The sequence below is a fragment of the Acinetobacter gerneri DSM 14967 = CIP 107464 = MTCC 9824 genome, from assembly GCF_000368565.1.
GTDB lineage: Bacteria > Pseudomonadota > Gammaproteobacteria > Pseudomonadales > Moraxellaceae > Acinetobacter > Acinetobacter gerneri.
Window position 1 is genome coordinate 543893 of record NZ_KB849542.1, and the last position, 57671, is coordinate 601563.

Genomic DNA, 57671 nt, shown 5'->3' on the forward strand with positions numbered 1-57671 from the left:
TTTGCTGCAACTGCTGTATTGACCGCAGCTTTTTTAGCTGCCTCAACATCAGCAGGATTTTTGCTATCGTCTGTATTGGCAGCAGCTGTCGGTGCATCTGCTGTCAATTTTGTATTTGCACTAATCCCTTTAATAATCCCCGCCAATGACGAATTTTTCTCAGACAACTGTTTTGCCATCACAATCGCTTGTTGCAAGTTGCCCGGTTGAACCATTCTGACGTCTTGGATATATGACTTCCAAGTTGCAGTGTATTGAAGTGCATAAATACGATAAATATCTGCAATCACTTCATCCATTGGTTTCATTTGCGCATTATCACCAATGACCCATTTTTCTTCTTTATAAACGTTCTTTAAACGCTGATTTACAAAAGGTAAAAAAATGTTTTGATAACCATATTTTGTAAACAATGGATTGACTGGATCATTTAAAGTCCGTGCAGAAACACGGCGGAAAATGTTATTGGTTGAAACCCCACCCATTGTCACAAACGAGGTAACGGGAATCGAACGCTGATCAAGAGATTTTGTATATTGCGACACATCTTGCATGATGATTGCTGCAACATCTGTATATACCAGCAAATCTCGTGCTTGAGTAACTAAACCCAAATCATAGGTCGCTCTAGGGGTGATTTTTTTACTGTTAATTAACTTTTCCAATGCCGCAAGTGCACTGGGATCTGGGCTTGTTTTCGCTAAAACATTATTGACAGCCCATTGATAAATAAACTTTTTATCATAATGTTCAGGCTGATATAACATCAAATATGCTTTCAGATTGTTATACACATCCTTATAGTTTTTACCATCAATACTATTTTTTAACTGACGATTGATCTCATTTGATAAAAGAGGCAATACATTTTCATCAATTAAACTTTGATGCTTTGCCAAAGCTGCTTTGGCGATGTCATCATGTTGCTTTAAACCAAAATTTTGAAAGAAAGACTTGTTCAGCAATTCTTTATTAATATTGTATTCAGGCAAGGTATAGACACGATTGGTAAAGTTCAAAACTGAAGAGATGTTATTTGGATCGACATTTTTGGACATCAATTCAACAGGTTTCAGCTGCTGTTCAACCGCTTCTTGATATTTCGAATTGTACGAATATGCTCTGATCAACAAGAACAAGAAAATCAAAAATGCTAAGCCAAATAATGCCGCACAAATCCAGTAAATCTTTCTTTGTTTTTTCAGCCAATTATTGTCAATACCTGCTGTATTTGCAGTATCAAGCAATAAAATTTTGAAAATTTCATTTAAGAAAAAAGACTTCGATTTAGAGATCAGATGTGCATTTTGATTTGTCGCATATTTAGGTTGCAACACTGACTTATCTTGTTCATCCAAGATAAAGTTTTCATCTTCTTCTTGCACAGCACTGGTAAAATAAACACCCGCCAAATTTAAATCTGCGTCATATCGAGACAAATTCAGCATTTTCTTTAAATAGACTTTTAAAGAATGTGAGAATTTTTCAAATTCTGTCGCAAAACCGATGCCCAAATCTGCTGGATCATTATTTTGGTTATTATAAGAAACTGTTTTGAACAGATTGATTTTTAACTTTTCAACAATGACATCAATTTCATCTGTCATCGTATTGATTTTTTCAGCAGTCGTTTCTGTCAATGGATCAAGGCTGACACCAAAGGCTTTTTTACGATCTTGATCATCTATATAGTTAAAATATTGATTGAAACCAACCACCAAGTCGATCTTATTGACCACGATATATAATGGGAATGTGGTATTAAATGAAGACTGCATTTCTTGCAAGCGCATACGGATTTGTTGCAACTGAAGTTTTAACTTTTCTTCATTTGTATCAATGATATCTTCTGCACTCAGCATCAAAACCAAACCATTAATCGGCTGTTTTGGTCTGCAACGCTTTAATAGCCCCAATAACTCATTCCAGTCATTGGTATTTTGTATATCATTATTTTGTTCAACAAATCGCCCTGCTGTATCTAGTAATAAAGCTTCATCTGTCAAAAACCAATCGCAATCACGTGTTCCAGCCAATTTTGAAACATGGTCTGTCGTCCCTACAGGGAAGGTTAAACCTGAGTTTAAAATCGCAGAAGTCTTACCTACCCCCGGTGCACCAACCACAACAAACCATGGTTTTTGATAAATATATTCACCATTGTTGGCAAATAAACGCTGAAAGAAGTTTTTATTTTCTTTACTTTGCTCACGCAACAAGATGTTATCAATATTGGAAAATTGCTCTTTTAGCTCACTATCCGTTTCAGGTTGAAGTGTTTTTTCCTCACCAATATCGCTTGCTTTGATTTCTTCAATCACATGCTGGTTCATTTTTCTGGTTTTATATAATTTAAATAAATATATTCCAAGAAAAATTAAACATACTACGACCGTTGCAATCACTCTCGCCATAACAGTATCAAGCGGTTTATATTTATCAATTGCAATCGCAGGTCCAGCAAACCAAATCGCGCTAATCAATGAAATGAGCCCAAATATGCTCCACATTGAAGACCAACTAAACATCGTTAAAAAGCCCATATCTCTCTACCCATTCCTTATAGTTTTAGTTATTTGCAACTTGTGTTGAGTTTGTTGCTAACGGCTGTGTATTGCCCTGCTCAATAAAAACAGTAATTTCTACACGGCGATTTTTAGCTCTATTTTCAACACTATTATTTGGGTATCTTGGATTTTCTGAACCTTTACCCTCTGACCTTACGCGATTTCCATCCTGCACATAATTTAATAAAATTGATTTCACAGCATCTGCACGTGCTTGCGACAAATGCCAATTTGATGGGAATGCAACGCTACTGATGGGTTGATCATCACTGTATCCAGATACAACCACACGCCCTTTCACTTCATTTAATGCCTGCCCAACAGCAGCCATCACAGGATAGTAACGATCCTGAATTTTGTCTGAACCTGAAGTAAATAATTCATCACCCAAAATCGTGATAGTACTTTTACCCGGCACTTCTTCGACTTGTAATAAACGATTGTCTATTTCATTTTTGAGTAATGGTGTCAACAATTGCACACGTTCAGTTGAACTTTGTACTTGCTGAATATTTAACTTGTTGATTCGAGTGTTGATTTCATTGGTGTTTTGCGCCAACTTCCAGTTGAAAATGGCATAAATAATCAGCAGTAATGCTGCGGTTAATACAGCAAGAATCCAAAGTGGAATATGGCGACCTTTTTGGGTCAATAATTTATTTTTATTTTCATTATTTAACAGTAATTCTGCACTTTGACTTGAACCATATTGGCGAATGATTTTTTCGAGTTCTTTTTTAATATTTTCAATGCTGACCTTGCCGTTATTGAGCACTTGATATTTGCCCATATAACCCAGAACCAAACAGTAATACATCAGTTCAATCAAATTGATATTTTTATGTGGCTCTTGTTTGACCCGATCAATCAACTGGAAAAACTGTTCACCGCCCCAAGTTTCGTTATGGAAGGTCACCAATAAACTATGCGCTGCCCACTCTTGATCAGCCCAACCATTTTTTGCTGCAAACTCATCCAATAATGTACATAGACAATAGCGCGCAGCTTTCACAGTTTCGTATCGAACACCACTTTCTTCGGCTTTTTCTTCAAATTTTTCAATATCTTTTTTAAGACCTTGTAAAACCTCAGTAGTCGGCAATTTACTTTGGAAATATTTCATTTGTGAAGCTTTATTCAGTAAAGGAATAGCAGCCTCAACAATCACATTTCGAGTATTATCTTTTTTTGTATCATCAGCTTGGGAAATAATATTACTTTCTATTTCCTCAAATTTTATGGTTTGCATTTTTTATTACTCATATAAATTTGTTAATAATTTTTGATTGCCCAGCATTCAATATCCAGATCAGGGAACTCGCCTGCTAAATGGATTGCCATACCTGCTGATTGTTCGAGGTCTTGCCAAAGCTCCGAGCCTTTATCAATTTCAAAATAGCTATAGCCAGAGTGATAAGGCAATTCACGTGGTGCTGTAGATAGCGCATGCACGTGTATACCCGGCAAGTGATATGCAATCAGATCTCGAACTTTTTCTACCGAGCTGATCTTGATCGTGGTTGGAATTCTTTGTCTTAATACTTCAGAAGGCATGCTGGCATTGATTGCAAGAACAAATGAGCAACTGTTGAGCATGCTCGTTTCAGGGGTAAGCGCAACGCGAGTTGCCTCATCACGCAGTTCAAGTGGAATCATAATTGCACGTTGTTGCAACACGATTGATAACACTTCGCGCAGCATCGTCACGATCTGCTTAAAACATTTATTGAGCTGATCGTGATCATAAATCGGTAAATTGAAATTCAATTTATCAATATGGAATGTACTCAGATCACCATAAAGTTTTAAGAAGTTTTCAAACAGGGAAAATGGATGTGTAGACTGCGAACTGCTCGTGACATTATGCATATAAGCAAAATAACGATTGATGGTTTGCAACATCAAAAAGTCGCGCACATCGCCTGTACCTTTGAGCGTTGGGTTGTTTAAAACACCACCCAATGCAAGGGCTTTTTGTTTGAGTAAGCCCAATATTTCAGTTTGATAATTGTTGAGCTGTAAATTATTTTTGGTATCTAAACTTGCTGGAATAAAATTATCATCAAGGCGAATATCCCCTGTTGTTGAAACAGAAGCAATCCGCGCAATCGGCATTTTTATATCTTGATCGTTGAGATTTCTAGCCAAAGACAATCTCAAATTTGGTGCTGCAATCAAAAGCTCACGTTTTGGCAGGTTTGCATCAGTGCTATCTTCGATTTCTACATTTTTTAAAAGATATCTGACATTTTCATTGTTGGTTTCATCAACAAAAGCGTAATTACGCTTATAGCTTGATGGCATCGACCATGCAAGGAAAATAAACTCATCTTCTACATTGGGTGGAATATTGAGGACCAGACTCGGCGCACTATCAATCGTTTCATTGAAGTAACTACCATCTGGTAAATATCCAACAATTCTATCGACTGAAACAGTGCCCAGTTTCAAGCTAGACGTATTGAGTTGTAAGTCAATCAAGCCCCAACCAAAGCTATGGCTTGCTGCATAATGCTGGTTAATTTGAGCATCATAATAACGTTCTAATTGCTGAAAGTGCTGTGGAGCAATTAATGTCCCTTCGTTCCAAACTACTTTGCGTTCACTCGACATTTTTTACTCCTCACTCTGTTCCTGTGGATTGCATATAAAGACCTTTTTTCAGGTCAGCTGGCTTTTTGCCATCCATGATTTTTTCCACACTTTCTTTCAGTTTTTTCTTCTGTTTTTTACTTAATTCATCAACATTTTTGCCTTGCTCTGCCATTTTTTTATCTAATATTTTTTGCATCGCTTCTTTTTTGGTGAGCTGGGTAACACCATTATTTTTAACGTCTAAATATAAGAAGTTGCCACCTTTTTGGTACCATTTTTTATCTTGTTTATATAAAGACATTTTCCAGTTTTTATCGAGTTCACGATAAGCCGCAACCACACCGATATAATTGGCTTTATCATTTAAAGGCAATTTAAAATTGACCTGATCTTCTGGACGAACCATGACACTCGTCTCTTCAACAACGCTTTCGCCAAGATGATTTTTATAGGTATCCGTGAGTGTCAGTTCATTCATTTGATTGAATTCAACTTCGGTGCTGAGCTGTAAAATACTCAGTCTTAAAGGCGACGGTTCAGCCAAAAGATTTGGGTTGATATCATCTTCTGCAAATATATAGACTTCTAACTCTTTATCATTCGTATTGTTTTTTGTAGGCAAGGTACTACAAGCGGTCAAAATGATCGTTATATAAGTCAATAATATTAATTTTGTCATATTCATAATTTCAACCTTACTCAACACTTATCGCATGTCGTGGAATTCAACTTAAAGCTTTCTAAATACATTTTATTGTTTACTCATGTTTTCACTTTGAGAATTTTCAGTTGTATGACCACCCTGCTGACTTGCTTCTGAGTTATTTGGTACAGCTTCAATAACGGATGTATTTATTGGTGCTTGCTTCTCTGTCTCTAGCACCCTTGATGTAATCTTGACTGATGTTGAATCAGAGTTTAGGACTTGAGTAACAGGACTCGGAACTTCTTTTACTGGTTCAACAGCGACTGGTGTTTCTACAGTTGGCGCAACTGTTCTGGTTGTGACTTTGACTGATGTTGCGCTTGGCTCAGCTTCAACTGCTGGCGTTGTTGCTTCTTTGGTAGGTTCAACAATTGCTGGTGTTTCCACAGCTGGTGTTGGTTTTACTTCTTCCTTTTCAGCTTCAACTACGGCTGGCGCAACTGCTCTTGTTGTGACTTTGACTGATGTTGCACTCGGTTCAGCTTCAACTGCTGGCGTTGTTGCTTCTTTGGTAGGTTCAACAATTGCTGGTGTTTCCACAACTGGTGTTGCTGGTGTTGGTTTTACTTCTTCCTTTTCAGCTTCAACTACAGTTGGCGTAACTGTTCTGGTTGTGACTTTGACTGATGTTGCGCTTGGCTCAGCTTCAACTGCTGGCGTTGTTGCTTCTTTGGTAGGTTCAACAATTGCTGGTGTTTCCACAGCTGGTGTTGGTTTTACTTCTTCCTTTTCAGCTTCAACTACGGCTGGCGCAACTGCTCTTGTTGTGACTTTGACTGATGTTGCACTCGGTTCAGCTTCAACTGCTGGCGTTGTTGCTTCTTTGGTAGGTTCAACAATTGCTGGTGTTTCCACAACTGGTGTTGCTGGTGTTGGTTTTACTTCTTCCTTTTCAGCTTCAACTACAGTTGGCGTAACTGTTCTGGTTGTGACTTTGACTGATGTTGCGCTTGGCTCAGCTTCAACTGCTGGCGTTGTTGCTTCTTTGGTAGGTTCAACAATTGCTGGTGTTTCCACAACTGGTGTCGCTGGTGTTGGTTTTACTTCTTCCTTTTCAGCTTCAACTACAGTCGGCGTAACTGTTCTGGTTGTTACTTTGACTGATGTTGCACTTGGCTCAGCTTCAACTGCTGGCGTTGTTGCTTCTTTGGTAGGTTCAACAATTACAGGTTTTTCTACAACTGGAGCCACTGGTGTAGGTTTTACTTCTTCCTTTTCAGCTTCAACTACAGCTGGTGAAACTGTTCTGGTTGTGACTTTGACTGATGTTGCACTCGGTTCAGCTTCAACGACTGGTTTTACAGTCTCTTTCGCAGGTTCAACAATTACAGGTTTTTCTACAACTGGAGCCACTGGTGTAGGTTTTACTTCTTCCTTTTCAGCTTCAACTACAGTTGGCGTAACTGTTCTGGTTGTGACTTTGACTGATGTTGCACTCGGTTCAGCTTCAACGACTGGTTTTACAGTCTCTTTCGCAGGTTCAACAATTACAGGTTTTTCTACAACTGGTGTCGCTGGTGTAGGTTTTACTTCTTCCTTATCAGCATCAACAACTGCGGGTGCAACTGTTCTGGTTGTGACTTTGACTGATGTTGCACTCGGTTCAGCTTCAACTGCTGGTTTTACAGTCTCTTTCGCAGGTTCAACAATTGCAGGTTTCTCTACAACTGGTGTCGCTGGTGTTGGTTTTACTTCTTCCTTATCAGCATCAACAACTGCGGGTGCAACTGTTCTGGTTGTGACTTTGACTGATGTTGCACTCGGTTCAGCTTCAACGACTGGTTTTACAGTCTCTTTTGCAGGTTCAACAATTGCAGGTTTCTCTACAACTGGTGTCGCTGCTTCAGGTTTTATGACTTTTTTTGCTTCAGCATCTACCGCAGGGTTGGTAGCTTCTTTAGTCGTAATCTTTACAGATAAAGCATTTGGATCTGATTCATTTTCATTATGGATAGGGACAGGTTCAATATTTAACTTTTTAAATACATTTTCCACATCCGCATCAAGTTTATCCAAGCTCTGTTTATCAAACTTCTCTTTAAAGGCATTGTTGACATAAGTTTGGGTTACAGTGTCAATTTTCAGACCATTATCAATAAACTCTTTCCCATACTTAGACGTATTGAGTTGGTAAATTGCCTGCAATTCTTCAATGCTATAGGTACTTGAAAATAAACGAGTACTAGCATCATCAAAAATTTGATTCGCTGCATCAGAGTTAAGATAGTTAATCACCACATTTTGCAATTTAGTTTGCATATCTGGTCGATTGAAATACACACTAACAAGTTTCTCTTGCCCAATTTTTCTTAAAGTCGTGACAACAATTTTGTCCAAATTGGTTGGAGACAACATGTCTTTTTTCAGTACATCTGAGGTTCGACTTGATTGTGCTGCACTGTAGGCAACGAAAAATTTATCATCATCCGCCGCATATGCATGGCTAATGGCTAAACTTGCAAGAATGGAAAATATAATTTTAGTTTTCATTGATAAGCTCCATTTGCCAGTGCATTTTTCAATTGATTTTGAAAATCGTCTTGCTGGCTAATCAGAACTGGAATTTCTTTGCTTAGATTTTGCATAAATTCTTGTTTTTTTAATTGCTTAGAAAGTACAGATTTCCCCGCTGGCGTTTGATAAAAATCAAGCTGACTTTTTACTGTTTCTTCAGTCTGCTGCTTTAAAAATTCTTGTTTATAAATATCAATCGTATTCGTTTGTATCGCAGTCAGCTTTGAAAGAACGAAATCTCGATAAAGATCCCTGATTTCTGCAGTCGCTTTTGTTCGACTATCTTCAGAAACAACGAGGCCTTGTGATTTTTTCTCTACTTTGCCTACTGCATAATCTTGAAAGTTTTTGGGATCAACTTTTTTTAGTTGAATCTTATTGTTTAAATCCTGATATATAAAATATTTCTCTGCTGTCGATGAATTTACAGGAGTTGCCCAAACATTAACTCCGATCAAAGTAGATCCTAACAAAGCCATCATTTTTTTATAAAAATGCATAACACACCCAAAATTATTTTTTATAACTCGACACTCTTTTTGAAATGTCAATTTGAAATTTGATTAATTGTATAACACATTTTTCAGTATACTTGATACATCTCACATTTCACAAAAAGATTTTGTTAAATAATTTTAAATATCTTATAAGATAAAATTATCAATTAGTTATGTTTAATCAATGCGTTAAGATCTCACCTCCTATAAGCAATTGGTTTATAATAAAATTCTCCAATTTCTTTATTTTTAACATTTTTCCATAAAATATATATATTTGTTTTATAACAGTTTTTTAAAATAAGGAAAACCTCTAAAATTATAGAATTAGTTTAAAAAGCTCAGCATTTAAGAGTTTTTTACCGCAAAAATTACTGTAATTTTCATGTAAATACCAAATATTCATTAACAATAACACTGCATTTAATTACATATTTAATGCATTTTTATTGAGCACTTTCATCATAAAGTTTGCTCAATTTGAGTGCTATATATCCCTTTTTATACTCGATTTTGCCCATTTTTTAGCTGCGTTCTATTAAGCTCATATGTCTTCAAACCATTATTTGTAGAATAAACGGATTTATTTTTTTATTATTTATCTCATGCCTTAGAAGTGCTGTTTAATTTTTCGGTGGTACTTTTTCTGGTAAATATGCTTTTCCATCAACACAGGTAAATTCGGTAGTGCCTTTGGGTAGATTATTATATTTCCAGAAGTGATCAGTATTTGGTGTATTTTTATACAATGCCCTCCCAGTACAAGTAAATACTTTATTTCCTTGCTTATCCGCTAAATAATCTGAAGACTTTGGTGTCCCTAATATATCAAAATTGTTAGCACTGCATGCTGTAAGTAAAATAGAACTTAGCAAGACCAACAAATATTTAATATCAGAAATAAAACTCATCATTTAGGTTCTTTTCCTTTGAGATAAGCTTTTCCATCCACACAGGTAAATTCAGTAGTCCCTTTGGGTAAATTATTATCAGACCAAAAAATTCTAGCATGAGTAGAATTTTTAAAAAAAGCCCTACCTCTACAATCAAAAACCTTATTGCCATTTTTATCTGTTAAATAATCTGAAGACTTTGGCGTTCCCAAAATATCAAAATTACTTGCACTACAAGCTGTAAGTAAAATAGAACTGCTCAAGACCAACGAATATTTAATATCAAAAATAAATCTCATCATTTGGGTTCTTTTCCTTTGAGATAAGCTTTACCATCGACACAAGTAAAATCTGTTGTGCCTTTTGGTAAGTTATTTTTTCCCAAAAAGCATCTGTGTTCCATGATTTTCTAAATAATGCTCCTCCATTACAATCTGAAACAAGATTACCATCTCTATTTCTTAAATAATCTGGGCCTAATAGCCCAACTACAACCCTGTAATAAAGCAAATAAAAAAGATAAAGTAGATGTAGTAATAACAATATTAAATATTTTCATAAAATCAATTTCTCAATATAACTGAGTAATCTTTCTAAAAATCTATATTACTCAGTCATCACTCAGGCAATTTAATACTGATCTTTTTTCAATTTTGATACAGCTTGATTAAAAATTTTTATATCAACTTTACGTTGCCCATTATGTAAAGATGCTGACAAATTTCCATTTATTAATTGAAATTCAAGTATGGCTGGCTGACTTGATTGCTTAAAAAACTCATTGAAACTGTTAAAGATAACAACATCATCCTCAGGCTCTTCACCTTTACCCCAAAAGCCATCACTTAGATAAATATTATGTTTATACCGAATCCCATCAATCTCATAATAAAAGGTAATCTCAGCAGGTACATGCTTCTTTTTTGCTTGTTCTTCTTCCAACATTTCATGTGTAACTAAATACTGTTCTGCATTTACGTATTGAATGTAATAAGCTTCCATTTTCAATTTAGAAAGTAAAATTTTCCATGGGAACGTATGGGTACTATAATTAAGCCATCGTCCAACAGGTATTTTCTTTTCTTGATATTGCTTCTGTATACGTTCAGGTAATTCTTTATTGCTTAATTCATAATATTTTTCTTCAGTAACCCAGCGTGCATCAAAACCTTCTGCTTTAGAAAAATACCACCATTCCATAGGTATTTCTTTTGCTTGATATCGCCCTAACTCAATACCTTTCGCACTACTTAACCGTAAAAACACCATACCACCGGGTTCAAAAGCAAAATCAATTCCATCTTCATGACCAAATACTTTTTCCTGATACTCCAAAGTTAGCATTGGCTTATGAAATAGATCTAATATTTGATCTCGAGGCAATTCAATCTGTACTTGGTAAAATTTTCTTTCTGTTTCCGAAAGCCATGTGAGTTGGACTGCATCAGGTAGTCGCACTTTTTTGTCAGGCATCCCACCACGAATATATGATCCTGTAGAACGCCAACCACCTGCAGCTCCGCCAGAAAATCCAATTCTCGATTTGCTATTGCTGTAAAACCAGAAACAATCCCCAGTAACCAACCGAATCGGATAATGTCGCGGTGTATATAGTTCTGTACTCCACTCAATTTTGTCTGATCTAAATATTTTTTGCATAACAGCTTTAACCTTATACTTTATTAATTTTTACATATTTCTTTAATATATCTATACATTATTTAATGGCAGATTTCATAAAATCACATTATTTATCACAAAATATTACAACTTTGCATAACTGTTAGCACTCAATAAAAGACTTTATCTGTTGATTTACTATGATTTTATGGCTTCAAAATATAAATCACTTGATACATGTGATCAATTTTAGTTAGTGTTTTGGAGGTGCCTTTTCTGGTAAATAAGCTTTACCATCTCGACAGACAAAATTAAGTGTGCCTCTTGGCAAATTATTTTCCTTCCAAAAATCTCTCGTCCATGAACTATCTTTACCCAAAGGATAACCTCTACAATCCATAACAAGCCCCCCACCAGGAAATTCATAATATTTAGAATTATTATGCACATCCATAGGTAATGGTCCAAAAGAGCCCAAAAAGCAAGCCGTTAATGAGATTGATAAACCGCACAATATCAAGCTCAGTAAATACCTATTCATAAGCTACTTCTTTGGAGGTGCTTTTTCGGGTAAATAAGCTTTACCATCTCGGCAGGCAAAATGAATTGTACCGTATGGTAAATTATTCTCTTGCCAAAAACGCTTAGTTAGTGAACCATCTTTAACTAAAGGGCGTCCCCTACAATCCATTACAAGACCTCCTTCTGGATATTCGATATAATTATTATCTCGATTGACATCCAGAGGTAGTGGTCCTAGCCCACCTAAAATACAAGCTGTTAATGGGATTGATAAACCGCACAATATCAAACTGAGTAAATACCTATTCATAACCTACTTCTTAGGAGGTGCTTTTTCTGGCAAATAAGCTTTACCATCGCGACAGACAAAATGAATTGTGCCTTCAGGCAAATTATTTTCCTTCCAAAAATCTCTCGTCCATGAACTATCTTTACCCAAAGGATAACCTCTACAATCCATAACAAGCCCCCCACCAGGAAATTCATAATATTTAGAATTATTATGCACATCCATAGGTAATGGTCCAAAAGAGCCCAAAAAGCAAGCCGTTAATGGTATACATATTACACAAAGGCTTGATACTAAATATTTCATATTCATAATTCTATCCTTTATAAAACGTCCGTTCAAATATATTGGCTTTTAGTTAATAACTTGAAAATTAAATATTTAATTCATCAATACTAATAATAAAGATTTATTTAAGTGGTGCCTTTTCGGGTAAATACACTTTATCATTTTTACTCAAAACATAATCTACTCTCGACCCTAAAGGGCTTACATGCCACCCACAACCTTAAATAAGTAAAATTAAAATGATTGGATAGATAACAACCCTATCCTAATAATGCTCATCATTTCGGCTCTTTACCTTTGACATAAGCTTTTCCATCAACACAAGTAAATTCAGTAGTACCTTTTGGCAGATTGTTTTCTTTCCAAAAATAATCTGTATCTGGCCAATCTTTAACTAATGCTTGACCTTGACAATCAAAAACTTTGTATCCTTGTTTATTTGTCAAATATACTGAAGATTTCGGAGTTCCAATTATATCAAATGAACCCACACTACAAGCTGTAAGTAAAATAGAACTTAGCAAGACCAACAAATATTTAATATCAGAAATAAAACCCATCATCTCGGTTCTTTTCCTTTGAGATAAGCTTTTCCATCAACACAGGTAAATTCAGTTGTACCTTTTGGCAGATTGCAATATTGGTCAAACTAATCTTTGACGATATTCATCTGCAGCCGCTATATGCACAATTTTTGTAATTTGATTGGGTTCAAAATTCAAGCCTTGATGATCTGCACTCACATCATTGGTATGATCAAATCAAATCAAATCAAATCAAATCAAATCAAATCAAATCAAATCAAAAATTAGAAATAGCATATAATTACTTTACAATCCTACTTTTCAATATATTTTATTTGAATATTTATTAATACCATAAATATTCATCATTCCCTACTTCCCTATTATTTAAATAATATAAATTCAAATTTACTTTTTTTGTACCATTTGTAAGGTAAGCAATAAATTCGCCTTCAACCTTATCAATGACTAATGCTGTAGGTAATTTATTATTAGAAAAATACTTTTGAAACATTTCAAAGATCTCTAATTCCCCGTTAGGATCTTCCCGCCCCCCAGGTTTATTTTTACTAAAACATAAAGTAGCCTGAAATCTTTTACCATCTTCTTTATAAAACCATTTATACCAAGCAGGGACTGCTTGTAATTGCTTTAAATCCAAATTTTTAAAGTCATTCTTGGTGATAAAGAAAGAATCTCCATTTACACATATTTGTCTATAACCATAAATATCCATTTTGCTAGCTACGTGCCATGGATATTTTTGCATTGAATAACTTTTCCATCGATCAGTGGGAAATTCACCATTTAATGCCTGCTGTTTATAGGGTTCTGGCATGTCATTAATAAAACCACTATTATATTTTTCTTCAGTTAATCCATTTGGGTTAAAGTTATTCGTTCTAGCAAAAAACTCCCATGGAATATCAACTTGTTCGGCTTGAAAATTGGCAATTTCTTTAGTTTTTACACCACCAACTCTTAAAGCAACAAATCCACCTGGAGCAAAGGCGAAGTTTATATTTTTATAAAATCGTGTATTCCTTTGCTTATCCATTTCAAAATCAAATCTTTCCTCAAATGCTTCTGCTATAGCCTGACGAGGTAAATGATATTTAATATGATAATACTTCCGTTCTGTATGAGATAGCCAAGTCAAATTCACTCCCAGTGGAATTTCAACCTTATTACTTGGGGATAAACCAACATCCACTCCGCCAGTTTTCCATCCAGCTCCAGCATGTCCATAAAATCCTAAACCATCCTGGCCTTTTTCATCATAAAACCAAAAACATTCACCATTGATCAACTCGATTTGATAAGGAAAAGGCGCGAATATTTCTGTAAACCACTGAATTTTAGTACTTGCTTTTGTCATTTAAAGGATCCTTTTGCTACACGCATTAAAACCAAATAAGCATTATTTAATACGGTAGAAATTAAATTTATAATTTATCTAAATTCAACTTAATAATTAAAAGTTAATCTTTATGATTTGAATTCACTATTTAGGTTCTTTTCCTGGTAAATAAGCTTTGCCATTTACACAAACAAATTCTGTAGTGCCTTTGGGTAGATTGAATACTCTCCAAAAAGATTCATTATCTTCATCATTTTTAAACATAATCCTACCTTGACAATCTTTAACAATCCCTCCATTTTTATTTCTTAAAAAATCTTTACTATCAACTGTTGGTAGAATATTATAATCGATACAACCAGTAGTTAGGGTTCCTATAAATATCAGTAAAATAATATTTTTCATGACTCATCCTTCTACAACATCACGATAAAATCGGTTAGTTCTTATATCAATATGAGCAATATTGACTTGAGTAAAAGCTAGAGATAATAATTTAGCATCCATCGAACTACACCAATGTAAATATTTATTATATAAATCCTCTTTTAATTGCTCATCGTCTTTAATATCTATAAATGGCATGTCAATTTTGGTACCTTCATATTGATGAGGTATATTTTGTGATCCATCTTGGATTCTTTTCTCTACAAATTTTTTTTCAGTTTGTGCCATATTTCTATCAAGTAATTCAAATGCTTGAGATTTTAAATTATCAAACATTTTTTTCAATTTATCATCTCCGGTAGTTTCAATTTTATATTTAGTTAAATAATCTTCTTTAAAATAATAAGCATTAAATTTTCTAATCATTTCAATCATAATAAAAGTTGGAATTTTAGGATAATCATTAGATAAATTTTCCCTTTTAATATTTATTTTCTCAAATAATTTATCTTTTTTAATTCTAATTTGTGTATTTTCAGGTTTATTGTTTACTATATCCTCAGTTGTGTTTATGACCCATTTATCCTCTAATAGATGTGCCATCACTTCATTAAAATTCGCATTATTTGATTCTTTTCTTGCCCGTGCTTCTGTTCTAGCCACTGGCATAAAGATTCCTAATGGATTTAGGCTTGGTAATAATAAGTCATCAGGCTGATCATCATAAATTCGAAGCTTTTGAAGAATGGTATCTTCTTGTATTTTTCCTTTATCTATCCAAGTATTAGACTCTTTATCAAACTCTTTCTCTGTATTCAAACCATCTCCGATGTCCGTATGACAACCAGGCATTACCAATTCAAAGCCATTAGTATCCAACACAGAATGTTTAATACTGGTCACATTAAACTTTTGTCTAAACTCATGCCCTGCTAAAATATGAACAATTTTACCAGATAAACATTGCCCAAAATTTAAGTCTTGATGATTGGCTTTAACATCATCAGTGTGATTTACCCCAATCGAAGAAACCGTATCAAATAACCCCACCATTTTTAAAGTGACATGGTAAGCACTTAAATCTAAATACTCACTTTGTTCCAATACATATTCTGTTTTCAGTTTAATTTTTTTTTGCTTCATCACACGATTACAGAACATTCTTGCCGTAGCTGCCCCACGACTAAAACCATAAACATTAAATATAATCGAACTAAATGTGACCTCATTCTCAGCTAAAATATTCTCTAACTTTTGTTTTATTTGTTTAAACATTTTATCTAATTTTCCATTAACTCCAGTAGAAAACCATCCAAATGCAGCACCAACCGTATTATCACTAACAGGATGTGTTTCATATACTTTCAATTGCTTATTATATGTAGGATGGTCTTCCCAGCTTTCAGTTCCAGAACCATCTACATATAGAGGTATAATATAAGGATCATCTTCTCTTGATGCTCTATGCATTTGATCCACTCCTGTTGGTGCTCGAGCAAAACTTATTCCTAAATTGTATTTTTTCTTTTGAGCCTTAGGATCTTTAAAATCATCTTGCATCAAATTTTTTGGATCATTATAAAAGTCTGAATTTTTTTTACTGTTCCAAGTTCCATCAAAAAAAACATTAAATTCTAAATGATCTAAGTTAAGATCAATTTTAGATTTAGGTTTAGGATTTGTTGGGCTACTCTCTTTGCAGATTGGTCTAGTTTCGACATTTAAATTCATATATTATTTTACCTTATTCTAATATCACTATTTTATTCATCATCATTTGTAGAATTACGATCATCAGGATATATTTTTAAACCTATATTTTTAGCACCACTAAAGATTCGGTCAGTTTGACCGTTGGCGTCAGTTACACCATAAAAAACATTACCGAGATCATCTATGATTTTATATCTAAATCCTGAGATTGGTTCACCACTACGATTTTTAAGTACAAACATCTCATCATTAAACAAAGGATTTTCACTCTTGATCGGCTGACTTGAAGGTCCTTCAAACTTATGGTCGGCTGCATGCGCTTTCCACTGACCATTGGTTCCATGTTCAATACCATTCGGTGTGATCTTAATATAACTACCACCTGCATTGATCATCACACCTTCTTTTGCGGTGATCTCAACCCAATCCCCATGTGAATGCACTTGTACTTTTTGTTGCGCCAATACATCGATACCCGCTGTTTGTGCATTGAGTTCAATTTTTTCTTTAGCAGCAAATAAACGAATACCTTTTAATTGAGAAAAAAATCGAATCGCGCCACGCACACTCGCCAACAAGTTTTTACCTGAACTTAAACTAATATGTTGTCCTGCAGTCAGGGCTATGTGCTCACCATTGGCAATTTGCGTAGACTTTTCACTGGCGATATCCACACCCGTCGGGCTATGCATCACCACTTGAGGATCAGTCAATTCGGCATTTTTTCCTTTTGCCTGACCACCTGTCACCGCACTATTCAATTGTTTTAAAACTTTAACTGTTTCTGTTTGGTCATCGCCATCTTGGTTTTTATGCTCAACTGCTGATTGTGCCAAATTTAGATGCTGTTGATAGGCAGTATCGAGAACGATACCCGCTTCGTTAAGCTCTTTAACAAATCCAGAAGCATCTCCACGCCCCTGACTGGTAATTAACAATCCTTTTTGTGAACGAATCACACCATGACCATCTGTTCGGAGCTCAAAACCTTCGCCACGGAAATCTTTACGTCCTTTAGGATCGGGGATGCGTGTGATATATCCGAGGTTGAGTTCACTGGCTTGATGGTCACTTTTTAAATGAACTTGGATTTGTCCATTGGTATCATCCATCACCAATTGATTGGCTTGTTTACCACCTAATTCTTTAGATTTTATTCCAGAGAGTGCTTTTTGACTTGGCAACTCCCAAACAGGCATTTGTTCTGGGTTGGTCAAGCGTCCTGCCACAAATGGCATATCAGGATCACCATTAAAGAAGTCAACAATCACTTCCTGACCTATACGAGGCAGATGAATCGTACCAAAGTTATTGCCTGCCCAAGCCGTGGATACCCGAAGCCAGCAGGTACTATTTTCATCTTTAACGCCATAACGATCCCAATGGAACTGTACTTTTACACGCCCATATTGATCTGTATAAATCTCCTCTCCAGCAGGTCCCACGACTGTCGCTGTTTGAGGTTTTCCCTGTGGTTTATTTAGATTTAAATCTGGTCTCAGGATTTGTTCATCTGGCTGTACCAAAAATTTGACATTTGAGTCATAAAATTGGTTGTCCGCTTTTTCTTCGCTGAGATCTTGGATCGTGGTTTGCGTTCCAAGCACCAACCAACCTCGGTTAGACTCACTATTTGGGTGATTTTCCAGATTAAAGCGATAACCCGTTTGTAAACCTTTTAAACGTCCTTGCCCTTCTGCACGATAGCCATGTTGATATAATTCTTCTATACGGTTTTTTGCCCGTACTTGCCCACCTTCTTCGGCACTTAAAAAATCACCTTGTTGCCATTCATAGACTTCTTGTTCAGCATAATCATGATCCCAAAGAAATTGGTCTTGGGCAGTTTGTACTAAGCTCGGTTGTTTAAATTGATAATCGCTGAGCTGGACTTTACCTGAAACCAGATTTTGTACAGGCTCAAAATTTTCAATATATTCAGCAAGTTCAGGAAAGCGTTGGTTTGGTGGATATATGCTCAGATTACGATAGCCTGATGCTTCCATTTCTTTATATGCTGCATTGTGATCTGACAACACTAAAGTCAAATGGTTTTGGCTATGCTCAAAATGAAAATTGATCGAATGCTCTTGCATTAAGCGTTTGATAAAACTGTAATCATCCTCGCCATACTGTGCTTGAAAGTCCAAAACTGGATAATCTTGACTACAGCGATAATCAACTGGATAAGGATAAGGTTCGAGTATTTCCTCAATAATTTGCAAAACCGTTTTATGCTGATAAATCTTATAATTACTGGTTTTTGTGAGCAACCAAAGCCACGGTACGAGCGTGATTTTATACATGGCATGACGGTTACGAACAGCTAAGGCCTCGACTCGATTGACCAATCCTCGATAATAACGTGTGCCATTGATATTGCTTTGATATGTATTTTCCCCACTAAAATTATTGATATTTTCCAAGTTTGAAAAATCAGGTTTTAGTCCATCCAATCTCACAGATATAGCAATTTCAGTCCCAATCAAACTTTGTAAATTTAGGTCAGATGCAGGACTGCCACCACTGGTCGCCCTTTGTTTAGGGACATAGCCTTCTAAACCTGCATAGCCATGCGCAGGATTGTGAAATTCATCGCGAACTTTAACCACGAGTTGATATTCAAAAAGCTCATTAATCTTGTCAGTACCTGACAATGAGTCAAACCAAAAGTATGAAGTTCCATACTCGCTTTCAGGCAAAGCTTTGCCAAATAGTTTTATTTGATGATTCATTTTTAATTAATACTGTGATTTTTCTCTTAATTCACAAGTATATACATATTTACTTAACAGTTTTTTTAATTTTTGTTGCAAATCATTTTAAATTAAGAATCTTATGTTTTTTTTATTATTTAGTTATTTTCATCATATCAACATGGCAGATAACTCTATAAAAATTAATAAATTTTCATTTTTTGTCTTTTAAAGTATCAATTCGTTAAAAAATGTATATTGAATCGCTTCTGCCTACTCAGCATGGAAAATAGCAGCTTGATTTATAGTTTAGGGAGGTGATTTTTTAATACCAGTCTCGGAAGTTTTGCCAGATTGATCATTATTTTGGCAATTGCACATCTATATAATTTTCATCAATGGAAATGCCCTGCTTTCTGAATTCTGTCTCTTGTTTTTCACGTGATATTTTCCATTTTGGGATATCTTGTTGCAGATACTCACGCCAATGTTCGACGCGTGTTTTTTCATCATAACGATATAGGTAGGAAGCTGCTGCCGTTTCTATTTCTATATCAGATAAAACACTGCTAACCGATACTTTAGCGATTAGATTTTCTCTTTTAAACATTACAAAAATATTGCCATCTGCTATATATTTTTGCCATTTTTCATAACGATCTATATAAAAACCATCTTTGAGTCCAATACTTTTATTTTCCCATGATGCTTTGCCAAAAACTCTAGGATCTTCTGGATCAATGTAGGCTTGCCAGCCATAATTTTTCAACATGTCTCGAATCTTGGCATAAAGCTCATATAATTGTTTGTCATTAAGATTTTCACCGCTAGTAGCAGTATCAACCAATAAATTATCGATGCCTAAATGCGGAATATTGTCATCATTGACTAGACGTAAATCTTTGATATGATCCATCGCAAATATAGGCTGTTGGTCAGTGTCCATTAATACAATTTTTATTTTCTCGATTTCTTTAAATGGTAAAACAGGACGCATAAACCCCGGACCTACCCCTGATGCATTGACTTTAAACATATTTGGATTACGTCGATAGACATCTTGTGCAGACTCGCCCAAATGAACTTTAATTTCATATTGACCTTGTTGGTTTGGGACTGGCATGGGTTGAGGTGTTGTTTTTTGATTTGCTTTTAAGAAACATGAAAATAACAACACAATAAGCAATAAAACGCTTATCGCCAATACGTTTCTTTTAGTTATATGGAAGCGACATAGGAATAGCCATCTCCTATCTATTGTTTTTCGAAATGTTCCTCTCTCAATTTACATATATAGCGATAAATATCTGGAAAGTCACCCCTTCCAGATATTGAACCGCTGACTTTTCACTTCGCTTTTAAAAACTTTGTGAAATGCTGAATTTAAAATCTCGACCAGTCCCAGTCATATATTCACCTAGATACATTTTATAGTCACGGTTAAATAAATTATCTATGGAAAAATTCAGTACAGGTCCTTTTGCACTCATTGGCTGCCAATCTACAAAAATACTATGCAATGAATAGCCTTTGGTTTTTGGCAGTGAAAATGAAGAAGCAGCTGGAGACTTGTCATGATCTGATAGACTTCGATTTTGTGCAGCAACAAATATTCCACGCCATCCCATAGTTAAATGATGTTCTGGAACATTTACCCCAAGTGTAGCCGTAGCCTTTTTCGGTGGAATATCCACAATCCATGTTTTTTGGTCTAACCATGGATTTACAGGTGAATGATCACGCTGTCCACGAATATAAGAATAGGTTATCCCTGTAAACCATGTCGGTTGATTATAAAAAAGTTCAGCCTCATAAGCTTTTATCGTGTAGTCACCTACATTTCGGTAAAATCCATGATAATAATCACCATTACAATCACTTACGCTACCTGAACCTCCACTGGCATTATTATCTGCTTGCGCTTTACAAAAAGTTGAACGATTGCGAAATATCTCATCTGAACCGCGATTATGATGATAAGTAAAACGTGCTTGTAAATGATCTTGATCAGAAAATACATCATCAAAATTGAATTCATTTCCTAGACGTATCGCTGTCATTTTTTCAGTCAGTAAATAACGACTGGTTGAGGGTACAGTGGTGATCGCAGATTGAACATAATATTGCTCATCTACACGCGGCGCTCTCCATGTCTTGCTGGCATTTGAAAACCAAGTCAAATAATCCGTTTGTTTCCAAGCCAAAGCTAAGCGTGGCGACCAACCACTATAAGTTTTACTACTATAATCATGACCTGCTGATGGATCATTGAAGCGTGGTGCTTGGTTAGGTTTGCCTTTATTGACAATATGATCATAGCGTAATGAAGGTGAAATAGTCACATCGCCGATTTGATATTGATCTTCTACAAAAGCACTCAGCATTTGTTGCTGACCTGTCGGCATATAGTTTGGTTCATAATAACCAAAATTATAATCAGGCTTTTTCGCATTGGCTTTATCGTACATCAAGGACTCTTGTTCCATCCGTTGATATTGCGCGCCTACTTTTATTTTATGATTTCCATAATCAGTTTCGATATCGCTGATATTACTGAGTTTAAAGGATGTATTGGTATAATCTACCCAGCTTTCATTGCCTAACAGTGCCGAAGAACCATTGACTGTTGGCAGTCTCAAATCATGTTGAGAGGTTTTTGAATAGGATGCCACAGCTTTAAGATTGAGGTAAGGATTTGCCTCTGGATTGAGTTCATAACTGGCTGAAAAACTTGTGTCTTTTTGATCACGATAGACCAAACGTCGCTTCCATGCTTCATCATAACCATATTTTTTAATATCAGCCTCAGTAGGCACGGCATCCTGATCTCGCATAGCCGCAAATGGTTCCCAACCTTCATGACCACTTCGCATGGCATTTAGGGAGATTTTCTGGCTGTCCGAAGGATGAAAATTAAGCTTTGCTAAATAAGTGTCTTGATCTTGTGCAGAATATAAAAACTTACTGCCATCTGGACGTTCTACATCTCCGCTATCACGTTTGGTGTAATAAAATAATCCATCAGCGAGACCATTTTCAGTTTTACCATATACAGCACCAGTATAAGTATTTTGCGCATTATTTGAAAAACGTGAATATTTTAAAAATGCGCCAAGATTTTTATCATCCAATAATAAATCTGTCGCATCCTTTGTTTCCAAGGTCACTTTACCGCCAAAACCACCATTTCCCACTTCGACATTATGTGGACCTTTATCCACTGTTATTCTTTTTAAAATTTCAGGTTCAATAAAAACCGAACCTTGTCGATATTTATCAAAGGTTTTAACTGAATCATCCAATGTAATCGGGACATCCGCCACACCGCCCATGCCTAAAATATTGATGGTTTGCCCACCGGGACGTGGAGAGCCTGCTGAGCCGACACTCGGCATATTATCCAACAATTGCGCTACATTATTTGCTTGATAGCGATTGATCGCTGTTTGGTTTAAAACACTTTGACCAAATTTTATCGTATCGTCATTTTCAGCATAAGCCACAATCGCAGGGATCTGATAAATTTGATCTGGAGAATCTGTCGTGGACGCACTCTGATTAGGCATTTCCTTTTTAGATAATGTCGCTGTCGATGATGGACTGGTTGCCTTAGCAGTTGATTTTTCTGTCAGCACATAACCTACACCCTTTTTTTCGATCTGAAATGGCGTGTTTTTTACCAAGATCACGAAAAACTGATCGACTGTGTACTGCCCCTTGATGGCATTGACCCGATACAGATTGGTTTTTTCTGAATTGAGCAACAGCGACACATTTGCTTGTTGTGCCAGACTATTTAAAGCTTGCGTAAGTGAACCACTTTGAACTTGATAAAACGCGCGTTCAACGTGTTCTCCTGCATAAGCAGGTGTATGCGTCATACTCATTGTTAAACCAACAAACATCGCCAATGCCAGTGGTTTTAAAGCATATTTCTTAGATAAAATTTGGGACATAATCAATTTACCAATAAATAAATGATAATCATTTATAGTTTTGAGTCAAAAAATATTCCTGTTTCTAAGTGATATGCCGAAGCTCAAGGCTAAAAACCGCAATCAAAATGGATATTTTTATTCATTTATTTATATTTATGATTTTATATTTTAATTTTCAAATATTTATAATTTAAATATTTTCATATCATTTCTGAGTGCATTTCCAACTCAAGACTAGGTATAGCTCAATTCCATCAATAGCAATCCATATTGATCATGATATTCAAACATCATTTTAAATATATTTTTTAAATGGCTTCGAGCTAAACCATAATTAATTAAGACAGTTTTAGTCATTTATAGAAATATATCGTACATTTTTACTGATCCGATGAACTTTCAATTGTGGATATTGATTTTGCAAAAGGCTCAGCGTTTGATCCAAATCTTGTCGTGCATTAATCACGCCATTTACTTTAAATTGACTCAAAGCCTGTTTGTTGAAGAACAGATAACCCTGATGATAGCGACTTAAAAGTGTCAATAAATCTGATAAAGCCAAATCTTCAGCCAAAATTTGCTGTCGATCCCATGCCATTTCAGTTGCAGAAATATTTAATGTAGCAATTTGCCCTAAGCCTGTTAGATCCGCATTTAGCTTTTGCCCTTGCTTTACGACACGGCTTTGGTGAGCTTGATTTAAAGATGTTGCAAGAACTTTTGAATCTAACATGCTTAAGCTGCTGCTTTCGTGATATTCATTGACGATAAAACGTGTCCCCAATGCTTTAAAATCAGCTTGCTCAGTATGTACAATAAGGGGGCGATTTTTGTCTTTGGCGACTTCAATATATAGATCGCCCTGTACGAGGTCGATCTCTCGTTTATCTTGAGTAAAATCTAATTTAATTGCTGATTTTGCACCGAGTGTTATTTTCGATCCATCGTCCAAAACAAAACTTTGCATTTCACCTGTTTTAGTTTTGAGATCAGCAGCATAGTAGGCAAATGGAATCGTGCTATAACTCAAATAACCGACAGCCCCTACACATAGCGCAAATACAAAGGTTTTAGCCAACATCTTTTGGATGTATTTTTCGCCTTGTCGACTGAGCTGGACTGAATTTTGAATATTCTGACTAGAAATACCATGCGTTGTGGAAAGATGATGCATCTGTTCAGAAAAGCGCTGCATTTCCTCCATCTGTTCATGGTATTGCGGATATTTTTGACGCCATTCTTTGAATTGTGCTTCTGCTTCACGGCGCGCATCAGGATCATCGCTATTTAAACGGATTGCCCATAACGCTAATTCTTTTCTTAATTGTTCAGTGTTCATTCACACCAGACTCACTGAGATTATTTTTTGCATCAAAACAGAGTTGTAGACACTCTGCCAAATACAATTGAGTTGTTCTCAAAGATTTACCAATCGCTGCTGCGATTTCACTTTGAGTATGCCCTTCAAAATAATACATAAGAAAAGCCTGACGTGCATGTACTGATGTGTCCTGTAATGCAACCGTCAAAAAATCCAATATCAAGACGGCTTCTTCAATTTGATTTGAAGACAGTGATAATTCTCTATCTTCTATTTCGAGTTTTAAAGATTCTAAATAATTTTTTTCGAGCACATAACGGCGTTGCTTATCAATCAGTAAATGTTTTGCAACATGAATGAGATAAGCACGCGGCTCTTGAATAGAAAATATTTGTTTGGTTTGCAACAACTTAACAAAGGTGTCTTGAACGATATCGGCAGCATTAAATGGATATCTGATTCGCAATCTCAGCCAGTGTTGTAACCAATCATGATGATCTAAATACATTTCTTGTATTAATTGTTGCTTTAAATCAGTTGAGGGAGATGAAGAAGCATTCATAATAAAAGTTAAAATATATAAACAATAATAATTATCATTTACATTCTTGTATTTGTAAATATCTGTACGAAGTTTTTTAGACGAATTATGAAGCTAAAACCAGCCGAAGTATTTTTAAAATTCATCTTTCCGATTGAAAAATATGAAAATATTCAATAATTACAGCTAAATATATCAAAGCATTTATTTTAAACACTGCACCATTTACGAAATAGGGAAATTGAGAAAAATAAAAAACCAATTGGAAAATATGTGAATAGTATTTAGCGGCCTAACGACCATCCGCCAGCACATTTTATAATACGCAATGAAGCGGCTAAATCAGCTGATGCGTTATTCAACGATAAAATAAAATTCTTCTCATGCAATAATCCTGTCAAAAACGTCATTTGCTTAGTATCATCAAATGCCACTAAGCAATGGAGAATGCCAATCCCAAATTGGCATTTCACACTCAATCTATTTACGATCCATTTCCCTGATCGATCAAAAGATCATTTATAAAAATCAAACTTAGAAAAATAGCTTGTGGGCTTCAACAAACCCACATCAACGATCTTAAAGCGAAGTCATTAGGTCAATTTATCGAGCAAAAACTCATCTTCCGAATCAAAAAAGCGCTCAGTTTTGGTATCAATCACTTCAATTGAACCCTCACTCAACGCAAATTTATGTTTGTCCGATACGCCCATCAGTTCGATTTTGCGTTTGTCTGGGTCTATAAATCTAAACCGCCCCATAAACACCACGGGCTTAGTATCCGCATTGTTATCTGTTCGCTCAAATACAAAGCTTTGATCTGCATTAATTTTCAGATCAATCCCAATACCTTCACATCCTTCACAACGTGTCACACAGTTGGCACATGGTGTAACCGCAGTATAGTGCCCCACCCATGCTTGCATTTTTGGATCACTTACTACTTTAATTTTTGCGCTCGATTTTTCATTTTTAGATACATCATTCGATTCTGAACAACCGAAACTCACGCTTGCCAAAATAAATGATGTCAATAATGTCTTTTTCATCTCTTCATACCTATTTTGATCAATATTTAAAGGTCATTGCCAATTCGACGCTACGTGGCGCACCGATAAAGATTTGCGTTGGGGAATAGCCTGAATATTCACCATAATATTCATTGCTTAAATTTCTACCCCACAAGGTAAAGGTCATATTTTTAAGTTCATAAGAAATAGAAGCATCTAAAGTCGTATGCCCTTTTACATAATATGTATTTGCCGTGTCGGTATAAAAACCATCCACATATTTTGCATATGCCGTCAACGATACGGGTACAGCATTAAATTTGTAATTGATGGATGCATTGGCAACTTTTTTCGGTACATTTACAGGACGATTACCTGTACGGTCGCCACCCGGTTCGAGTAGATCATGATATTTTGCATCGACCCAAGCCAAACCTAGATCCGCACGCAACTGAGAAGTCAATTGAGTCGATGCTGTCAGTTCAGCACCTCGCGAAGTCTGTGAGCCACCCTGAACGGTCAATGATGTATTTTGCGGATCACGCGTCAAAATATCGTTTAATTCAATCCAATAAATCGAACCAATCACATCTGTTTTGCCATCAAAAAGACTGGCTTTAAAACCTGTTTCAGCCGACTTCCCTTCAGACAATTTAAAATCTGCTCTAGAAGAAGAAATGAGGAGTAATGAAGATACTGGTGTTATCGCTGTGCTGTATTGCCCATAAACTTGAACATCTGGTGTGATGTTATAAATACTTCCAACACGCCATGAAACAGGGTTGAAAGTTGGATTGAATTTGCTCTGTGTTTGTGCATATAAATCAATCACATTACGTTCAGCATCGATATGATCAAACCTCACCCCACCAACCAATAACCAGTCAGGTGTAAGATTGAATGCATCTTCTGCAAATATAGATGTAGTCGCGAGTTTCGATTTATAGATAGAGTTACCACCTGCACTATCCCAAATAGAGGAACTGGTAGACGGCATCTGACCGACTTGTCCTTGCGGCGAAAATGGATCAATAGAACCAAAACTTGCAAATTGTCTTAGACTGGTTAAATCCGTATGGTTATATTCAGCGCCAAGGCTAAATCTATTGCGATATTTGCCAAATAAATTCGAATCATTACTCAAACTTATGATGCGCGACGAGATAATTTAGCCAAAATATTGAGATAAATAGCAAGTTATCCCGTTGCACACAATGAAATAGCTTTTCAAATTATGCACTAGCTACACGAGCAAAACCATCACTTCCTTTTGTACCTTCAACATCTGAATCGAAACCACCTTTTTTACCACCTGCACCGCCTTTACCAACTACAAGAGTGATTGTCTGATTAGAAGTACTTCGATTCTTATATTCAGCAACGAGAACAGCCCCAGAGCCACCACCTGCACCTAAGCCATCGCCATTATCAGTGTAAACACCTTTATTCCCTTTACCACCTGCACCGAATGAACCTATAGAACTTACTGAAGCACCGCCACTGACATTATCAATAGTAGCCCCGCCAACATTCCCTTCAGTGATAGTTTTAGACTGAAATACCCCGATGATTTCAACTGTACCGCCTGCACCAGCTTCACCATCGGTAAAAGTACCATCATCCTTCCAAATACCTTGTTTACCGCCAGTACCGCCATGAATGATTGCGATAGCATCACCATTCACTTTAAGTTGGATATCAGTACCGTTCTGACCACTTGATAAAGCATAAGTACTACCATCATCTTTACAAGAAGCGCCGCCGCCGCCGCCAGCAGCCATAAGCGTAAAAATTTTAGACTCGTTTGGCTGAAGAATGAATGTATATGAACCTACAGCGTAATCGCCATCAGAGCTGACGCTATTAGGATTTTTATGTTGAACAACTTGAAAGCTCACTTGTCCTTCGTAACCGATACGGTTTTGGCCAGAGCGATTGAAAACAAAAGGCGTAATAGTTGTTTCTGTGCGATTGAAATAACAAGCTTCATTTGCACCTTCTGGTGTCATATATATACCGATATTACGATCTGTTAGATTATAAATACTGGGTGCAATAATGTTTTTACCACCTGAAGCCCAACCATCTGAACTACTAAGCATTGTAACATTGCCACCATTTTCGCCACCAGAATATAAAAAGACCCCTGACGCTATGATACGAGGATAAGTTACATAGTTAAGTAAAGCCGTAATTTGAGCTTGTAGCTCATCACGTGCTTTTTTACTTAAAGTAGCCTCAGCTATAAAACGTTCTTCAATTGCTATTTCTAAAGCTTGCACATAGGAATAAGTTGCAAGCAATTCATATAATTGATCTTTCTTTGTGGGATCAATTTTTATGTTGTTTTTTTCAATAAGATTGCAGATTTCTTCCTGAATCATATTAAGCCAATCGGGTGTTAAATACGTTGCATCTTGACCAGCTAAATCAGCATTATCATGAAAACCACTTTTGCCAGTTCCAAACATGTTTGGACGTGCATTAATACTATCAATACGTTTCATTTCAATTCCTTAATTTATATCGTAGCGAATGTACGCTGGTAAATAGTTTTGAATAATGCAGCTGATATCTGCATTCACAGGTTTTTTAATTACCAATTTGACTTTGTAGCGCAGCTGCTCTGTATTCACAGCTGAAGTGCATGACGCTATGCATTGCAGTGGCTTATATTTAACTAGATCAACAAGTTCAACACCGAAAAGCTTTAAAAGCTGCTCTAAGTAGTTCCGATTTAGAACATTTGTCGTGGTTTTAACCCAATCAATGATCTGAAGACGTTCTTCAATTGTTTTTGTACTATTTATAGAGCAATGTAACGGTAAACCAATCGACTCTTCATATTCATCAAGTAATTCTTCTGGTACAGATTCAATAAACTGAAGCAAACGTCGACCATCTATGTCAGCCTCTGCTAGCACTTTCGCATGGGCATAAATATCAAGAGAAATCACAGTACCATTGGCAGTATCGTAGCCACCTACAGGCAAGAGTTGACGAAGTACTGAAGCGTATAGTTCTATCAGCTGCTCTAAAGTCATAACTTAGTGACCTCCAGTGTGCCGATCCGCAGCCAACCAGTAACCAAATTCGTATTTGTTGGGGCAACATTTGTATTGGGTGTAATCGTTACATCGGTTACAGCTAAAGATTTAATACGACTCACCATCGTTGAATCGATATAACTTTCAGCTGGAATAAGTGCACCAACATAGTCTTTTACTGTCTGCTCAACTTCAGTAGCACTCGCTGTACCAGAATAAGAAATTTTAAGGTTTAAATATTCCTTTATCGCTGCATAAGCACGTACATCCGCCCAAAAACCAGCATAAGCATCTAAAGCGTCTTGAACTGCGGAAAGTAGTGCTGAACTCGGTGAATTTGGCGGATTTCCAGCTACTGTGATTGCGACATCTAAAGAACCAAGTCCACGACGTTTGGGGTAAATAAAGACATCTGCAACACCTGCAACGTCCTTAACAATACGTTCTAAATCAGCCTCACGGTCACGCTCAGTACCGAGTTTTTCTTTTTCTTGCATGCGCTCACGCCATGCTTCGACTTCTTCTTCGTCCGATCCGCCATTTATTTCTACAACAGTAGTCTGACCTGATAATCCAGCTGCTGGACTAACCCAAAGCAAAGATGAACCGTCAAAGTTCCAGCTAGAGCCAACCTGACTAGCTGTGATATCAATGGTTTTAGGGCGATTAGCCTTTAAATATTCATCATAGACAGTAATCCAGTAGTGACTTTTACCATCTGTAAGTTTAGAACCAGCAACGATTTTTAAATCAATATTCGATGTTGCCGTAACACTTCCAGCAGCTTTAGAACCACCAAACCGAGGAGTTTTTAGGCGTTCAGCATGTAAATAGAGAAATGGCTCATCAGCAGTAGCGACAAAAAGCTGTTTCTGTATATAGTCTTGTTGATGATACAAGCCTTCGACCACTGAAGCTGCACCATCTGCACGAATACCAGCATCCGAGTCATTAGAAATCGTCAGCCCTGTTTTATTGCGGATTTCTTGCGTGATATCTTCGCGAATTTCAGCAAATTTTTTAGTTTGAAATGCCATGTTAGCCACCTACTGGAACAAAATACAAGACTGTTTGCTTTTCGCCTGTAAACCTTGTTACTTCTATGTTTAGGTCAATACGGCTTTTAATAGACTGAGTTGCAGTGACTAGAATTGATTGAAAGCGATCTGGTACAAGATCACTCAAAGCTTCTTCAGCAAACTGTTTTACTGTTTGAATCGTCCGAGGTACATCTTTTGAGCGTCGTAAGGTATAGAAACGGCTACCCAAGTTTGAATTTGCCCAGTACTTTCGACGATAGATATTTAAACGCTGGCAGATGATCTGTTCATCATCATTATTGGAAAATGCGGCATCAAGACTGATCAGCACATAATCTTTTGATTCTAAATTGATTACTCCCATTTCGTTTACTCCATTTGTAGCGAAGGTGGCGGGCTATTGCCGTGTGTATGAGGGTTATGTGCATCACGCATTTTTTGCATTGAGCCTTTCTGATCTGAAACATCTCTGGTCGCTTGGACTTTGCCATTTACAAATAAATCGCCCTCAATATGCGTTCCATCCTCTTTAAGCCAAACTGAGTGCCCAAACTGGTCATAGATACAAACTTCACCTTCAGCGACATTGATAATCACATCACCACCAGTGGTCGCAACAACGATTGACCGCGATGTTTTACCTTGTAATGGCACAATCACAACTTTAGAATTTTCAGGAACATAAGAGCTAAATCCGACTTGCTGAATAAGTTCAACCTCTTGCAGTACTTCATCTGCAACACCCGTGAGCTGTAGTTTTTCAGAACCACCACGAGCGACTAAGCCAAGAAATATTTGTCTAATTTGACCCAAGCCTTTTTGAACTTGTCGTGCGACTGCTCCCATCATTTGGATTTCTCCTTATGAATAAGCGGATTAGCCCAATCGCCTTGACGCTTTAAAAGTAATTTTGTGGTTTTGCCATTTTTGCGATCAAGATTTAATGTGCGCCCGATGACTGCCCATTTTGCTGATGCATTGGTCAAAGCATTCGATTCAAGATCAACGTACCAACCGCATGCCCAAATTTTGCCATCAACAGTCCAGTCTTGAACTGTTGCCATCAATGTATGAGATTCAAAGTTATTGTCTTTCTTGATTTTTTCTAGAGCAGCATCTGCTTCAGCTTGTGTTTCAACATCACCTAATGACAAGATTTTTAAACGATTAAATCCATACTGCGTCTGTGCAGTACCTTCTGAGAGAATATGATTTGCTTCGCCATCCTGACTTAATATTTTGAACTGACTGAAGACACGAGAAACGTCATTTTCATACTCAAGTGATAGCACATTGTTAGTAGGATCATTTGGCTTATTTAGACGCAGTTTAGTTTGTACGTAGTACGGATTTTTAAACGGATCTCCGATATTGAGCGTGCCATCAGGATCAAGCCAAACATGTTGTCCTGTGATCTGAGCAGCTTTTTCGATTGCATCCCAAAGCGACTCACTCGGCTCTACTGATACTTTATTTTTTAGCCAAGAGTTATCTTGAATCCTAACATTATGAAAAATAGAGCCTAAATCACCATTAAGCACATATTTTCCAATAAGTTCTTCTAAAGTGACTTGTCGCCCATTAAAAATCGGAACAGAACAATCAATCAATTGACCAGCCATATCACGCCCTGAGATTTGCAAACCATATCCTGAACGGCTGACAGCCTCAGATACTTTATCTGCAATAGAGGTCAGAATTAATTCATCACCGTAAAAAATTTTAACTTCTGCACCACCTTTAATTTCAGAAGATAATAGCTGCCCATCTTGTTGGAACAGTGTCAAATTCCAGCTTTCAGCAGGCGTGTCAATCTGATTATCTATCTCAGCATATTCCCAGCTTGAGCATTCTAAGTTGCCGATAGTTAAACGAATTACTGTATTTTGATTATCGTGCATAGACGGTTAGCTCCATGCCGATTTGTAGTAAAGATGGATTCATCAAGTCAGGATTGAGTCGTAATATTTCATCGGATCGACTCATATCTTCATATAAATAGTGTGCAAGCCAATGTACAGTGCAGTTCACAGGGACTTTTGCTGTGGTAATTGGTGGGCGTGTTTCAATGAGTTCTTGTATTTGTAGATGGATCTGGTCAGCCAGTTCTTTATAGATTTGAATCTGTGAAACGGACTCAAACGTATTTGAAATACGCTCTATATCAATGGCTTGTTGTAAAACTTTACGTGTGTTTTGGCGTACAACAGCCAAATCAACAGGGGTAAAACTGATGATTTCATCACTTGCCATTTCAGCACGAACCGTTGCTATGACTTGCTGAGCTACTGCAATATGCGCTGCGACTTGTGTAGAACGCCAAGCTTGAGTGATTTCAGTTGAATCAGTATCTTGAAAGACCTTTTCAAAACGTTGCACTCGATTGGTAATATCGCGCCATTTTGAAATAGCAGTGATATTTGTATCAAATGTGACCAACTTTGTTACATCGTCAACAAGTCCTACTATATAAGTTGCAGGGGATAAAACATCTTCAATGCTTTGTTTTGCAAGACCTAAATACGAACGTGCTTGATCGAGGCTGTTGCGGATTGTTGTGACTGTTGCAAATAACTTGTTACTGTCCTGAAGTTTGAGTTTTTCTAAAAATGCGCCAAGCTTAGATGCTGGAGCATCAATGATTGTTGCAGTTGAGATTGATGTTTGTGTTTTAACAGGGATAAAGAGTTGTTTTTTATCTTGTTTATTTCGTAAAAACTTAATGTTAAGTGTGCAGAAATCTACATTTTCAGCGTCAAAATTATCGCTAAATGACACAACAAAAACTTGCATCACACCGTAAATTGGATGAATTAATTCTCCCGATCCAGTAACTTTGAGTGCAGTAATCAAAGCATCAAGATAGGTTTTATAGTCTTCACCCGTAAATACGGCCGTCAGTGAAATATCATCTGGATCATTACCCATGTCTTCGACTGAAGCGTCATCTGAGTACGGTGCTTGTTTTACAGAAAGTGCCTTCGCATAAGAAGTACTTGCAGCTGTACATTCAAACTGTACACCGCGAAATGACGCATCTTGTAGATCTGTAGCCCAGCCCATAATAAAAAACCTCATATGAATGAGGCTATTTTGTATATATTAGACTTTTTATATTAGGCGGAAAGGCTTCCACCCAATTTAGCGTTTTTGAAGATAAAAAGGGACGTTCGGTGCACCTGTGCGTTTTTCTTCTGTTTCTGCATGTTGAGAAATCATTGATAAAAGGCTACCTGAAGGAAACGGTAAAGGTTTATTTTGGCTTGTAACACTAATTAATTCACTTAACTTCCCACTGAGCTCTTGGCTTAGCTCATTTTGCTTTTGTTGCTCAGAGATTAATTGTTCAGTTTTTTCAGCTTGTTGTTCCGCGCCAGATTGTTTCGCTTTTTCTTTATCAATATACTGTTGTAAAAAGTCAGGGCGATTACCATCACCACCGAACATCCGATCTACAACACCATAAAAATAATCATCAATAGGTTTTAGAACCTCTCCAAATCCATAAGCTGCACCTGCTAATCCTAAAGCTGCTCCAGATCCTGTTGCTGCTTTTGCTGCTGTTCCTGTAGCCGCACCAGCTACCACTGTTCCCGCTGTTGAACCACCTGTAAGCACTTTACCCAATACAACGCCACCAGCTGTATTCGCCAATACTGTTAAAGCACCAGTAGCTGCTAAAGTTGCTGCTGTTAATCCCTCATGACTACGCATCAAATCGACCAAAGTACCTTCAAACTTGCCAAGTTTGTCACTCACTGAATCATAAATTTTGATTTGTGCAAGAATTTTTTCTTGTTCTAAAGCATCTGCTTTTGAAGATGGTAAAAGATCGTATTTATAATCTGCATTTTTTTCGACTGAACCTTCCCCATTCCATGATTTATTATCTATTACCTGATAACTTCCATCTTTCATGCCTGTAACAATTGAAGAAATCCCAGAAAGTGACTGCTTATTATGGAATATATCTCCAAATTTACCAGCAATCACCAATTCAATAGCTTGTTTAATTCTATCTGCCTGTTCGACATTTTTATTTTGAATAGCTACAACTAAGTCATTGTTTAGTTTGTTGTATTCCTTATTTTTAGATAGTTCTCGATTCATCAAATTTGAAATTGCATCTGCTGTTTCTACACCTTTTAATTTGTTGTTAACTAAATATTGAGTTAAGTCAAAAACTTGTGCTCCTTTTTTACCAGTTTTTGTAGGATCACCGATCTCAACTGTAATATTTTTTGCAATTGCATCTTTAAAATGTTTTTGATTTACAAGACCATATAAATCTTCAATATTTGTTTTTGCCTCTCCAGCAGTTCCTGTATATTTCCGCGCCAACTGTAAATGTGTAGTGACTGTATTTAAACCTTTTTCACCACTATAACCAGCTTTTGTAGCAGATGCTAGAACCTCAGGTAAGTATTGCGCCATATCTTTTAGCTCAAAACCACCAGCAAAACCTGAAGACATCATACGATCAAGTGCAGCTTGTGTACGATTCGGTGCAACACCAAATTGTTTGGTCTGCTGTGCAAGTCTTGCCATATCGACTTCAGAAGCACCTGATGCGAATGCTGATTTTGCAATTGCAATAAGAGGGTCTTTTAAATCAGATGTCTTTTCATAATTACCTGAAGCAGCTAAAATCCCAGCCGCCTCAGAAACACCTTCTAATGTTCCATGTCCTTTGCGCACTGCATTTTTTGCATAATTCATTAACTCTATATTTGTCGCTTTTGCTTGCTCTTTTGACATACCGCTAAAACCATTTGTAATTGATGCAGTTGCATCAAAAACGGATTTTTCAAAATTCCGTCCACGTTCAAGCGGATTTGCAGTGACCATTTTTGCAGTCATATAGCCAGCAGTTAAACCACCAGCAATCGCAGGTACTTTCTGCCAAAGCGATGATGTTTGTTTTACATTTTCTTGTGTCCGTTTACTTGATTGCTCAACTCGCTTCATCCAGTCTGCTTGCTGTTTGATCTGAGTTGTTTGATTTCTTAGAACATTTTCAATTAAACGATTTGTTTTTAAAAGTTGATCACCAGCACGAGCAGTGTTCTGCGTCGCTTGCGCACCAGCACGTGCTGTATTAACAAATCGAGCTTGAGCTGAGCCGATCTGAGTCCACTGTTGATTGATTTTCGTTGTTGCATTAACTTGCTGATCAGAGATTTTTTTAAGTTCTTGACCAGCATTGCCTTTGATTTGCAACGTCATCGAAACAACAGTGTTTTTACTCATGATTTACTTTTTCCCATGTAAACGTACAGTTGATATATAGGTTTTAGTTTCTGTATTAGAACGCTGTGGCTGTTGTGGTATAGAAGATTTAGCTGGAGCTGTTTGTTCTTCTATATTTTTTTCTATTCGTTGTAATGTTTGCCGCTCATCATTGAGAAATGCTATAGCAATATGTAGAGGCATATTTAATGCCTCTACATAAGGAATACCTATAGCCATCAATGCCTTAATTAAACGTACACGTTCGATTAAGCCGCGGCTTTGACCTTTGCTTCGAGTTCTGCTTTGGCTTCATTTAAACGGATTAAATTAAAGTGTGGACCATCTGCAATATGATCATAATCAAGTTCATACTCAGTACCAGCATCATCAACAACTTTAGTCATGGCGACGACATCAAGGATTGATACATATTGACCTGCTTTTGTATTTGCTTGAGCTTTCACATATTCAACTGCTGTCATCGATGACATGATGAATGATCCACACTTAATTTCAGTACCACCATTTAAAATCATGATAGCGACTGGTAGATCATCGTTGATACTAATTTTTTCCATTTTATTTAATTCCTACAAATCAAAGTGTTTCATCTAAATAATCTAAGCAGAACATTTCTAAATCACGCAATGTTTCACCATTCATGTCATATGATGCGCTGACAGATTCAACATGACAGTCAATGAATGTTTCACGATAGTTACCACTCGGTGATTCAATAGAAATACGCCCATCTTTAACATCAAGCCATTTCACTGTGTCTTTACCGTCGGGCACAACAACTGATGCGGTTAATTTAAAAGTACGGATACCCATTGCAACATATTTAATGCGTTGCTTACGGTTCATTGTTGGAACAGGTTTAGTTCCTGTGGTTGTAGATGATGTGAACTTTGCACAATCATAGTCATCACCGTTTACGCTCATGACGATTGAGCCAACAACTTCTTCAGACATTTTTAAAGCTCATGGTTTTAATGTTGACTTATTTTTACTTATTGATTTGTTGAGTATTAGGCGGAAATACTTCCGTTAAGATAATAAAAAAGGCTGCTATAGCAGCCTTGATTTTGTAATGATAGGTTTAATACACATATAGCGTATTTGCCAACACATGCATACCGCGAACCCAGTAAGCAGGGATCGTAGAATTTGCCCGTGTTTTATCTTGCGTATCTTGCACAACAGTCAACTGATCTGCTGTATCACGGACATTTTCCAAAATTTCAGCATTTTCAAGTTTGATTGCTTCAGCAAGTAAGATACTGCGTACATTACGACGTGCAGCTGCTGTATTTTTACGACGACGTTCACGTGAAGTCGCGATCCGCATGACTTTACGTACATAGTCAATCGTCAAAGCACCATTAATGTCTAGCATCAAATCATCCGCTTCGTCAGTTTCGGGATTCATACGATAGGTAGAAACAGCACGGACAATTTCAGGTTTCCCATCAGCACCAGTGGTGATCATACATACGCCTTTATTCAATGCACGTTCGATACGATCAAAAATCAGTTTATGTTCATCTGCAACAGCAGTAACACCATCAAGATTTACACCATTAAATGGTAAAGCTGGGTCGTTTGAGTCTGCTAATATGCTAGCCATAGCTCCTGCAATCTCGGCTTCTTGACCTGTAGCTCCGTGATAACAAGCAGCTACGACACGATAGCTAGTTTTAACAGGTGCTTGATCTGCAAAAGCTTCAGCGGCTTCAATGTCGGTAAATGGTACGATCAAAATCGCTGGGCGTTGTTCGATTGCGCCAGATACAAAGTCTAAATGTTCGATCCACGCTTTTGTGTCATCACCAGCTGCTGGTGCTGCTGATACGGCAATGATGGTGTGACCGAGAGGGGCGATGTTGTCAAGTGTTGATTTAAGAGTCATATTATTTTCCTAAATTTTAATGTTTGATGGAAGACAATCAACTAAATAGCTCTTAACATCAGTCAAGTCAGAATCAGACAAAACTCGCTTAAAAATCATTGCTGCTGCGATTTTCTTTTCAGTTGTTTTATCAGTTTCGCCTCCATATGCTGAAGAACCTATTGAAAATGATTTGCTGTTGAGTTTAGGCGTACCCGTATGCGTAAAACTCACAGATTCATTCGTTGATAAATTTGTTAATGTAACTTTCGCTTGACTGTGACGAATTACAATTAAGTTTGCCCCATCTTGTAAATGCAATGTATTTGTATATGCAAATTTTTCGTCAATATACGGTGTGAAAACACGTATTTCTGAAGTGTTAGCTGGCACTTCAAGTGCTCGACTTGATGCACTAGTTTCAATCCAGCTCGACAAAATCATTGAAATTGTTGTTGATGTGAATTTTTTTAAAACAATAATCTCTGTTAAATCATAGCTATCATCAATCGTGTCTGTTAATAGCGTTGCTGTCATAGCTCCTTTCGAGACTAAATAACCGTCACTATCATTTGCAATAGAACCAATTTTTGTCGCATTTTTTTGATTTTCAGCCCAATTTTGAGCAATATCATTAACTCCGTATATATTGCAATAAACAAGACCTGTCGTGTCAAAACTCGGAGAAAATCCGTTAGATTGATTGAAAACTGTGTTGTTGCTAATAATTTGAATACCCATGTTTTTTTACTCCGAAGCTACGATTTTTTGAGCGAAAGCCCAGTTTTGGTTGGGATAAGGTTTATTGACTAGACTTGCGATATTTTCACTTGCAGCCATACCTGAATTTTCTAAATAAATGTACTTTTCAGTTGAAACAAAAGGATCACTATCGCAAAGACAACCAGCGCCATAAAGATTTGATTTTCTTGCATAATAGACAGTGAGAGAACCGACCACTTTTCTTGTAAATTTAATTTCAATTAACGTATCAGCAATGATTTCAACTGAAGAAATTACAAGAGATCCATTCTCGTCTTCAGCTACAAATCCCTGATTCGGTATTGCAAGCTGTTCAGTTGAAGTGAAAGGAGTTTTGAATTGCAGCGGTGGATACGGTACGTGATAACTTAGTAAAGCTTTATCGTCTTTAATTTGCATGTTAATGCAGTGAAGTGGTTGCCAGCCTTCTCCGAGCACTAAAACTCTGAACATAACTTTTGCAATCACACAATCAAGCCAGCGCGCGCCATTTGACGTTAAATGACCGCCTTTATCCGCAACAAAGTATTCTGGACATACACCATAAATGTTTAAATTTTCTTTACTTAATTCTAGTTGGGCGCTCGCAACTTCATGTGTTTCATTGCCATACGCTCCACCCACTTGCGTAATAAAAAAAGACGGAGCATCTTGATTTGCACAAAAATCAGTTGTGAAATCACTAAACAGTTTTAATACTTTTGACTTGTAATCTGTTTTAGACATGCCGTTTGCACTATCAAATTGTCCATGCTCTAAAATTAGTGCTGGAATCGTATAGCTTAGAGATTGTGCTTCAGCAATTGCGCGAACTTGATTGATTGCTTGAGTTAAGCGATTGTATCTATTAGCAGAATTGCCTTTTGAGAGCTGATCAATTGTTTGTCCGCTTGATGCACAATTTGACAAAACAAACTTACGCGTTTGATCACGAGAAAGAGAAAAGTATTTCAAAAACAGTTGCTTCAATGAGTTGATGCACGCAACTGCACCTTCGCCTTCGTTTTGCGCATGATATTCAAGTGCTGCAATTTCTGCATCAGTTAAAATACCATTGCCTCCAGCAGCTTGAACTACAGCTTTAAGCGGATTTAAATTTGAATTATTTAGCGGGGTGAACTTATCATCGTAAGCGCCGCGTGGTTTTGAGCTATCGCCAAGCATCAAATTATCAAGATTTTCATAAGCTGTTTTTGATAATGCTGGGAATGTTTCAGCATTTGATGCAAGAGATTGTCCATACCACAAAAAATGGTTCAAATTTGCTGTAGTTCTTTGAATTTGTGAATTAAAATTAGATCGTACTTTTTCTGAATACGAAAGATTCAGTGCATTGCGTTCTGATTTTAAAATCTCATATTCATAATCTGTTGTGTTTGCCTGATTCTGTAAATATCCATATTTATCAATAATTACAATTGTTCGCCCGTATTTATCTTTTGCTCCTAAAATAAAATCTTCTGAGCTTTCAATTGATTCATTATTAAAGATTAATCCGCTTTTTGCACTTAACTGAGCATTTTCATCAATTACTGTGACAGTTCGACCAACCCTATCGACTACTTCTAGAACCGCTCCTGATTTTGATATTAAAGATAATTCAGCAGTACTAATCGTATCTTTTGAAATTGAAAACAGTCTTGATGCTAGAGAGCCGTCTAGCTTTAGATCCATTTCAGTGAAGCCGAATTTATTTAAGACGCGAAGTGTATATTCATCATTACTAGATGATTTTAAGTACTTCAAATCTTCTGTTTTTTGATCAACATAAATACTTGACTCATCAATTGCTTCTGACTTTGCTTTGCTTGCAAGTTTAATTGCTTCATCAAGTGTGTCATAACCTGCAACATACTCTGTCCCAGTCCAGATATAAGTTCCTCGTAAATTCGGATCTGGATCATTATTGCGTACAGAAACATTTGCTTGAGCAGGCTTATATGCAATCATCTCAGCATAAGTTGGAAAAGACTTATCAGCACCGTTTGAAATTGCAATCACAGCATAAGTAACGCCTTGTACTTCACTTTTAAGTTCATTGACAGTAACTGTTGAAGCAAAATCTTCGGTATTCTTTAAAGCAGCAGAACCGAGATTGTTTGTCACAAGATTAACAACCTGTGCTGCTTCAACTTGTTTTGTTACACCTTCTTGCACTATCGGCAACACATCTTTCTTTTCAACGCTTTTAGCACGAGCAAGATATCCAATCGGTGTACCTGATACTTCCAGAGTCATTGATCCCTCACTTATTGTTCAAGTACTTCACCAGATTCAGTTTTTAAAGCTGATTTGGTCTCTGTTAAAAGTGCTTTCATTGTTTTTGCTGGTACATCAAGTGCTATAGCTTGAGCATCTACAAAACGATTACTTTTTACCGCTGCTGCGATCATGCGACCAGCTTCTGATTTAGCACCAAAAACTTTATCTGCATTGGCTTGGTCATAGACATCGACAGGTTTAAATTGAGCTGATAGCACGTCTAAAGTTATAAATAAAACTTTATGCGTATTGAGTGGCAAACCCATACGTGGGGTATTTGTGTTGATATCAAAATATGAACCTGGTGTTTTTAAACCTTGAGGAATATTTGACATTGAATTAATCCTTGTTTAACTCGACCAGATCTGACGCTTTAACTTCAAGCTGGTCTACGTTGTAATCTATATTGATACGATCTAAATAATCATCAGTTTCAGTTTCGGAACGGTCACGATCCGAAGCGGTTATCGTGTATTGGGTTGTAAACTCTTGAGCAAAAACACTGATAGACGAAGCTTGAGTCTTTTTATTAAAAACAGTTTCAGTACGACCAAGTTCTAAGGGCTGCAAGCCTTTTACCCCAACAGTTGAAAGATCATTGCCAATCAAAAGCTCTTGCACAAAACTCAACATATCGTATGTGCCAATATTTGCATCTGTACCATGTCGACGAGTTTCTTCATTACGAAGAGAACGTGCTCCAACAATGACAACAAATGTTAGTGGATACTCTGTCTTGTTATTGCTGATCTTTTTTGGTTTACCTGAGTTTTGAAATACAACCCAAATTGCAGGGAATGACTTAACAAAAACTTGAGTTTCATCATCAAATTCAGCACCATAGCTTTTAACTTCTCGAAGCCATGTCCATTTTTTTGAAGTAATCTGTAGTTGAAGTAAATCTAAAATACCTTGCTCAACTGTACTGATCCGAAGATTCACCATCCTGACCCTCCGAAGTCCCGACGACCACGTGCAAATACAACGGTGTTCGCTGTTTGTACAGGTGCAGATTCTCCAGCAGGCGAACCGCCTAAAGTGAGTTCACCTTTTGAAATTTTGTGCAAGGTTTTGATCGACGTTTCATATCGAGCTTTGATCGGATCGTTTTCCGTCAGATCACCTGTAACGGCATAGTAACGCGCCAAATTACAAGCGATATTGACTAAGAAAGGTGGAATGACTTGCAACGGTAGTGAATAACGAGATCCAACATATGCATCAACTTCACTATTTGCCTCGTTCATTGCTGAATTAAGCCGAGTCATGTTAATTGCATATTGATATGGTTCTTCAATATCAGTGAGCTGAATAAGTTCTTGCTCACCGAACTTGTTTTTCATTGCATCTACCGTTGCATAAGTCATGTTTAGGCATCCTTACCAGTAGAACCGTAGACGGTTTGCCAGAAGCCATAACCACTCGCACCACGCGCTTCAACACCGAAGTAGAAAACACCTTCCATAAATACGTTCGGTGAATCAATATTGGTCATCTGTACAAACACAGGTTTTTTACGAAGTTGATAAACAAAAGGTTTTACAGGTTTTGAGGTATCGAGTAAGAACCAAGCATCGTCATCTGTAAGGCGTGCTGACACTTGAACTTTTGCAGTGCCTTTGTACGGATTTGGTTTACCATCTTCGAGGCGATCTACAGTCATCAAAGCATTGGCAATATCTTCAAGTGCAGCAGGAACTAAAAGTACTGTTGGTGTGATATTGAGGGGACGACCTGATTCATCTTTGAATTTTCGCATAGCAGTACGTGCAGCACCGTATGATGCTTGAGCAGCTGCAAGGGTTGCGATAGAAAGTTTTTTCGTCCCCTTATTGCTAACAACTGTTTTACCAACTTTATGGCTGGTCGAGATCATTGGCTGACCGTCATAACACTTCGCAGTAAAAGATTTATTTACTGCATCAAACACCAATTCGTCAGGATGTTGTTTGGCAGAAAAACCTGCACTTTCAGCTTGAGGTTTGTAGATACTAATCTGATCATCTTCAATACTATTTCGCGTGACTTCAATTGTTGCTGCAAAGTCTTTATTGGCAATCACATATTCATATTCAGCAAGTTTGGTAATATGTTTTTTACCAATCCATTCTTTCATTTGAGGAAAGTTAGCCAACCAACGGTAGTCAACATACGCACTATTGCTTGGAACAACCATTGCAATTGAAGTGTATTCAACTGGTGTATCGGTAAACATTTGGTTATAAGCTTTACTCAAGCTTAAGAAAATTGCATTTAATACTGCACCATTTACATTCATTCTACCCACACTCCATTTTCATCGATTCCAACCACACGACCAGCTTTTGAAAGTTTGCCCATGCCATCTGTAGCAGCCACAGTTTCACCATCTTGCAGATAACAGACCTTGCCAAATGAAGCTTGAGTCACTGGATCGGTTGCGCTGTTTTCAAATTGAAATGCGCTATCTGTACGGACAAGAACATAGACATCACCATTGCCACCGCTTGTGTTATCTACAGCTTCTTCATAACGACCCAAGTAAGTCAGTTTTGCGGAAGCACTAGCAGCCACGGCATAACCTGATTCGTCAACAACTGCGGCAAATCCAGCTAAAAGGACTGCACCAGCTTTAACAGGTACACCAATCAAACCCAATTCACGGCACGGTGTTTGTCGTCCGCTTTGATTTAAAATGCTAGACATTAGGCATTTGCTCCTAGATCAATTCCCATCATTCCAGCAACAGCCAAATCTTCTGCTGTATGTTGCTGTTTTTGTTGCTTACTGGTATCAGTCACACTGGTCTGTGTCTGACTTAAAGCGGCGATGATCGGCAAACTTTCGATATGAGCCTTTGCAAAGTCTGGATTGGTTTTCGCTTGCTCTTTGATCCAGTTGATCGTATCCTTACCAGTCAGGCGACCATCGCTACAAGCAGTAACAATCAAATCATCAACTTCTTTAGCTTTGGCACTTGCCACAGCAGTGCTGGCTTTATTGACCGCTTCTTGATAAACAGCAATCGGTACATATTGGGATAGATCAGGTGCTTGGCTATTTGCAGCAGCTTTGACTTCAACGGCCTTATCAATAGCTTGATTTAGCGTTTGATCAGTTGCCAAAGTTGTGCCAAAAGCACCGTCTAATTTGGTAAAAACACTATTTGCAGCAGCTAATAGTTCTGATTCTGTAGCAGTTTCAGCTAAACCTAGCTTTTTAAGCATGAGCTTTAGAAACTCATTCATGATTGATTCCTCATCATTATTTTGGGCAAAATATTCCTGAGCTGCCGCAGCAAGCTTGGCTTCTGGCAGCTGATCTAGTGCAGGGGTATTGGTTAAAGCGAGATTGATTAAAGCGATGATTTCGCCAAGTTTGTTATAGAAAAGGACTGGCGATAAATATTTATATTCTTCCGACTCGATATAGCCTTTGGCTTTTTCTAGCCATTCAAATTTTGTGCTACATATTCCAACTCCATCTACATATGTGAAATTGCCTGCCTTCAACCAACCAGCAGCTGGGGCAGGATCACCAGTGCTTTGACTTTTTAAAGTTGCATGCTCGTAGTCGATAACCATATCAATCTTGCGATCATTTAATGCAGCAACAATTTGACGACCACGTTCAGCAGTTAAATTCCAATGCGGTGCATCAAAAGGACGACCATCGACACCACGAAAAATCCCCTCAGGCACTAAAACCAGTAGGTTTGACGTTGGGTCTAAGTCAAATGAGCAAGAAGCTACAAGAATTGAGTCGGTCATAACATCAGCTTTTAAAATGATGTTATGAGATTAGATTTTTAAAAGAGAAAAGATTAGGCGGAAAGGCTTCCGTTTATTTTTCTTTTAATCGAAGAGTTTAGACAAATAATGACTTGCCACAAAACTAACAGCAGTTTCAGCTTCAGGTTGTAGAAAACCATTTAAAAATGGCAAATATGGGCGAGCTGAAATTTTAACTTTATGACCGCGACCAGCTTGACCACCAAACATATGAATTGCTGCATATGCTGCACTAGCTCCAGATCCTGCACCAATCGTCACTGAATCAACATCATGATCACCCTGTACGCTATCACGCAGCGCACCAGAGATTTGCAATATTCCTTGAGGCTTTATTCCTCGCTTACTATAAATTGCCAAAGTTGCAGGTGATAATCCTGCCCACTTAGGGCGACCATTGGCTTGAAAGTTCTGCAAACTTTGACTAACTAAAACACGTTCTAAATCTGCTGCCAATGGTTCGGTATTTACCAATCTTTGAGCAGCCAGATTAAATGTTTTACGTACATCATCATCTTGTATCTGGATATATGACATCAATTCACCATCTTTTTACTGACAAATTCATAATGATCAGCTGCTTTAAATTCTTCAGCAGTCATTTCAACCAGCGCACAGAGCACGTTAATATTCCTTTGCTGATCAATCAGCAAATCAAATCTATATAGCCCACCAGTCTCCAAATTAGGTAAAAATAAGAAAGGTTTAGATGTAACTTCATCCCAAAAAATTGTATAAGTATCTAAATTTTGGACAATATCACCCAACCATTTTTTTAAATCTTGATCTAAGCTACTTAGAGTTTGTTGGTCAGAAATACCTAAGATTGAGCTTTTCAACTCAATGTTTTTGCTTCGTTTTAATTCATCTAAAGTCGCTGTAGTAAATGATCCAACTGGCTGAATATCGGCACGTAATTTCGATGCATCAAAATGTTGAACCCATTGTTTAACTTCATGATTATATTGATTCACAATAGTTTTATTTTTAAGTATTTGTTCAATAATTTTTGATGATAGTCGTGGTTGTGCTGTAACAGCCTTATCCATCAATTGCTTGGTGGGTATTGCATTAGGTCGACCAATCCAACCAGCATCAGTGCGAAAAGCTGGCAGATCAGGAAATTGAACATGAGCAACTTGAGCTATACCGCCATGAGTAGTATCCACTTCTTCAACACTAAAATAACCTTCGCTATTTCTGACTTTTGCACCGACTGCATCAACATCAGATTGCATAAGTTCAATCACAGTGCATCTACAGTTATAGCCATTTTTAGGGGCTATCGCTGCCCATGCAGGGTCATTTTTACGCATGACCACACCATGCAGTGCACGATGCTGTGGGCGAGTTCGATTATCTAAAATTGCGCTGTACTGGACATACGGGAAAAGCGGATTATCATCCCACATCACAGCTTGTCGTCCAGCTTCATAAGCTTGCGACATATTGGTTTGATAGATGGTTTTAAGTCGATAAGGATTGCCGAGCTGCACAGTCCTTTGACCAGCTTCGGTCATGATATCCTGTTTTCCCCACCAGCCACGTGCTCGCATTTTCGGCTCAACAACTTTAGACCATTTCTTTAGATCCCAGCCATTTTTTTGTGCATCAATCAATGACTGACGAATATCTTCAAGCAAATCGATACGTGTCATCTGTGCAATCACAAATGCTTTGTTATGTGCGTTGCCTTGTACCTGCCACCAGTCTTGGCTTGGCATGACTTTTTTATTTTCTAAATATTCAATGGCTTTGCGAGGAGGCTGATTGAATAAAGACTGCATGGTTGGCTTATCCACGTTTTCGTGCCTCATTCACTGAAAGACGACCTAACACATCACTAGCAAAGATCAATTTTTCAAGATCATCTTGCAATGCACTCATATCTAAATCAGGCGATTGTTCTGCTAACAATGCCAAAGCACCGTCGATATCACCAGCTTGACTGAGCTTAGCGATTAAAGCTGGCAAGATATTTTCAGATTGGCTTTGCAGATGATCATTATTCAATTGTTGCTGCATTTGCTCATCTAACAAAGCTTGGGCACGGATTGCGATAGCTTCAGTTGGGGAAATTGATTGCATAGTATTTTGGTTTAATGCAGCCAAATGGGGTGGTAAAGCTATGCCAGAATATAAATAAGAATTTGCAGCTATATTTTGCTGAGATTGTGCAACAGCAAGTACCAGCTCTTTATCATCTGCTGGCTGCGGAATGCCGAGCTTTTCATGCGCCCATGACACAGGGATTTTCATCCCAATTTCGACAAGCTTTGGCAATGACTCACTAAACGTAGTCATATCCTCAGTATCAGAAGTATCAAACTGAAAACTTGGATAGCGGTCTGGCGTGATATTCGGATAATTCAAGCGCATCAAATAGCTGATCAAGCTGTCATTGATTGAGCGAGCCGCTTGTTTAGCATCCGATTTGACGATTTTTTCAAAGGTCACTTCATGAATATTCCCCAGCGCATTAGTACTGGATTTACCATCTGCCTGAGAAAGCAAAGTACCGCCAACAATGATTTTTGACTGCGTTTTTTCACACCAACTTACAAGATCAAAGTGATTTTTAGTATCTCCATGGGTTGCGGATTCAAAATCAATCGACATACCGTTCGGGATAATTCCACCAGCATTTCGTCCGATCATCATGACTGCGCGAAGCAAGGTCATTTTTTCCTGATCAGTTGCACCACTTGGATATTTCCCAATTTTATTCGGCAATCCGTAGGTTTCTAAGAACTCCATCACATCACGCACACCGTAATTTTTGAATAAGAACGGCCATGACAAAACACGGTGCAAACCTGAGCGAGCAATATATCCAGATTTGGCTTTGTGGCGGTGGATCACCCAACCAAAATCCCAAAAGTCAGCACCATTAGGTGTACCGTCATTGAGTTTTAAAACATTGGGTTCATCATAAGGTGTAAGAAAATTACGAGGGTTGACGTAATTAAATGATTTCGGAAGCCAAGTATTTCCAAGTTGATGCCAATCAATCGTTTGACCACTATAACCATGTCCCACGGCATCCATCACATCGAATAGAAATATTTCAAAGTCTTGAATGTCGTCGATCCACTCATAGACTTCAGCGGCAATCTTTTTTTCTTGATCCGTGGCGTTCTTTGGTGGGTTGACTGTCCAATCTAAGCCATTCACGCCTTTTTTGCGCTTATCCATCTCAGAAAAGATATGACCGTCTCGTTCTTCCATGTCGCAAAATAGATCAGCCTGAGCTTGAAGATTGCCTTGCTCAGCATCCGTCAGCAACTGGTGCAGCCGTTGGGGAGTCATACCAACGACGGGATGTTCTTGCCACTGACCTGTTAGCAAAGCGACTTCCGCAGTCTGATTTGTTTCAAGTGCAGTTAAATCTGTTTTTTTCGATGAGAGCTTTTTTTTAGACATGATCAAAAATGCAATAGTAGATTCTGCATCATCATGGGTAGTAAATCGGTTTTTGATTAGGCGGAAAGTCTTCCGTTGATTTTGAGCGATTTAAGCGATTTTAAAATCTTTCATAGGTCATTTATGCAGAAACGTGTTTAAACCGCTAAAAAGGCGTTTATAAATATTTATAAATCTATTTCTTGATCGGATTTGATCTGTGATTTTCAGTTATTTTATTTTTTAAATCAGTCATTTCAACTGGTGCAAAAGCATTTCATTTTTGATAATTTAAATACAATTTACTTTCGTATAAAAATTGAGAATCTAATGTCTAAACAGTCACCCTTATGGGATAAACCTTTTGTTCAATATTTTTTGTTCATCCTAATTAGCATTATCTATTTTTATATAATTTGCCATTTCTTTAATATTGACTATGCAAAGCTCAAAGCTTTAGACCCCAATTCATTAGGTGACTTTTTAGCAGGTACATTTGCACCTTTAGGTTTTATCCTATTAATACTTGGTTATTTACAAAACACTAGAGCATTAAAAATGCAAGGTGATGAGCTTAAAATTAGTAATGAATCTTTTAGAAAACAATGTGAAGAATTAAAAAATAGTGTTGAACAGCAAAAAGCTTTAGCTTTAACAACTGAGCAAGAATTAGAGCACCTAAAAAAACAATCAGAAATTGAATTAGATATAATGCTTACCAATGCTCAACCTTTCTTTCATTTCACTTTATCTGATGCTGTTAAACATGATGTTAATCAAGGAAGTGAGACTCTAATTTCACCCAATGATAAATTTTATAAAAATTTTGAATACCTATTGTTTGAAATAGGTTTTACAAACTCTAGAACTATTGCGAGAGAATTAGAGTTAAAAATTGAATGTGACTTTGAAGTAAGACGTACAGAGCGATATAGTATTATTGATGAAGAATTAAAGGCAATAATGTTCACGATCAAAAATAAAATAGATGAACCAAACTATTTGGCAGATTGTAAGATAAGTCTAACTTTCAGCTATTTTGATAATCTTGATTTACTTCAAGAACAAAAATTTACACTTATTCTAAAACAGAAAGATGAACCTCATTTAGTAGCAGTTAATATCCGTAGAGAACCAAGAAATTTTCTGAGAATTTTAAAATAACGGCTGTGTTTAATAACAACCCACATCACTAAACCACCCATCAAAATCGTCTGGTCGCATTTCCATTTCACTTGCAGATGGAAGTGCAATAAACTCAATCGGTGCTGAAGGATGATTGCTTGCATAATCAGCAAGTAAATGTGCAATAGCACTATCTCCATGTCGATCTTTATTATTGGTATTGGTTTTACCCATAGCAGGGATACGTGCCACACCATTGACCATGACAAAAGCACGATGATCTTCAATCACGTCCTGATCGGCTGGCATATTTTCAATATCACCATCTTCCAGTGATGATTTAAAATGCGGTGTATTTTCTCGATACCATGCTTCAGTCAACATCACAGCTTCGATCCGTTCACCATAGACAACCTGCATAGCTTCAGCCAAATACCCACCGTTACCACTGGCATCATGTGCGCCTTTACTAAAATTAGGCAACATGACAACGATAAGTTTTAAAAATTCTTCTTGCTGCTTATATGGAACTTTAAACATCTCAAATAAGAAAGGGATACGTTTTTTAGTATTTTGCTGCTCAACCAACGGCCAAAATGAACAAGCATTCCGTTTACGAGCGAAGTCTAAACCATAATAAGTAATCAGTTTTTTAGGTAATGCTTCAAGCAATGGCTTCAGATGTTCATTAAAAAACTCTGTCACTTCGGCATTTCTAGCTTCTTCAGTCACATTACTAAAGTCATCCCAACCTTTAGGAGCCTCAAAGCGAATGACTGGCACAGTATCATCTTTCTTACTTTCTAATAATGAATGAGGCAACCAGCGACCACCACCTTTACTGGGAATAGCATCCAATTCTTCATCCGCTGCGCTGCCATAAAAGTCATAAACTTCTTGCATCCACAATTCTTCTTCGTGTGGATCATAAGCAATGCCTTTACGCATACAAACACGTTTATATAAGCCTTGAGCAACAGCATCACGGAAAGTTGTTCGATGAACTGTACCTTTACGCTTTTTAGCACGTATTTCATTGATCAGCTCATTAAATGGATTATCCTCACCATCATGGGTACTAATGACACGGACACAACCACCCCAAATCAAAAGTGCCAATGCTGCTTTAAGTAATTCATCCAGTGACTCATGGAATGCTGCTTCATCAAGTATCACTCGACCTTGACGACCACGCAGGTTTGAGGGGCGACTGGTTAAGGCTTCTATACGAAAACCAGACTTAGGGAAACGGATAATATAAGTCTGAATATGTTTATCACCATCTTCCCAAATTCCTTCCTCAACCTCAGCAGCTGCCAAGCCATATGCACGTGCCCACATAGAGCACGCCTGTATAAATTCCACTGTCATATCCTTGTTATAACCAAGGTAATAACAGTTTTGACCACCAGCAGAACGGTCACTTGCACACTCAAGTGCAGCATCCGCAGCTTCTGCCCAAGTCAAACCAATTCGTCGTGATTTCTCACCAATCTTTAAAGGACTTTTGTCAGCGATCCATTCTTGCTGGTATGGTAAAAGAACAGCTGGAACATCACTCTCAAAGTCAGGTTGTAATAGATTAATTGGTGATACATCTAGGGTGGTCATTTATCTACAATCCCCAAAATTTGCTTACGAATTTCAGCCGCAGTTTCAGCAGATAATCCACCTTTTTTTGCAATCTTATCGACGGCTTTAGCAGCAGCTTGCACACGTTCTTTAACTTCTGATTCCCATTTTTTCTGATTTACAGAAGCTTTGGCAATTTCTGCGATACCTTTACCAGCCTTAGCCATAAGCATGATTCGATCTGCTGGATCTGCATCAGGGTTTTCTGATTCTTGTAAAGCAATGAGCGCATTGAACAGTTCAGTCTGAACAAGTGACAAAACAGCAGAGCTACGCATATCACTATCATCAGGTGCAGCATCAGCAATCATGATTGCTGCTTGTGTGCTGGCTTGAACTGCTGCTAACTTTTGTTCAAGCTTTTGACCATAGCGGTGGACACTGGATTTGCTAACTAAGTAACCCATCTCAGCTAATTTATTAGCAATTTCCTCATAACCGCAAAATCCTTTATCCATGAGCCATCGGTCAAGCATCTGACGATCTTCAGGTTTTAACTGGTCAATTGAAGATTCACGTCCCATGTATCACCTCAGTTCCAGTATTTTTCTGGACGAGCAATACCAGCTTGGCAATCAATCGTGTATTCAACGATATCAACACCATAATGAGTCAACTTACTGTTCCAATGCCCGTCAGGCTGTTTACTCACATCAACAAGTTTTCGATCTTGTAAATACTCCAACTCACTGTGCAGTTCCTTAACCGTACAATCTGGAAAAATAGCCTGCATTACCGATAGAAGTAATGTATCTAAAGCACCGATTGGACGGGCTTTATTTAATGCATTGAGTAGTTGCCAGCGCATAGATTCTCGACGAGCTTTAGCCAAATCAATCATTTCGCATTCCTTGTTTAATCTGTACATTTTCAAGTTTAGTTGCTAACGCATCGAGCTTAGCTTCAATCACTGTTTGCCCCCGAATATAGTCATCGCGGGCAACGTAGGCGTGTGGCAAATCAATTTGAAATTGATAAAGTTTTCGTTCCAAATCTCGAATATCGCTTTGGCATTGTCCTGCTTGAGTCGCAACATCTTCAAGTTTGACTTGCATAGCATGAAAACTACTATCAAGATTTTTTTCAATGCGTGCCCAAAGGATTTTTATGGTTGCCACTACTGTTGAGATTATGCTGACGAGGAGCATGATCCACTGATAAGTTTCTAGCTGAATTACCACTTAGCCCCCTTAACCTGCATACATTCGCAAAACAGAACGTCCGCTATTTAGCATGGCAATCAGCTGATCAATAAACCACGATACTGTAGTGAGCCAGTTTGACCAGATCGCTTTAATTTCAGCTTTGGTTTCGACATACTCTTTACTAATGTAATCAAGCACAGCTTTTTTCTTTTCCAGCCCCTTGAGAACACCTTCATTTTCAATCGATTGCATTGCTTCAGCTGTGGCCGTTAAAAGACTGTATATAGCACTGGTCGTTAATCTGACATTTGAAACCGATTTCTTAGTTAGCTCAATGCCTTCATTGATTGTCTCTTTGATATGCCCATAGTTGTTTAAGACAAAACCTGCAAGACCAACAATGGCATTTTGAGTAAATTTAATATTTGACATTATTTTGATTCCTCAATTGGAGCCAAAGGCTTCGGTTTACTCTGATTGATATAGCGACCAACAAAACCAAGAATTGCCAGTGCAACTGTGATTTTAGATTGAGTGCCATCGGGTAGTGATGTGATCAATTCAGGTGGCAAAGCATCATAGAAAGCCTGAACAGCGACGATCAACGCAAATGCAATATTGCTAAACCACTTCCAGCTAGTCCCTTTATTTCCAACAAAAAAACCTAAACGCATTGCTTCACCCTGAATCATTGGAAGTATTTGCGCTGGTGCAGATTGCATAGCTGCTTTCAATTCTTCAACACGGCTTTGATGACGTTTTGCTTGATCTAAAAGTTGCTGCTTTTGCTCATCAATTTTAGGTTTATAAAGCCCAGTTACATCTTTAGAAGCAGTTTCATAACCACGTCTAAATTCATCATGTTGTTGATCTTTGATTTTGATCAATTCATCCTGAACTTGTTGCTTGATTCGAGTTTGCATTAGGGATGCAGGAATTTTATGCTGGGATTTTTTCATGGTGTATCTCCAGCAGCAAATTTCAGGTTCCCAGCAACTCGACGTATCCAGCCACGACCAAAAGTCGAAAATGTACTTAACTTTGCATAAAATTCTAAACGCTGTGCATTAAATAGAACCAATACATCATCAAGTGTTTTTTGATTGATTGCGCCTAATGTCATTTGTCCAACAACACCATCATCAGCTACCCCCACAGCTCGTTGCAGCATACGGATTGCATTGCCGATTCCATGATTCACAGCAGCATCAAATAGTTGAAATCCAATAGCAGAGTTATACTGTGAACATTTCGCACGTTCCCAGAATGCTTTGCGATAGATTTCTTTTGCTTGGTTTTTAGTCATCGATTTCATTGCGCCAAGATATCCATTGGCTTGCGCTGTTGTTTTTGTGATTCCCCAATTCGTTTCCCCACCAGGATCTTTAGGATTGTTGACATAGCCACCTTCGTGACCGATCACACGTTCAAACACTTCGTCAAAAGTGATAGACATAAAAAAACCTCATCAAATGATGAGGTCATGTTGCTGCTTATATTGATTTTAGATTAGGCGGAAAGGCTTCCGATTATTTTTTATCGATAGCAATCAAACAAGTAACAGGATACCCATCATTATAATGTGATGCATCCAATTCAATAAAATAACCTTGTCTAATTTGTTGAGTCATGGCTTTTGATCCATCTTTTTCATAATTCTCAACACGTTTGATTAAATCATCAATTTCAGGTCGTACACGATTATCTATATTATCCCAAATTAATTTACAGGTATTAAACGCTGAAACTTTTGATTCCTCATAAGAGTTTTGATTGTACACAGAAACCGAAAAAGCTTTCCAATCATCAGTGTTTTCTTTACGTGAAATTTTAACGTTGAACCAATTGTTAAATTTTACATACTCCACATTTGGATCAACATCATTAGGTGAGAATTTAATAACACTAGCATCTTTTGGGAAGTGAATTTTTAATGCTGGGTATGTATTACTAACAACTTTAGCAAATTGGACTAGATTCAATTTAGCAGTTGTATCATTTTCACTATAATAACGTTGAACATAAGGAACTTGTGGCGTTTGTTTTTTAGCCTCTTTTTCTGCAAAAGCAGCTGATTCATAAGGATCTATATCATTCGGTGATGTACAATAATTTTCAACTGAAATTTTCTTATACCTATCAAGTGCCTTTTGATCTGTTAGTGTATTTGCCATACTAATTGCATTTGATATGACAGCACATTTATTTGCATCATTATTTTTTAAAGCAAATGCGATTCTTTCGTCATTTTGTTTGATCAGCTTGTTACTTGACCACCAATCTATACCTTTATTAAAAGCAAAAAAAAGCATCCCGAAAACAAGTATCCCACCCAATATTTGATTAGATTTGGAGTTTTGTGTTGCTTCTGCCATCGTATTATTCCAAAATTTATTTTAACTATTAAAAGCAATATGAGATTCTAAAGTTTCTCCCAATTTGTAGCTATATAAAAAATTAAAGCTACTAGAGCAAATGGAAGAAATTTTAGCCACAGTAAATCATGCTCAAAATATGAATTAAAAACCCCAGAGAGCATAGCAATTAGAACTAGAACACCAATAAATATTAATTTTGATACATCATGTCTAAACTTTCTTAATTCAGCTTCTTCTAATCTTTTTCGCTCTTGAATATAAGCATTTCGTTCGGTAATTTTTCTAAAATATCCAACAAGATCAAATTTGCAAAAATTACACTCAAGATTATCTCTATAAATTAAACGTTTGCAAGTTTCTCTTGGGCATCGCATTGCATCAGGATCATTTTCATTTGGTGGGATAAATGAACCATAATAGTTAATGATTCCAGTCAAATTCCCACCAGAAACATGATTCACATTAAAACTTGCTTGTTGATGTAAATCATCATTATGTTGATCAGTCATGATTTATCACTTCATATTTTTAATACCATTCACTTCGCCACCACTAACATTGTCGATATTAAAGGTCGCTGATTGTTTGGGAGCAAAATGATTATCTTGATGATTATTATCACCAATCTGCTGTCCTTGTACATCATTTTTTTGATTATGTACGACTTTAGTTTTTTGTTTTTTATTATCTGACTTAAAGGATAAAACTAAAATATTTCTTTTTAAATCACTATCTGCATTTCTATAGTTTCTTAATAGTAAATTCTCTTCATCATCTATATTAGATTCAATACCGTGCACCAAATAATCCAAAGAACAACCAGAATGCTTTTGCATATTAATCAAAAACTCTAAATCTGGTGACCTTTCATTATCTTCATAACGTTGAAGCGTAGCAGTACCAACATCCATCTTTTCAGCGAATGACTTTCTAGATTCCTTACCTCGAATATTGCGTATTCTTTGACCGATCGACTCAATTGACATGTGTTTACTCAAAAATATTTTATCAAATATGATGAAAGTGTATTGATTTATTTATCCATACGGATTAAATTCAACTTCATTAAAGAAGCTTTAGTGCACCACATAAACACCATGAAAGGAGTTAAAAATGCTCTCAGCAACAGCATTAACACCAGATCAAGTCAAAGCAAAACTTCGTGCCCAAGGTAAAACACTTGCACAATTTGCGATAGAACACGGTTTTCAACCTAGCGACGTTTACAGAGTGATTGGCGGATCACGTAAAGGTCTTTATGGAAAAGGTCATGAAATTGCTGTGGCACTAGGACTAAAAGTTAATCCCGAATTTGCAAATATAGATTAACCGCTTTTTATCCGCTTTGTAACCTTTTTTATCCCTTTTTTATAAGGAATTTAAAAATGAAAAAAGAAAACAACAGGTTAGCGATGATGTGTTTCGTTCTTGCAACTTTTTCTTTCACAGGTTGGTACATGGCTGAGTCTGACAATCAGATTCTTATCAAAGAAATTGAGGCACTAAAAGCGAAGGCACATCGTTATGACAGATAAATCAACCGTGAAGTCTGGTGGGAAAATTTTAAAAGTCCTAAAAGCACTTAAAGGTCATAGCCTCAAAGGGGTGGCTATTTCAGAGCTTGCTAAAAGACTTGAGGAAAGTCCTAGTCAAATCTATCGAGCATTGCAAACGCTTGTATCAGAAGGCTTGGCATCACAATTAGATGACGGTAGCTATGTCCTTGGCAGAGAAATGGTCGCTATCGCACACGTGCATTCAGATGAGATTGACCGTGCTCAAGGACATATTTCTGAACATGTACAACGTGTCAGTGCCCGTATGAACCAAATTAAATCAGGAAGTTAATCATGACAGAAATCAATCAAAATCATTTAGCACAAATTGAACAAAGCGTGACTATCGACCAGATCCGTTTAACTGAACGTATTGGTGCACTTAAAGCTACTGAATTTGTTAGAAAATTGGTGACCGTCACCACGATAAAAATGCTAGCAGAAATCAAAGAAGCTAAACAATACAAAGGCTTAAAGATAATCCTTAATGAAGAACTGGTAACGTCACCAACTTGGGATCAATTTTGCCAACATATTGGGCTATCTCGTGAAAAAGTCGATGAGGATATTCGTAACCTTGGTGTATTCGGTGAAGACTTTCTCGAAACTTCACAACGTATGAGCTTGGGCTATCGTGATCTGCGCAAATTACGCAAGCTAGATGATGCAGAGCGTGAGATTGTGATCAACGGTGAAGCCGTTAAAACAGAAGATCGTGAAAGTCTCATCGACTTGATCGAAGAAATGTCTGCAAAGCATACCAAAGAAAAAACTTCACTTAAGAAAAAAGTCGAAGACTTGACTGCGGATGTTGATGCCAAAGACAAGATCATCAAAACCAAAGATGAAAAGCTCAATAAGCAAGATACAGAGCTGACCAAGCTAAAAAGTCCGCCTGAGATCAGACTACGTGCTGAAACTGAAGATCAAGAGTTAGAAAAAGCAGCTTTAGAAACTTTAAAGACTGAAAGCATCTTATTGCTCAATGCCACTTTACGATATCAAAATGCCATAAATGGCGTGCTTGATCTTGCTAACGATAAAGGTATTCACCAACTTTTTGACCGTGTCGATGAATCAGTTATTGCGACATATCAACGTATTGCACAGTTTACCCAAACATTAGGCATTCAAGTTGACTTTGAAAATATGGTCAGCCCTGAGTGGTTATTCCCTCAAATTGAAGATGCTTCTGAAATTGAAGCTTCTGATATGAATTCGGAGATTTAACCATGACAAGCCCAAATCTAGCCGAACTTGACTATTTGCGCCAAATTGCCGCAGAGCTTACCGAAGCTGGTCACGGTAAGAAAGGGGCAATTGTCGAGCGTGCAAAGCTACATTTAAACGTCAGCCATGCTGAGCTTTACAGACGACTTGAAAAAGTTGGTTTTAAGTCAGAACGTAAAGCACGTAGTGATAAAGGCAAATCCGTTGTTACACAGGAAGCAGCCGAGTTGGTCGGCGGCTTGGTTTTGGCTGCACAAAGTAAATTGGGTAAAAAACGCTTACCAATCAACATCGCATTGGAAATGGCTCAAGACAACGGTAAAGCGCCCAAAGTTTCAGCGGCAACGATGGGACGTATGATGAAACAGTTCTATTGCCACCCTGCGCAATTGAGCACACCGACTGCCCACCAACAACAGCGTTCGCTTCACCCAAACCATGTTTGGCAATGTGACGCATCAGTCTGCGTGGTGTTCTATTTAAAGAAATCTGGTTTATGTGTAATGGACGAACGTCAGTTCTACAAAAACAAACCAGCCAATTTAAAGAAAATTGAAAAAGAACGAGTGATTCGCTATGTCATCACAGATCACACTTCGGGTTCTATTTACTTTGAGTATGTATGGCGTTCTGAAAATAGCGAAAACCTAACCAATGTTTTTTTCAATGCAATTCACCAACGTAGTTTGCAAGAACCTATGCATGGCGTTCCTTTTATCTTTTATGTAGACAAAGGTTCTGCCAACACATCGGGATTGTTTGAAAACTTACTTGAGCGTTTAAGTGTCAAATTTATTGCACATGAAACCAATAATAGTCGTGCCAAGGGTCAAGTCGAGCAAGCCAATAACCTGATTGAAACGCAGTATGAATCAACTTTGACTTTTAAAGACATAAAAAGCCTAGAGGAGCTTAATGCTGATGCCACTAAATGGCGTGTCATGTTCAATGAAGTAAAAGTACATAGTCGTACCAAACGTACACGCAACCAAGTTTGGCAGATGATCAAACCTGAACAATTACGCAAAGCACCACCGATTGAAATGTGCCGTGAACTTGTAACGACAAATCCTGTTTCACGTGTGGTCAAAGGTGATTTAACGATCCAATTTACCATTAAAGGATACAACGAATCCTTTTATAGCGTTCGCCATATTGAAGACATATATGTTGGTGCAAAAGTTGATGTGGTGATCAACCCATATCAAGCACCTAACG

62 protein-coding genes (2 of these 62 running past the window's edge) are annotated in these 57671 nt (G+C 37.3%); 6 read left to right on the plus strand and 56 right to left on the minus strand.

The window, feature by feature from the left end; translation table 11 throughout:
- The 46 genes from tssM to F960_RS08245 all read right to left on the minus strand — a co-directional run.
- Positions 1 to 2543, minus strand: the 5' portion of a protein-coding gene (tssM, locus tag F960_RS08015; RefSeq protein ID WP_004861885.1) for a type VI secretion system membrane subunit TssM. It extends 988 nt beyond the left edge of the window; 2543 of the gene's 3531 nt are visible here — the first part of the coding sequence; the start codon lies at positions 2541 to 2543; its stop codon lies off the left edge, out of view.
- Between the two features lie 25 nt (positions 2544 to 2568).
- Positions 2569 to 3816, minus strand: coding sequence for a type IVB secretion system protein IcmH/DotU (icmH, locus tag F960_RS08020; RefSeq protein ID WP_004861889.1), 1248 nt, complete (start codon positions 3814 to 3816; stop codon positions 2569 to 2571).
- 23 nt (positions 3817 to 3839) lie between these two features.
- The gene (gene tssK, locus F960_RS08025) at positions 3840 to 5180 is read right to left on the minus strand and encodes a type VI secretion system baseplate subunit TssK (RefSeq protein WP_004861891.1); all 1341 of its coding nucleotides are present in this window, start codon (positions 5178 to 5180) and stop codon (positions 3840 to 3842) included.
- A 10-nt stretch (positions 5181 to 5190) separates the two neighbouring features.
- On the minus strand, positions 5191 to 5847 hold the full coding sequence (gene tssJ, locus F960_RS08030) for a type VI secretion system lipoprotein TssJ (RefSeq protein WP_004861895.1): 657 nt from the start codon (positions 5845 to 5847) through the stop codon (positions 5191 to 5193).
- A gap of 66 nt (positions 5848 to 5913) precedes the next feature.
- A complete protein-coding gene (locus F960_RS08035; protein WP_004861898.1) occupies positions 5914 to 8358 on the minus strand; it encodes a hypothetical protein in 2445 nt (814 codons plus the stop codon).
- Positions 8355 to 8933, minus strand: coding sequence for a DUF2059 domain-containing protein (locus F960_RS08040; RefSeq protein ID WP_155768234.1), 579 nt, complete (start codon positions 8931 to 8933; stop codon positions 8355 to 8357). The genes F960_RS08035 and F960_RS08040 overlap by 4 nt, the downstream gene beginning before the upstream one ends.
- Before the next feature lie 569 nt (positions 8934 to 9502).
- Positions 9503 to 9793, minus strand: a complete 291-nt coding sequence (locus tag F960_RS08045; protein ID WP_004861903.1) for a hypothetical protein — start codon at positions 9791 to 9793, stop codon at positions 9503 to 9505.
- A complete protein-coding gene (locus F960_RS08050) occupies positions 9790 to 10074 on the minus strand; it encodes a hypothetical protein (RefSeq protein WP_004861905.1) in 285 nt (94 codons plus the stop codon). The genes F960_RS08045 and F960_RS08050 overlap by 4 nt, the downstream gene beginning before the upstream one ends.
- A gap of 328 nt (positions 10075 to 10402) precedes the next feature.
- Positions 10403 to 11431, minus strand: coding sequence for a DUF2931 family protein (locus F960_RS08060; protein WP_004861908.1), 1029 nt, complete (start codon positions 11429 to 11431; stop codon positions 10403 to 10405).
- A 214-nt stretch (positions 11432 to 11645) separates the two neighbouring features.
- Positions 11646 to 11933, minus strand: coding sequence for a hypothetical protein (locus tag F960_RS08065; RefSeq protein ID WP_035373628.1), 288 nt, complete (start codon positions 11931 to 11933; stop codon positions 11646 to 11648).
- Between the two features lie 3 nt (positions 11934 to 11936).
- A complete protein-coding gene (locus F960_RS08070; RefSeq protein ID WP_004861913.1) occupies positions 11937 to 12224 on the minus strand; it encodes a hypothetical protein in 288 nt (95 codons plus the stop codon).
- 3 nt (positions 12225 to 12227) lie between these two features.
- Positions 12228 to 12515 (minus strand): hypothetical protein, encoded by a 288-nt coding sequence (locus tag F960_RS08075; protein ID WP_004861915.1) that lies wholly within the window; start codon positions 12513 to 12515, stop codon positions 12228 to 12230.
- 254 nt (positions 12516 to 12769) lie between these two features.
- Positions 12770 to 13054, minus strand: coding sequence for a hypothetical protein (locus tag F960_RS08080; RefSeq protein WP_004861919.1), 285 nt, complete (start codon positions 13052 to 13054; stop codon positions 12770 to 12772).
- Between the two features lie 307 nt (positions 13055 to 13361).
- Positions 13362 to 14393, minus strand: coding sequence for a DUF2931 family protein (locus F960_RS08085; RefSeq protein ID WP_004861923.1), 1032 nt, complete (start codon positions 14391 to 14393; stop codon positions 13362 to 13364).
- A 126-nt stretch (positions 14394 to 14519) separates the two neighbouring features.
- A complete protein-coding gene (locus F960_RS08090; RefSeq protein WP_004861927.1) occupies positions 14520 to 14780 on the minus strand; it encodes a hypothetical protein in 261 nt (86 codons plus the stop codon).
- Positions 14781 to 14783: 3 nt separating this feature from the next.
- Positions 14784 to 16493, minus strand: coding sequence for a phospholipase effector Tle1 domain-containing protein (locus F960_RS08095; RefSeq protein WP_004861928.1), 1710 nt, complete (start codon positions 16491 to 16493; stop codon positions 14784 to 14786).
- A 32-nt stretch (positions 16494 to 16525) separates the two neighbouring features.
- Positions 16526 to 19210, minus strand: coding sequence for a type VI secretion system Vgr family protein (locus F960_RS08100; protein WP_004861931.1), 2685 nt, complete (start codon positions 19208 to 19210; stop codon positions 16526 to 16528).
- Between the two features lie 322 nt (positions 19211 to 19532).
- Positions 19533 to 20375 carry a hypothetical protein gene (locus tag F960_RS08105; RefSeq protein ID WP_020846875.1) on the minus strand — a complete coding sequence of 281 codons (843 nt, stop codon included), beginning with the start codon at positions 20373 to 20375 and terminating at the stop codon, positions 19533 to 19535.
- Positions 20376 to 20529: 154 nt separating this feature from the next.
- Positions 20530 to 23127: a TonB-dependent hemoglobin/transferrin/lactoferrin family receptor gene (locus tag F960_RS08110; RefSeq protein ID WP_004861937.1), complete on the minus strand. Its 2598-nt coding sequence runs from the start codon at positions 23125 to 23127 to the stop codon at positions 20530 to 20532.
- Between the two features lie 331 nt (positions 23128 to 23458).
- Positions 23459 to 24448: a FecR family protein gene (locus F960_RS08115; protein WP_004861939.1), complete on the minus strand. Its 990-nt coding sequence runs from the start codon at positions 24446 to 24448 to the stop codon at positions 23459 to 23461.
- Positions 24438 to 24992 carry a sigma-70 family RNA polymerase sigma factor gene (locus F960_RS08120; protein ID WP_004861940.1) on the minus strand — a complete coding sequence of 185 codons (555 nt, stop codon included), beginning with the start codon at positions 24990 to 24992 and terminating at the stop codon, positions 24438 to 24440. The genes F960_RS08115 and F960_RS08120 overlap by 11 nt, the downstream gene beginning before the upstream one ends.
- A 572-nt stretch (positions 24993 to 25564) precedes the next feature.
- The gene (locus F960_RS08125; RefSeq protein ID WP_004861943.1) at positions 25565 to 26020 is read right to left on the minus strand and encodes a copper resistance protein NlpE N-terminal domain-containing protein; all 456 of its coding nucleotides are present in this window, start codon (positions 26018 to 26020) and stop codon (positions 25565 to 25567) included.
- A 19-nt stretch (positions 26021 to 26039) separates the two neighbouring features.
- Positions 26040 to 27125, minus strand: coding sequence for a TonB-dependent receptor (locus F960_RS08130; RefSeq protein ID WP_004861945.1), 1086 nt, complete (start codon positions 27123 to 27125; stop codon positions 26040 to 26042).
- Positions 27126 to 27213: 88 nt separating this feature from the next.
- A complete protein-coding gene (locus F960_RS08135) occupies positions 27214 to 28488 on the minus strand; it encodes a hypothetical protein (protein ID WP_004861947.1) in 1275 nt (424 codons plus the stop codon).
- 9 nt (positions 28489 to 28497) lie between these two features.
- Complete coding sequence (locus F960_RS08140; protein ID WP_004861950.1) at positions 28498 to 29025, minus strand: putative phage tail protein; 528 nt, start codon at positions 29023 to 29025, stop codon at positions 28498 to 28500.
- Positions 29022 to 30065, minus strand: coding sequence for a baseplate J/gp47 family protein (locus F960_RS08145; RefSeq protein ID WP_004861953.1), 1044 nt, complete (start codon positions 30063 to 30065; stop codon positions 29022 to 29024). The genes F960_RS08140 and F960_RS08145 overlap by 4 nt, the downstream gene beginning before the upstream one ends.
- A 1-nt stretch (position 30066) precedes the next feature.
- Positions 30067 to 30432 (minus strand): phage GP46 family protein, encoded by a 366-nt coding sequence (locus F960_RS08150; protein ID WP_004861955.1) that lies wholly within the window; start codon positions 30430 to 30432, stop codon positions 30067 to 30069.
- Between the two features lie 5 nt (positions 30433 to 30437).
- Positions 30438 to 30917, minus strand: a complete 480-nt coding sequence (locus tag F960_RS08155; protein WP_004861958.1) for a phage baseplate assembly protein domain-containing protein — start codon at positions 30915 to 30917, stop codon at positions 30438 to 30440.
- Positions 30914 to 31969 (minus strand): phage baseplate assembly protein, encoded by a 1056-nt coding sequence (locus F960_RS08160; RefSeq protein WP_004861961.1) that lies wholly within the window; start codon positions 31967 to 31969, stop codon positions 30914 to 30916. Before F960_RS08160 ends, F960_RS08155 begins: the two co-directional genes overlap by 4 nt.
- Complete coding sequence (locus F960_RS08165; RefSeq protein ID WP_004861963.1) at positions 31959 to 33131, minus strand: DNA circularization N-terminal domain-containing protein; 1173 nt, start codon at positions 33129 to 33131, stop codon at positions 31959 to 31961. Before F960_RS08165 ends, F960_RS08160 begins: the two co-directional genes overlap by 11 nt.
- A gap of 78 nt (positions 33132 to 33209) precedes the next feature.
- Positions 33210 to 35318: a phage tail tape measure protein gene (locus F960_RS08170; RefSeq protein WP_004861967.1), complete on the minus strand. Its 2109-nt coding sequence runs from the start codon at positions 35316 to 35318 to the stop codon at positions 33210 to 33212.
- A 3-nt stretch (positions 35319 to 35321) separates the two neighbouring features.
- On the minus strand, positions 35322 to 35537 hold the full coding sequence (locus F960_RS08175) for a hypothetical protein (protein WP_004861973.1): 216 nt from the start codon (positions 35535 to 35537) through the stop codon (positions 35322 to 35324).
- A 29-nt stretch (positions 35538 to 35566) separates the two neighbouring features.
- On the minus strand, positions 35567 to 35878 hold the full coding sequence (locus tag F960_RS08180) for a hypothetical protein (RefSeq protein ID WP_004861974.1): 312 nt from the start codon (positions 35876 to 35878) through the stop codon (positions 35567 to 35569).
- A gap of 19 nt (positions 35879 to 35897) precedes the next feature.
- Entirely contained in the window at positions 35898 to 36275 is a 378-nt protein-coding gene (locus tag F960_RS08185; RefSeq protein WP_004861977.1) for a hypothetical protein, read from the minus strand.
- A 127-nt stretch (positions 36276 to 36402) separates the two neighbouring features.
- The gene (locus tag F960_RS08190; protein WP_004861978.1) at positions 36403 to 37212 is read right to left on the minus strand and encodes a phage tail sheath C-terminal domain-containing protein; all 810 of its coding nucleotides are present in this window, start codon (positions 37210 to 37212) and stop codon (positions 36403 to 36405) included.
- 9 nt (positions 37213 to 37221) lie between these two features.
- Positions 37222 to 37932 (minus strand): hypothetical protein, encoded by a 711-nt coding sequence (locus F960_RS08195; RefSeq protein WP_004861981.1) that lies wholly within the window; start codon positions 37930 to 37932, stop codon positions 37222 to 37224.
- Positions 37933 to 37938: 6 nt separating this feature from the next.
- Complete coding sequence (locus tag F960_RS21490) at positions 37939 to 40191, minus strand: sialate O-acetylesterase (RefSeq protein ID WP_004861982.1); 2253 nt, start codon at positions 40189 to 40191, stop codon at positions 37939 to 37941.
- An 11-nt stretch (positions 40192 to 40202) separates the two neighbouring features.
- Complete coding sequence (locus tag F960_RS08205) at positions 40203 to 40550, minus strand: hypothetical protein (protein ID WP_004861986.1); 348 nt, start codon at positions 40548 to 40550, stop codon at positions 40203 to 40205.
- 4 nt (positions 40551 to 40554) lie between these two features.
- On the minus strand, positions 40555 to 41160 hold the full coding sequence (locus F960_RS08210) for a phage protein Gp37 (protein ID WP_004861987.1): 606 nt from the start codon (positions 41158 to 41160) through the stop codon (positions 40555 to 40557).
- The gene (locus F960_RS08215; protein ID WP_004861988.1) at positions 41154 to 41582 is read right to left on the minus strand and encodes a gp436 family protein; all 429 of its coding nucleotides are present in this window, start codon (positions 41580 to 41582) and stop codon (positions 41154 to 41156) included. Before F960_RS08215 ends, F960_RS08210 begins: the two co-directional genes overlap by 7 nt.
- A gap of 2 nt (positions 41583 to 41584) precedes the next feature.
- A complete protein-coding gene (locus tag F960_RS08220; RefSeq protein ID WP_004861990.1) occupies positions 41585 to 42493 on the minus strand; it encodes a Mu-like prophage major head subunit gpT family protein in 909 nt (302 codons plus the stop codon).
- Positions 42490 to 42900 (minus strand): hypothetical protein, encoded by a 411-nt coding sequence (locus F960_RS08225; RefSeq protein ID WP_004861992.1) that lies wholly within the window; start codon positions 42898 to 42900, stop codon positions 42490 to 42492. Before F960_RS08225 ends, F960_RS08220 begins: the two co-directional genes overlap by 4 nt.
- Complete coding sequence (locus tag F960_RS08230; RefSeq protein ID WP_004861994.1) at positions 42900 to 43964, minus strand: phage protease; 1065 nt, start codon at positions 43962 to 43964, stop codon at positions 42900 to 42902. Before F960_RS08230 ends, F960_RS08225 begins: the two co-directional genes overlap by 1 nt.
- 84 nt (positions 43965 to 44048) lie before the next feature.
- Positions 44049 to 44522, minus strand: coding sequence for a phage virion morphogenesis protein (locus F960_RS08235; protein ID WP_004861996.1), 474 nt, complete (start codon positions 44520 to 44522; stop codon positions 44049 to 44051).
- Complete coding sequence (locus F960_RS21495) at positions 44522 to 45787, minus strand: phage head morphogenesis protein (RefSeq protein WP_154650738.1); 1266 nt, start codon at positions 45785 to 45787, stop codon at positions 44522 to 44524. Before F960_RS21495 ends, F960_RS08235 begins: the two co-directional genes overlap by 1 nt.
- Entirely contained in the window at positions 45780 to 47408 is a 1629-nt protein-coding gene (locus F960_RS08245; protein ID WP_004862002.1) for a DUF935 domain-containing protein, read from the minus strand. The genes F960_RS21495 and F960_RS08245 overlap by 8 nt, the downstream gene beginning before the upstream one ends.
- Before the next feature lie 309 nt (positions 47409 to 47717).
- Between F960_RS08245 and F960_RS21500 the strand changes: the two genes are divergently transcribed.
- Positions 47718 to 48551 (plus strand): hypothetical protein, encoded by an 834-nt coding sequence (locus tag F960_RS21500; RefSeq protein ID WP_004862004.1) that lies wholly within the window; start codon positions 47718 to 47720, stop codon positions 48549 to 48551.
- 9 nt (positions 48552 to 48560) lie between these two features.
- Here F960_RS21500 and F960_RS08255 read toward each other — a convergent pair whose 3' ends face one another.
- From F960_RS08255 to F960_RS08300, 10 genes are all read right to left on the minus strand, one after another.
- A complete protein-coding gene (locus tag F960_RS08255; RefSeq protein ID WP_004862007.1) occupies positions 48561 to 50123 on the minus strand; it encodes a hypothetical protein in 1563 nt (520 codons plus the stop codon).
- Positions 50120 to 50668: a DUF3486 family protein gene (locus tag F960_RS08260; protein WP_004862008.1), complete on the minus strand. Its 549-nt coding sequence runs from the start codon at positions 50666 to 50668 to the stop codon at positions 50120 to 50122. The genes F960_RS08255 and F960_RS08260 overlap by 4 nt, the downstream gene beginning before the upstream one ends.
- Positions 50669 to 50676: 8 nt before the next feature.
- Positions 50677 to 50985: a hypothetical protein gene (locus F960_RS08265; RefSeq protein ID WP_004862012.1), complete on the minus strand. Its 309-nt coding sequence runs from the start codon at positions 50983 to 50985 to the stop codon at positions 50677 to 50679.
- Positions 50978 to 51325 carry a hypothetical protein gene (locus tag F960_RS08270; RefSeq protein WP_004862015.1) on the minus strand — a complete coding sequence of 116 codons (348 nt, stop codon included), beginning with the start codon at positions 51323 to 51325 and terminating at the stop codon, positions 50978 to 50980. Before F960_RS08270 ends, F960_RS08265 begins: the two co-directional genes overlap by 8 nt.
- A 9-nt stretch (positions 51326 to 51334) precedes the next feature.
- On the minus strand, positions 51335 to 51721 hold the full coding sequence (locus tag F960_RS08275) for a hypothetical protein (RefSeq protein ID WP_004862016.1): 387 nt from the start codon (positions 51719 to 51721) through the stop codon (positions 51335 to 51337).
- Positions 51721 to 52248, minus strand: a complete 528-nt coding sequence (locus F960_RS22950; RefSeq protein ID WP_004862018.1) for a DUF7940 domain-containing protein — start codon at positions 52246 to 52248, stop codon at positions 51721 to 51723. Before F960_RS22950 ends, F960_RS08275 begins: the two co-directional genes overlap by 1 nt.
- The gene (locus tag F960_RS08285; RefSeq protein WP_004862020.1) at positions 52245 to 52745 is read right to left on the minus strand and encodes a glycoside hydrolase family 108 protein; all 501 of its coding nucleotides are present in this window, start codon (positions 52743 to 52745) and stop codon (positions 52245 to 52247) included. The genes F960_RS22950 and F960_RS08285 overlap by 4 nt, the downstream gene beginning before the upstream one ends.
- A 73-nt stretch (positions 52746 to 52818) precedes the next feature.
- Positions 52819 to 53664 carry a hypothetical protein gene (locus F960_RS21510; RefSeq protein WP_004862022.1) on the minus strand — a complete coding sequence of 282 codons (846 nt, stop codon included), beginning with the start codon at positions 53662 to 53664 and terminating at the stop codon, positions 52819 to 52821.
- A gap of 47 nt (positions 53665 to 53711) precedes the next feature.
- Positions 53712 to 54176 carry a hypothetical protein gene (locus F960_RS08295; RefSeq protein WP_004862024.1) on the minus strand — a complete coding sequence of 155 codons (465 nt, stop codon included), beginning with the start codon at positions 54174 to 54176 and terminating at the stop codon, positions 53712 to 53714.
- A 6-nt stretch (positions 54177 to 54182) separates the two neighbouring features.
- The gene (locus F960_RS08300; RefSeq protein ID WP_004862026.1) at positions 54183 to 54653 is read right to left on the minus strand and encodes a helix-turn-helix domain-containing protein; all 471 of its coding nucleotides are present in this window, start codon (positions 54651 to 54653) and stop codon (positions 54183 to 54185) included.
- A 127-nt stretch (positions 54654 to 54780) separates the two neighbouring features.
- Between F960_RS08300 and F960_RS08305 the strand changes: the two genes are divergently transcribed.
- The 5 genes in view from F960_RS08305 to F960_RS08320 are tightly spaced (at most 56 nt apart) and all read left to right on the plus strand, a layout consistent with a single transcriptional unit that may run on beyond the window.
- Entirely contained in the window at positions 54781 to 54996 is a 216-nt protein-coding gene (locus F960_RS08305) for a DNA-binding protein (RefSeq protein WP_004862028.1), read from the plus strand.
- A 56-nt stretch (positions 54997 to 55052) separates the two neighbouring features.
- Positions 55053 to 55202 carry a hypothetical protein gene (locus tag F960_RS22330; protein WP_004862031.1) on the plus strand — a complete coding sequence of 50 codons (150 nt, stop codon included), beginning with the start codon at positions 55053 to 55055 and terminating at the stop codon, positions 55200 to 55202.
- Positions 55192 to 55515 carry a helix-turn-helix domain-containing protein gene (locus tag F960_RS08310; RefSeq protein ID WP_004862034.1) on the plus strand — a complete coding sequence of 108 codons (324 nt, stop codon included), beginning with the start codon at positions 55192 to 55194 and terminating at the stop codon, positions 55513 to 55515. Before F960_RS22330 ends, F960_RS08310 begins: the two co-directional genes overlap by 11 nt.
- Positions 55516 to 55517: 2 nt before the next feature.
- A complete protein-coding gene (locus F960_RS08315; RefSeq protein WP_004862038.1) occupies positions 55518 to 56453 on the plus strand; it encodes a hypothetical protein in 936 nt (311 codons plus the stop codon).
- A 2-nt stretch (positions 56454 to 56455) separates the two neighbouring features.
- Positions 56456 to 57671, plus strand: the 5' portion of a protein-coding gene (locus F960_RS08320; protein WP_004862040.1) for a DDE-type integrase/transposase/recombinase. The gene runs 530 nt beyond the window's last position; the window shows 1216 of its 1746 coding nt (coding positions 1–1216); its start codon is at positions 56456 to 56458; its stop codon lies off the right edge, out of view.

Excerpts from the sequence above, each read along its gene's own strand:
- F960_RS08100 (WP_004861931.1), bottom strand. The coding sequence starts at position 19,210 with ATGAATCATCAAATAAAACTATTTGGCAAAGCTTTGCCTGAAAGCGAG.
- F960_RS22330 (WP_004862031.1), top strand. The coding sequence starts at position 55,053 with ATGAAAAAAGAAAACAACAGGTTAGCGATGATGTGTTTCGTTCTTGCA.
- F960_RS22950 (WP_004862018.1), bottom strand. The coding sequence starts at position 52,248 with ATGAAAAAATCCCAGCATAAAATTCCTGCATCCCTAATGCAAACTCGA.
- F960_RS08215 (WP_004861988.1), bottom strand. The coding sequence starts at position 41,582 with ATGACTTATGCAACGGTAGATGCAATGAAAAACAAGTTCGGTGAGCAA.
- F960_RS08310 (WP_004862034.1), top strand. The coding sequence starts at position 55,192 with ATGACAGATAAATCAACCGTGAAGTCTGGTGGGAAAATTTTAAAAGTC.
- F960_RS08175 (WP_004861973.1), bottom strand. The coding sequence starts at position 35,537 with ATGGCTATAGGTATTCCTTATGTAGAGGCATTAAATATGCCTCTACAT.
- F960_RS21490 (WP_004861982.1), bottom strand. The coding sequence starts at position 40,191 with ATGACTCTGGAAGTATCAGGTACACCGATTGGATATCTTGCTCGTGCT.
- F960_RS08150 (WP_004861955.1), bottom strand. The coding sequence starts at position 30,432 with ATGGGAGTAATCAATTTAGAATCAAAAGATTATGTGCTGATCAGTCTT.
- F960_RS21500 (WP_004862004.1), top strand. The coding sequence starts at position 47,718 with ATGTCTAAACAGTCACCCTTATGGGATAAACCTTTTGTTCAATATTTT.
- F960_RS08065 (WP_035373628.1), bottom strand. The coding sequence starts at position 11,933 with ATGAATAGGTATTTACTGAGCTTGATATTGTGCGGTTTATCAATCTCA.
- F960_RS08155 (WP_004861958.1), bottom strand. The coding sequence starts at position 30,917 with ATGATGGGAGCAGTCGCACGACAAGTTCAAAAAGGCTTGGGTCAAATT.
- F960_RS08185 (WP_004861977.1), bottom strand. The coding sequence starts at position 36,275 with ATGTCTGAAGAAGTTGTTGGCTCAATCGTCATGAGCGTAAACGGTGAT.
- F960_RS08080 (WP_004861919.1), bottom strand. The coding sequence starts at position 13,054 with ATGATGGGTTTTATTTCTGATATTAAATATTTGTTGGTCTTGCTAAGT.
- F960_RS08255 (WP_004862007.1), bottom strand. The coding sequence starts at position 50,123 with ATGACCACCCTAGATGTATCACCAATTAATCTATTACAACCTGACTTT.
- F960_RS08085 (WP_004861923.1), bottom strand. The coding sequence starts at position 14,393 with ATGACAAAAGCAAGTACTAAAATTCAGTGGTTTACAGAAATATTCGCG.
- F960_RS08300 (WP_004862026.1), bottom strand. The coding sequence starts at position 54,653 with ATGTCAATTGAGTCGATCGGTCAAAGAATACGCAATATTCGAGGTAAG.
- tssK (WP_004861891.1), bottom strand. The coding sequence starts at position 5,180 with ATGTCGAGTGAACGCAAAGTAGTTTGGAACGAAGGGACATTAATTGCT.
- F960_RS08095 (WP_004861928.1), bottom strand. The coding sequence starts at position 16,493 with ATGAATTTAAATGTCGAAACTAGACCAATCTGCAAAGAGAGTAGCCCA.
- F960_RS08305 (WP_004862028.1), top strand. The coding sequence starts at position 54,781 with ATGCTCTCAGCAACAGCATTAACACCAGATCAAGTCAAAGCAAAACTT.
- F960_RS08140 (WP_004861950.1), bottom strand. The coding sequence starts at position 29,025 with ATGACTTTAGAGCAGCTGATAGAACTATACGCTTCAGTACTTCGTCAA.
- F960_RS08245 (WP_004862002.1), bottom strand. The coding sequence starts at position 47,408 with ATGTCTAAAAAAAAGCTCTCATCGAAAAAAACAGATTTAACTGCACTT.
- F960_RS08230 (WP_004861994.1), bottom strand. The coding sequence starts at position 43,964 with ATGACCGACTCAATTCTTGTAGCTTCTTGCTCATTTGACTTAGACCCA.
- F960_RS08285 (WP_004862020.1), bottom strand. The coding sequence starts at position 52,745 with ATGTCTATCACTTTTGACGAAGTGTTTGAACGTGTGATCGGTCACGAA.
- F960_RS08070 (WP_004861913.1), bottom strand. The coding sequence starts at position 12,224 with ATGAATAGGTATTTACTCAGTTTGATATTGTGCGGTTTATCAATCCCA.
- F960_RS08050 (WP_004861905.1), bottom strand. The coding sequence starts at position 10,074 with ATGATGAGATTTATTTTTGATATTAAATATTCGTTGGTCTTGAGCAGT.
- F960_RS08120 (WP_004861940.1), bottom strand. The coding sequence starts at position 24,992 with ATGAATGCTTCTTCATCTCCCTCAACTGATTTAAAGCAACAATTAATA.
- F960_RS08195 (WP_004861981.1), bottom strand. The coding sequence starts at position 37,932 with ATGGGTATTCAAATTATTAGCAACAACACAGTTTTCAATCAATCTAAC.
- F960_RS08170 (WP_004861967.1), bottom strand. The coding sequence starts at position 35,318 with ATGAGTAAAAACACTGTTGTTTCGATGACGTTGCAAATCAAAGGCAAT.
- F960_RS08265 (WP_004862012.1), bottom strand. The coding sequence starts at position 50,985 with ATGATTGATTTGGCTAAAGCTCGTCGAGAATCTATGCGCTGGCAACTA.
- F960_RS08145 (WP_004861953.1), bottom strand. The coding sequence starts at position 30,065 with ATGGCATTTCAAACTAAAAAATTTGCTGAAATTCGCGAAGATATCACG.
- F960_RS08125 (WP_004861943.1), bottom strand. The coding sequence starts at position 26,020 with ATGAAAAAGACATTATTGACATCATTTATTTTGGCAAGCGTGAGTTTC.
- F960_RS21510 (WP_004862022.1), bottom strand. The coding sequence starts at position 53,664 with ATGGCAGAAGCAACACAAAACTCCAAATCTAATCAAATATTGGGTGGG.
- F960_RS08220 (WP_004861990.1), bottom strand. The coding sequence starts at position 42,493 with ATGAATGTAAATGGTGCAGTATTAAATGCAATTTTCTTAAGCTTGAGT.
- F960_RS08110 (WP_004861937.1), bottom strand. The coding sequence starts at position 23,127 with ATGTCCCAAATTTTATCTAAGAAATATGCTTTAAAACCACTGGCATTG.
- F960_RS08075 (WP_004861915.1), bottom strand. The coding sequence starts at position 12,515 with ATGAATATGAAATATTTAGTATCAAGCCTTTGTGTAATATGTATACCA.
- F960_RS08035 (WP_004861898.1), bottom strand. The coding sequence starts at position 8,358 with ATGAAAACTAAAATTATATTTTCCATTCTTGCAAGTTTAGCCATTAGC.
- F960_RS08190 (WP_004861978.1), bottom strand. The coding sequence starts at position 37,212 with ATGACTCTTAAATCAACACTTGACAACATCGCCCCTCTCGGTCACACC.
- F960_RS08180 (WP_004861974.1), bottom strand. The coding sequence starts at position 35,878 with ATGGAAAAAATTAGTATCAACGATGATCTACCAGTCGCTATCATGATT.
- F960_RS08205 (WP_004861986.1), bottom strand. The coding sequence starts at position 40,550 with ATGTCAAATATTCCTCAAGGTTTAAAAACACCAGGTTCATATTTTGAT.
- F960_RS08275 (WP_004862016.1), bottom strand. The coding sequence starts at position 51,721 with ATGTCAAATATTAAATTTACTCAAAATGCCATTGTTGGTCTTGCAGGT.
- F960_RS08135 (WP_004861947.1), bottom strand. The coding sequence starts at position 28,488 with ATGAAACGTATTGATAGTATTAATGCACGTCCAAACATGTTTGGAACT.
- F960_RS08225 (WP_004861992.1), bottom strand. The coding sequence starts at position 42,900 with ATGTCTAGCATTTTAAATCAAAGCGGACGACAAACACCGTGCCGTGAA.
- F960_RS08060 (WP_004861908.1), bottom strand. The coding sequence starts at position 11,431 with ATGCAAAAAATATTTAGATCAGACAAAATTGAGTGGAGTACAGAACTA.
- F960_RS08090 (WP_004861927.1), bottom strand. The coding sequence starts at position 14,780 with ATGAAAAATATTATTTTACTGATATTTATAGGAACCCTAACTACTGGT.
- F960_RS08315 (WP_004862038.1), top strand. The coding sequence starts at position 55,518 with ATGACAGAAATCAATCAAAATCATTTAGCACAAATTGAACAAAGCGTG.
- F960_RS08210 (WP_004861987.1), bottom strand. The coding sequence starts at position 41,160 with ATGGTGAATCTTCGGATCAGTACAGTTGAGCAAGGTATTTTAGATTTA.
- F960_RS08115 (WP_004861939.1), bottom strand. The coding sequence starts at position 24,448 with ATGAACACTGAACAATTAAGAAAAGAATTAGCGTTATGGGCAATCCGT.
- F960_RS08295 (WP_004862024.1), bottom strand. The coding sequence starts at position 54,176 with ATGACTGATCAACATAATGATGATTTACATCAACAAGCAAGTTTTAAT.
- F960_RS08160 (WP_004861961.1), bottom strand. The coding sequence starts at position 31,969 with ATGCACGATAATCAAAATACAGTAATTCGTTTAACTATCGGCAACTTA.
- F960_RS08260 (WP_004862008.1), bottom strand. The coding sequence starts at position 50,668 with ATGGGACGTGAATCTTCAATTGACCAGTTAAAACCTGAAGATCGTCAG.
- tssJ (WP_004861895.1), bottom strand. The coding sequence starts at position 5,847 with ATGAATATGACAAAATTAATATTATTGACTTATATAACGATCATTTTG.
- F960_RS08235 (WP_004861996.1), bottom strand. The coding sequence starts at position 44,522 with ATGTCATATATCCAGATACAAGATGATGATGTACGTAAAACATTTAAT.
- F960_RS08165 (WP_004861963.1), bottom strand. The coding sequence starts at position 33,131 with ATGGGCTGGGCTACAGATCTACAAGATGCGTCATTTCGCGGTGTACAG.
- icmH (WP_004861889.1), bottom strand. The coding sequence starts at position 3,816 with ATGCAAACCATAAAATTTGAGGAAATAGAAAGTAATATTATTTCCCAA.
- F960_RS08045 (WP_004861903.1), bottom strand. The coding sequence starts at position 9,793 with ATGATGAGTTTTATTTCTGATATTAAATATTTGTTGGTCTTGCTAAGT.